48 protein-coding genes and 2 pseudogenes (2 of these 50 cut by a window edge) are annotated in these 57,671 nt (G+C 56.8%); 31 read left to right on the top strand and 19 right to left on the bottom strand.

Annotation, left to right across the window (positions count from 1 at the left end; genetic code table 11):
• The 9 genes from FS819_RS18585 to FS819_RS18625 all read left to right on the top strand — a co-directional run.
• A protein-coding gene (locus FS819_RS18585) for a diguanylate cyclase (RefSeq protein WP_234624701.1) crosses the window boundary here: on the top strand, positions 1 to 68 show its 3' end. It extends 1,342 nt beyond the left edge of the window; 68 of the gene's 1,410 nt are visible here — the last part of the coding sequence; its start codon lies beyond the left edge, outside the window; the stop codon is at positions 66 to 68.
• Between the two features lie 194 nt (positions 69 to 262).
• Complete coding sequence (locus tag FS819_RS18590) at positions 263 to 1,156, top strand: transglutaminase family protein (protein WP_156549848.1); 894 nt, start codon at positions 263 to 265, stop codon at positions 1,154 to 1,156.
• Positions 1,157 to 1,250: 94 nt separating this feature from the next.
• A complete protein-coding gene (locus FS819_RS18595; protein ID WP_156549850.1) occupies positions 1,251 to 2,054 on the top strand; it encodes a transglutaminase-like domain-containing protein in 804 nt (267 codons plus the stop codon).
• 307 nt (positions 2,055 to 2,361) lie between these two features.
• Positions 2,362 to 3,033: a permease gene (locus FS819_RS18600; protein WP_234624711.1), complete on the top strand. Its 672-nt coding sequence runs from the start codon at positions 2,362 to 2,364 to the stop codon at positions 3,031 to 3,033.
• Between the two features lie 281 nt (positions 3,034 to 3,314).
• Positions 3,315 to 3,953: an aldehyde dehydrogenase iron-sulfur subunit PaoA gene (paoA, locus tag FS819_RS18605; protein WP_156549854.1), complete on the top strand. Its 639-nt coding sequence runs from the start codon at positions 3,315 to 3,317 to the stop codon at positions 3,951 to 3,953.
• On the top strand, positions 3,950 to 4,900 hold the full coding sequence (locus FS819_RS18610) for an FAD binding domain-containing protein (RefSeq protein WP_156549855.1): 951 nt from the start codon (positions 3,950 to 3,952) through the stop codon (positions 4,898 to 4,900). The genes paoA and FS819_RS18610 overlap by 4 nt, the downstream gene beginning before the upstream one ends.
• A 3-nt stretch (positions 4,901 to 4,903) precedes the next feature.
• Positions 4,904 to 7,102: an aldehyde oxidoreductase molybdenum-binding subunit PaoC gene (gene paoC / locus FS819_RS18615; protein ID WP_156549857.1), complete on the top strand. Its 2,199-nt coding sequence runs from the start codon at positions 4,904 to 4,906 to the stop codon at positions 7,100 to 7,102.
• A 237-nt stretch (positions 7,103 to 7,339) separates the two neighbouring features.
• Positions 7,340 to 9,034 (top strand): hybrid sensor histidine kinase/response regulator, encoded by a 1,695-nt coding sequence (locus FS819_RS18620; protein ID WP_234624702.1) that lies wholly within the window; start codon positions 7,340 to 7,342, stop codon positions 9,032 to 9,034.
• Between the two features lie 100 nt (positions 9,035 to 9,134).
• A complete protein-coding gene (locus FS819_RS18625; RefSeq protein WP_156549860.1) occupies positions 9,135 to 10,037 on the top strand; it encodes a LysR family transcriptional regulator in 903 nt (300 codons plus the stop codon).
• Positions 10,038 to 10,044: 7 nt separating this feature from the next.
• On the opposite strand, the gene FS819_RS18630 is transcribed toward FS819_RS18625, so the two are convergent.
• From FS819_RS18630 to FS819_RS18640, 3 genes and pseudogenes are all read right to left on the bottom strand, one after another.
• Positions 10,045 to 10,776, bottom strand: coding sequence for a gamma-glutamylcyclotransferase (locus FS819_RS18630; RefSeq protein WP_197434137.1), 732 nt, complete (start codon positions 10,774 to 10,776; stop codon positions 10,045 to 10,047).
• Positions 10,777 to 10,909: 133 nt separating this feature from the next.
• Positions 10,910 to 11,746: an alpha/beta fold hydrolase gene (locus tag FS819_RS18635; protein ID WP_409050078.1), complete on the bottom strand. Its 837-nt coding sequence runs from the start codon at positions 11,744 to 11,746 to the stop codon at positions 10,910 to 10,912.
• Between the two features lie 408 nt (positions 11,747 to 12,154).
• Positions 12,155 to 12,751, bottom strand: a pseudogene (locus tag FS819_RS18640) (SDR family NAD(P)-dependent oxidoreductase); the annotation flags it as partial.
• Between FS819_RS18640 and FS819_RS18645 the strand changes: the two are divergent.
• Positions 12,743 to 12,952: pseudogene (locus tag FS819_RS18645) on the top strand (LysR family transcriptional regulator); the annotation flags it as partial. The pseudogenes FS819_RS18640 and FS819_RS18645 overlap by 9 nt on opposite strands.
• A gap of 256 nt (positions 12,953 to 13,208) precedes the next feature.
• Complete coding sequence (greA, locus tag FS819_RS18650; protein ID WP_156549868.1) at positions 13,209 to 13,694, top strand: transcription elongation factor GreA; 486 nt, start codon at positions 13,209 to 13,211, stop codon at positions 13,692 to 13,694.
• A gap of 146 nt (positions 13,695 to 13,840) precedes the next feature.
• Here greA and FS819_RS18655 read toward each other — a convergent pair whose 3' ends face one another.
• From FS819_RS18655 to FS819_RS18680, 6 genes are all read right to left on the bottom strand, one after another.
• Positions 13,841 to 15,202 (bottom strand): alpha-glucosidase/alpha-galactosidase, encoded by a 1,362-nt coding sequence (locus tag FS819_RS18655; protein WP_156549870.1) that lies wholly within the window; start codon positions 15,200 to 15,202, stop codon positions 13,841 to 13,843.
• 23 nt (positions 15,203 to 15,225) lie between these two features.
• On the bottom strand, positions 15,226 to 16,893 hold the full coding sequence (locus FS819_RS18660; protein WP_156549872.1) for an ABC transporter ATP-binding protein: 1,668 nt from the start codon (positions 16,891 to 16,893) through the stop codon (positions 15,226 to 15,228).
• Between the two features lie 12 nt (positions 16,894 to 16,905).
• Complete coding sequence (locus FS819_RS18665) at positions 16,906 to 18,024, bottom strand: ABC transporter permease (protein ID WP_156549874.1); 1,119 nt, start codon at positions 18,022 to 18,024, stop codon at positions 16,906 to 16,908.
• Positions 18,021 to 19,034, bottom strand: coding sequence for an ABC transporter permease (locus FS819_RS18670; RefSeq protein WP_156549876.1), 1,014 nt, complete (start codon positions 19,032 to 19,034; stop codon positions 18,021 to 18,023). Before FS819_RS18670 ends, FS819_RS18665 begins: the two co-directional genes overlap by 4 nt.
• Positions 19,035 to 19,107: 73 nt before the next feature.
• Entirely contained in the window at positions 19,108 to 21,195 is a 2,088-nt protein-coding gene (locus FS819_RS18675) for an ABC transporter substrate-binding protein (RefSeq protein WP_156549878.1), read from the bottom strand.
• Positions 21,196 to 21,311: 116 nt separating this feature from the next.
• Complete coding sequence (locus tag FS819_RS18680; RefSeq protein WP_156549880.1) at positions 21,312 to 22,784, bottom strand: alpha-glucosidase/alpha-galactosidase; 1,473 nt, start codon at positions 22,782 to 22,784, stop codon at positions 21,312 to 21,314.
• 190 nt (positions 22,785 to 22,974) lie between these two features.
• On the opposite strand from FS819_RS18680, the gene FS819_RS18685 reads away from it, so the two are divergent.
• On the top strand, positions 22,975 to 23,922 hold the full coding sequence (locus tag FS819_RS18685; RefSeq protein WP_156549882.1) for an AraC family transcriptional regulator: 948 nt from the start codon (positions 22,975 to 22,977) through the stop codon (positions 23,920 to 23,922).
• 82 nt (positions 23,923 to 24,004) lie between these two features.
• Here FS819_RS18685 and FS819_RS18690 read toward each other — a convergent pair whose 3' ends face one another.
• Entirely contained in the window at positions 24,005 to 24,400 is a 396-nt protein-coding gene (locus FS819_RS18690; protein WP_156549884.1) for a hypothetical protein, read from the bottom strand.
• Between the two features lie 101 nt (positions 24,401 to 24,501).
• On the bottom strand, positions 24,502 to 24,999 hold the full coding sequence (locus FS819_RS18695; protein ID WP_156549886.1) for a hypothetical protein: 498 nt from the start codon (positions 24,997 to 24,999) through the stop codon (positions 24,502 to 24,504).
• Between the two features lie 245 nt (positions 25,000 to 25,244).
• Between FS819_RS18695 and FS819_RS18700 the strand changes: the two genes are divergently transcribed.
• From FS819_RS18700 to FS819_RS18710, 3 genes are all read left to right on the top strand, one after another.
• Positions 25,245 to 25,913, top strand: a complete 669-nt coding sequence (locus tag FS819_RS18700; protein ID WP_156549888.1) for a response regulator transcription factor — start codon at positions 25,245 to 25,247, stop codon at positions 25,911 to 25,913.
• Positions 25,910 to 27,280 (top strand): sensor histidine kinase, encoded by a 1,371-nt coding sequence (locus FS819_RS18705; protein WP_156549889.1) that lies wholly within the window; start codon positions 25,910 to 25,912, stop codon positions 27,278 to 27,280. Before FS819_RS18700 ends, FS819_RS18705 begins: the two co-directional genes overlap by 4 nt.
• 119 nt (positions 27,281 to 27,399) lie before the next feature.
• A complete protein-coding gene (locus FS819_RS18710; protein WP_070163452.1) occupies positions 27,400 to 28,008 on the top strand; it encodes a J domain-containing protein in 609 nt (202 codons plus the stop codon).
• A 66-nt stretch (positions 28,009 to 28,074) separates the two neighbouring features.
• On the opposite strand, the gene FS819_RS18715 is transcribed toward FS819_RS18710, so the two are convergent.
• The 7 genes from FS819_RS18715 to FS819_RS18745 all read right to left on the bottom strand — a co-directional run bounded on the left by FS819_RS18715 (position 28,075) and on the right by FS819_RS18745 (position 36,089).
• Positions 28,075 to 29,088: a zinc-binding alcohol dehydrogenase family protein gene (locus tag FS819_RS18715; RefSeq protein ID WP_156549891.1), complete on the bottom strand. Its 1,014-nt coding sequence runs from the start codon at positions 29,086 to 29,088 to the stop codon at positions 28,075 to 28,077.
• Between the two features lie 53 nt (positions 29,089 to 29,141).
• Entirely contained in the window at positions 29,142 to 30,431 is a 1,290-nt protein-coding gene (locus FS819_RS18720) for an L-fuconate dehydratase (RefSeq protein ID WP_156549893.1), read from the bottom strand.
• 117 nt (positions 30,432 to 30,548) lie between these two features.
• Positions 30,549 to 31,361, bottom strand: a complete 813-nt coding sequence (locus FS819_RS18725; protein WP_156549895.1) for an amidohydrolase family protein — start codon at positions 31,359 to 31,361, stop codon at positions 30,549 to 30,551.
• A gap of 2 nt (positions 31,362 to 31,363) precedes the next feature.
• Positions 31,364 to 32,368: an aldo/keto reductase gene (locus FS819_RS18730; RefSeq protein ID WP_156549963.1), complete on the bottom strand. Its 1,005-nt coding sequence runs from the start codon at positions 32,366 to 32,368 to the stop codon at positions 31,364 to 31,366.
• 68 nt (positions 32,369 to 32,436) lie between these two features.
• Positions 32,437 to 33,378, bottom strand: a complete 942-nt coding sequence (locus FS819_RS18735) for an ABC transporter substrate-binding protein (RefSeq protein ID WP_012653552.1) — start codon at positions 33,376 to 33,378, stop codon at positions 32,437 to 32,439.
• A 97-nt stretch (positions 33,379 to 33,475) separates the two neighbouring features.
• A complete protein-coding gene (locus tag FS819_RS18740) occupies positions 33,476 to 34,522 on the bottom strand; it encodes an ABC transporter permease (RefSeq protein ID WP_156549897.1) in 1,047 nt (348 codons plus the stop codon).
• Positions 34,515 to 36,089: a sugar ABC transporter ATP-binding protein gene (locus FS819_RS18745; protein ID WP_156549899.1), complete on the bottom strand. Its 1,575-nt coding sequence runs from the start codon at positions 36,087 to 36,089 to the stop codon at positions 34,515 to 34,517. Before FS819_RS18745 ends, FS819_RS18740 begins: the two co-directional genes overlap by 8 nt.
• 166 nt (positions 36,090 to 36,255) lie before the next feature.
• Here FS819_RS18745 and FS819_RS18750 point away from each other — a divergent pair, with 166 nt between their 5' ends.
• The 14 genes from FS819_RS18750 (at position 36,256) to FS819_RS18815 (ending at position 53,320) form a co-directional block, all read left to right on the top strand.
• Positions 36,256 to 36,927, top strand: a complete 672-nt coding sequence (locus FS819_RS18750; RefSeq protein WP_156549901.1) for a FadR/GntR family transcriptional regulator — start codon at positions 36,256 to 36,258, stop codon at positions 36,925 to 36,927.
• 397 nt (positions 36,928 to 37,324) lie between these two features.
• Positions 37,325 to 37,552, top strand: coding sequence for a hypothetical protein (locus FS819_RS18755; protein WP_156549903.1), 228 nt, complete (start codon positions 37,325 to 37,327; stop codon positions 37,550 to 37,552).
• 37 nt (positions 37,553 to 37,589) lie between these two features.
• Complete coding sequence (locus tag FS819_RS18760) at positions 37,590 to 38,891, top strand: ABC transporter substrate-binding protein (RefSeq protein ID WP_156549905.1); 1,302 nt, start codon at positions 37,590 to 37,592, stop codon at positions 38,889 to 38,891.
• Positions 38,891 to 39,814, top strand: coding sequence for a carbohydrate ABC transporter permease (locus FS819_RS18765; protein WP_234624704.1), 924 nt, complete (start codon positions 38,891 to 38,893; stop codon positions 39,812 to 39,814). Before FS819_RS18760 ends, FS819_RS18765 begins: the two co-directional genes overlap by 1 nt.
• The gene (locus FS819_RS18770) at positions 39,811 to 40,635 is read left to right on the top strand and encodes a carbohydrate ABC transporter permease (RefSeq protein ID WP_156549907.1); all 825 of its coding nucleotides are present in this window, start codon (positions 39,811 to 39,813) and stop codon (positions 40,633 to 40,635) included. The genes FS819_RS18765 and FS819_RS18770 overlap by 4 nt, the downstream gene beginning before the upstream one ends.
• Before the next feature lie 60 nt (positions 40,636 to 40,695).
• On the top strand, positions 40,696 to 41,778 hold the full coding sequence (locus FS819_RS18775; protein ID WP_156549909.1) for an ABC transporter ATP-binding protein: 1,083 nt from the start codon (positions 40,696 to 40,698) through the stop codon (positions 41,776 to 41,778).
• Between the two features lie 38 nt (positions 41,779 to 41,816).
• Entirely contained in the window at positions 41,817 to 44,042 is a 2,226-nt protein-coding gene (locus tag FS819_RS18780) for a glycoside hydrolase family 95 protein (protein WP_156549911.1), read from the top strand.
• Between the two features lie 75 nt (positions 44,043 to 44,117).
• Positions 44,118 to 46,190: an alpha-L-fucosidase gene (locus tag FS819_RS18785; protein WP_156549913.1), complete on the top strand. Its 2,073-nt coding sequence runs from the start codon at positions 44,118 to 44,120 to the stop codon at positions 46,188 to 46,190.
• A 59-nt stretch (positions 46,191 to 46,249) separates the two neighbouring features.
• The gene (locus FS819_RS18790) at positions 46,250 to 47,281 is read left to right on the top strand and encodes a LacI family DNA-binding transcriptional regulator (protein ID WP_234624705.1); all 1,032 of its coding nucleotides are present in this window, start codon (positions 46,250 to 46,252) and stop codon (positions 47,279 to 47,281) included.
• A gap of 792 nt (positions 47,282 to 48,073) precedes the next feature.
• The gene (locus tag FS819_RS18795; RefSeq protein WP_156549917.1) at positions 48,074 to 48,964 is read left to right on the top strand and encodes an ABC transporter ATP-binding protein; all 891 of its coding nucleotides are present in this window, start codon (positions 48,074 to 48,076) and stop codon (positions 48,962 to 48,964) included.
• Positions 48,964 to 49,860, top strand: coding sequence for a branched-chain amino acid ABC transporter permease (locus FS819_RS18800; RefSeq protein ID WP_156549918.1), 897 nt, complete (start codon positions 48,964 to 48,966; stop codon positions 49,858 to 49,860). Before FS819_RS18795 ends, FS819_RS18800 begins: the two co-directional genes overlap by 1 nt.
• Before the next feature lie 57 nt (positions 49,861 to 49,917).
• Complete coding sequence (locus FS819_RS18805) at positions 49,918 to 50,919, top strand: branched-chain amino acid ABC transporter permease (RefSeq protein WP_409050077.1); 1,002 nt, start codon at positions 49,918 to 49,920, stop codon at positions 50,917 to 50,919.
• Positions 50,920 to 51,020: 101 nt separating this feature from the next.
• The gene (locus FS819_RS18810; RefSeq protein ID WP_070147920.1) at positions 51,021 to 52,355 is read left to right on the top strand and encodes an ABC transporter substrate-binding protein; all 1,335 of its coding nucleotides are present in this window, start codon (positions 51,021 to 51,023) and stop codon (positions 52,353 to 52,355) included.
• Between the two features lie 191 nt (positions 52,356 to 52,546).
• Positions 52,547 to 53,320 carry an ABC transporter ATP-binding protein gene (locus tag FS819_RS18815; protein WP_156549922.1) on the top strand — a complete coding sequence of 258 codons (774 nt, stop codon included), beginning with the start codon at positions 52,547 to 52,549 and terminating at the stop codon, positions 53,318 to 53,320.
• Positions 53,321 to 53,550: 230 nt separating this feature from the next.
• Here FS819_RS18815 and FS819_RS18820 read toward each other — a convergent pair whose 3' ends face one another.
• Complete coding sequence (locus FS819_RS18820; protein ID WP_156549924.1) at positions 53,551 to 55,881, bottom strand: methyl-accepting chemotaxis protein; 2,331 nt, start codon at positions 55,879 to 55,881, stop codon at positions 53,551 to 53,553.
• A gap of 331 nt (positions 55,882 to 56,212) precedes the next feature.
• Between FS819_RS18820 and FS819_RS18825 the strand changes: the two genes are divergently transcribed.
• Positions 56,213 to 56,929, top strand: coding sequence for an IS6 family transposase (locus FS819_RS18825; RefSeq protein WP_156549925.1), 717 nt, complete (start codon positions 56,213 to 56,215; stop codon positions 56,927 to 56,929).
• A gap of 292 nt (positions 56,930 to 57,221) precedes the next feature.
• Positions 57,222 to 57,671: the beginning of an aspartate aminotransferase family protein gene (locus tag FS819_RS18830; RefSeq protein ID WP_156549927.1), read on the top strand. It continues 837 nt past the right edge of the window; the window shows 450 of its 1,287 coding nt (coding positions 1-450); the start codon lies at positions 57,222 to 57,224; the stop codon falls past the right edge of the window.

Consider the following 57,671-nt stretch of genomic DNA (forward strand, 5'->3'; position numbering starts at 1 on the left):
CGGGGAGGGACTGTATCCAGACAGCGCCTGATCTCCTTCCGACCGCCAGACGCGCCGACAGCCGTTGACTTTGGATGGTCAGCCGCTCGCGTCCTGTTTGCATCAAACATCAAAGACGCGCAAACACTCCGAATTTCAGGAATATCCGTTGCGGCAAAGCCGTCAGTGGAGTCTAATGCCTGACAAGACGATGGGCGTATTACAGCAGTCGTGCTGCTTTCCACGATAGTCTGTGCCTCCGCTACTCCAGTTTGGCGATTGAATGACGATATTTTCTGTCCGGCATATTACCTCATATCGGTATAAGAGACCGGTCGAATTCGGCGAGCACAGATTGATGTTCAGGCCGCGGGATAGTTTTGACCAGACACTTCTGAGTTCTAACCTGGATGTCAGTCCAAAACCCGATTACATCAGGTGGATCCATGATGTGTTTGGCAATTGCGTTGCGCTGGTGGGGTTTACTGGCAAGGCGCGGGAACTCTGCTTCGGGACAAATATCCGGCTTGACCATACCCAGCAGGTTGAAATGGATCTGCAGATCGATGCAGAAGCTCTCCACTATCCTTTTGCATACGACCCGGAGGAAGTGGTCGACCTGGAACGGACAATCAAACGGCATTTTCCGGATCCAGACGATGAGGTTGGCAGATGGACACGGCAGTTCGTGCGGATCGGTCAGCCGACCGAAACCGGTCGCCTGCTGATGACCCTTTGTTATGCGATCCACGAGAGTTTCATCTATGCCCGGCGCCTCGAGCATGGAACGCAGACACCGCTCGAGACGCTCCGGCTTCGCCGTGGCACGTGCCGTGATTTTGCGCTGCTGATGATGGAGGCGGCCAGATCGCTCGGGCTCGCCGCCCGTTTCGTTACCGGCTATATCTATGTACCCGACCGCGACGGCTCAACGAAGCTTGGCGGCGGCTCCACCCATGCCTGGTGCCAGGTCTATCTTCCCGGTGCCGGATGGGTGGAATTCGATCCCACCAACGGGATTGTCGGAAACCGCGATCTTATCCGTGTCGGTGTGGCGCGTGACCCAAAACAAGCGGTGCCGCTTTCCGGAAGCTACGACGGCGACGCGTCGGATTTCGACACGATGTCCGTCCAGGTTAACGTTACAACCGATGATCTGAACGATACCGCAGCATAGATGGAACAGCTCGCTCGCTTGAGCGTTTTGCCGCCTGAACGAACATTCGTAGCCCGTATTTCGGAAGTTTTTTATCAGAGGATGCCTATTCATCATGAAGATACGCGCGGGATTTCGCATAGGTTACGAATGCCAGCAAGAGACTGCCATGCTGCTGGTGCTCAATATCCATCCATCCCGTCGCACCGATCTGCTGCAGGACCAGGTCCTGAGTTTCGACCGGCCGATCGAGGCCTGGGGTTATTTTGATAGCTTCGGCAATGCCTGTAGCCGCATCGTCGCGCCACCTGGACTGACAACGATTTCTACGGAATTCGAGATCTACGATGGCGGTCTTCCAGATCCTGTGCCAGAAAATGCGTGGCAGCATGACATCAAGGATCTTCCGGATGAGGTGCTCGTCTTTCTGCTCGGCAGCCGGTATTGCGATACGGATCGTCTTTCCGATTTCGCCTGGAAGACCTTTTCCTTTACCCCTTTGGGCTGGCCGCGGGTGAAGGCGATCCTGGATTTCGTCCACAACCATATCACCTTCAACTATCAGAAGGCTGATCTTCTCCGCACGGCTTTTGGAGGTTTTACCGATCAAACCGGCGTTTGCCGCGATTTTGCGCATCTTGCGATCACGCTATGCCGTTGCATGAATATTCCGGCGCGTTACTGCACCGGGTATCTGGGGGATATAGGCGTGCCTGATGATCCGAATCCAATGGATTTCAGTGCATGGTTTGAAGTCTATCTCGGCGGTCGCTGGCATACGGTTGATGCCCGACACAACAAGCCCCGGATAGGCCGCATCCTCATGGCCATCGGACGGGATGCCACAGACGTGGCGCTTTCAACCGCTTTCGGCCCTGCCATCTTGACGCAATTCGACGTGACAACCATCGAGATATAGAGTGTGGTGGAAGACGGCAGGCAAGCGGTTTGATCTCGTGCCTTACCTCGACGTCTTCAGCGCCCTGCCATGTCACACTTGCCGCAGGCCGATCATTGATGCCTACAGTTTTCGGCGAGGTTTTCTGCAATCGGTGGACTTTAGAACCGGATCGATTGACCACTGATGCCATCCATCAAATGCGGCCTCTCTGAGAAATCACACTCGTCTCGTGACGGGATTGCTCGGCGCTGTTAAGCAAAGAGTATCGGACATACAGCGCGGTGAAATGGGCAACGCGGCGAAACGGGAGGCTGCCTTGGATTTCATGAAATTGCTCAAGTCGCTTGAGGAATTGCTCTACGAGTTGGTGTCCTGGCTGCTGTTTTATCCTCTCACTGTGTGGCGCTCGGTGACGAGACCTCTGAGTATGATGCGATACGCCGATCTCGAACTTGCCGATAGACCGGAGGATCAATACGACGATACCCTGAGCCCTCCCTTGTTCCTGCTTATCACGCTGCTTCTGTCCCAAGGGCTGTCGACTGCTTTTCCGTCCACTTACGATACCACGGTTGCCGCCAAGGAACTGGGTTCGGTGTCGAACCTGCTCATCGCGCGTGGTGTGTTATTCGGGATCTATCCCCTTTGCATGGCAGTCACGCTTTTACGGCGCAAGTCGATAAGGATCACCAGAAGCTCGCTCCGCCCGCCCTTCTTCAGCCAGTGTTATGTCGCGGCGCCGTTCGCATTCATCATCGGCCTGGCGTTCGACTTGATGTTCATGCCCGACGGACAAGGTGTCCTGATCGGTCTCCTGACGCTGACTGCTGCCACACTCTGGTACGCGCAAGCCGAGGTTCGATGGTTTAAGCAGGATTTGGCTATTGGAGGATTGAAGGCGGTTGGCGTCTTCACCCTCGCTTTCCTGGCCGCGACAGTCGTGGCGTTCCTCCTGGCCATTACCATCGGCCTTGAAGCGAAAAACCTAACACCCTGATCGACAGTTAATCTCTGCCTTCTTTAGGAAACCATCGGGCCCTTCAGTGCTCCTGTGCGAAAGGTCAAATGACCCGACCACATTCGGGGCATGCGCCTTTGCGTTGCATTCATGTCGCCATCGCGGGAACTATCCTGCCGGACCTCCATTTAGGAAACGGAGCGATAAGTTCATTCAATGAACGGCACCTCACCGTGAAACTCCGCAACCCTACGTTAGAAAATGACGCAAGAGTTCTGTGGTCTTGACCTCATTCCATGTCACCGAAAAGGGGAGCGGACATGTCGAACAGCAACCAACTGGATCTTTCCCGCCGGGATCTTCTTATCTCATCGGCTGTAACGGCCGTGGTCACAGGAGCCGGCGAGAGGAGCGTGGCAGCACAGCCTGCAGGAGACAAGATGAAATTAACGACACCTGTGACGCTAAACGTCAATGGAGCGCGCCGTGAGATTGAGGTCGACAACCGCACGACCCTTCTCGACGCGCTACGCGAGCACATGGATCTCACGGGCACGAAGAAGGGTTGTGACCATGGTCAATGTGGAGCCTGCACCGTCATGGTCGATGGTCGGCGGATCAATGCCTGTCTGACGCTGGCCGTCATGCATGACGGCGACGAGATCACCACGATCGAAGGTCTCGGTCAGCCTGGCAATCTTCATCCTATGCAGGCCGCCTTTGTCAAGCATGATGGTTTTCAGTGCGGCTACTGTACGCCCGGGCAAATCTGTTCCTCCATAGCGGTGCTTGAGGAAATCAAGGCGAATATCCCAAGTCACGTGACGTCCGACCTCAACGGGCCTGCACAATTGACAGGCACCGAAATCCGCGAGCGGATGAGCGGAAACATCTGTCGATGCGGCGCCTATTCCAACATTGTCGACGCCATTTCCGAAGTTGGAGGGATCAAGGCATGAGAGCTTTCACCTTTGAGCGCGCGCCCTCGATCGAGGCCGCAGTGAAGACGGCTGCTGCCAACCCGGACGCCAGGTTTATCGCTGGCGGCACCAACCTGCTCGATCTGATGAAACTCGAAATCGAGACGCCAACCCATATCATCGATGTGAATGGACTTGGTCTCGATAAAATCGAATCCACTGATGATGGCGGTTTGCGTATCGGTGCCCTCGTGCGAAACACCGATCTTGCCGCGCACGGGACTGTTCGCCGTGACTATGGTCTGTTGTCACGCGCCCTGGTTGCCGGTGCCTCCGGCCAACTTCGCAATAAGGCGACCACGGCCGGTAACCTGTTGCAGCGCACCCGCTGTCCGTATTTCTATGATCCGAACCAGCCATGCAACAAGCGTCAGCCGGGCAGCGGCTGCTCGGCCATTGGCGGGTTCAGCCGTCAACATGCGGTTGTCGGGGTAAGTGATGCCTGCATCGCCACCCATCCCAGCGATATGGCAATCGCCATGCGGGCGCTCGATGCGACCATCGAAACAGTAAAACCAGATGGCAGCCGCCGGTCTATTCCGATTGCCGATTTCCATCGTCTTCCAGGAGAGACCCCGCATATCGAAAGCGTATTGGAGCGCGGCGAATTCGTGACCGCCGTCCTGCTTCCACCACCCATCGGCGGAAAGCATATCTATCGAAAGGTCCGGGACCGGGCGTCCTATGCGTTTGCGCTGATTTCAGTCGGCGCTGTCATTCAAGCGGATGGTACGGGACGTGTTGCCGTCGGCGGCGTCGCCCATAAGCCATGGCGGATTGAAGCCGCAGAAGCGGAACTGCCAAGAGGCGCTCGCGATACGGCGAAAGCCATTCTCGCCGATGCCCGTCCGACTGAACAGAACCGGTTCAAGGTCGATCTTGTAGAGCGTACGCTTGGCGCCGTCCTTTCCGAAGCAAGGGGGTGACCCATGAAGTTCGACACACCTGCAACAACCAATCCAATCGACCGCCTCAAGGTCGTCGGTAAGCCGATTCACCGCATCGATGGTCAATTGAAGACAACCGGCCGGGCGATGTATGCCTATGAGTGGCGTGATCCGAACACGCGTTATGCCTATGGCTACCCGGTTGGGGCAGCAATTGCCAAAGGCCGGATCAAAGCCATGGATGTGACAGCAGCCAGGAAAGCTGATGGCGTGATCTCTGTGGTGACAACTCTGGATGTCGGTAAGCGCGAGAAGGGCAAGTTCAATACTGCAAACCTGTTCGGTGGCGATGAAGTTCAGCATTATCATCAGGCAATTGCCGTCGTGGTCGCGGAGACTTTCGAGCAGGCGCGGGCTGCTGCTGCCCTGGTTAAAGTAGACTATGACGAGGAGAAGGGGACATTTGATCTCAGTGCTGCCCGAGAGACGGCGAAAAAACCGGATGAGTCCCAGAAGCCGGACACGGCTGTCGGTGATTTCGAAACAGCTTTCCGCACCGCTCCAGTCGCCCTTGAGCAATCCTATACGACGCCTGACCAATCCCATGCGATGATGGAACCGCATGCCTCAATTGCCGCTTGGGATGGTGACGAGGTGACCGTGTGGACATCCAGCCAGATGATCGATTGGTGGCGCTCTGATCTCGCCACAACCCTCGGCGTTGACAAGGAGAAGATCCATTTGATGTCGCCGTTTATCGGCGGCGGCTTCGGCGGCAAGCTGTTTCTCCGGGCCGATGCCGTTTTGGCCGCTTTCGCGGCAAGGGCGGCGAAACGCCCTGTGAAAGTCGCCTTGCCGCGTCCATTGGTGATCAATAACACCACCCACCGTCCGGCAACGATCCAGCGCATTCGCATCGGCGCTGAGCGGGATGGAAAGATCACCGCCATCGCGCATGAGAGCTGGTCAGGCGATCTTGCCGGAGGTGGTCCTGAGGTGGCGGTCAATCAAACGCGGCTTCTTTATGCCGGTGCAAACCGGATGACGGCCATGCGTCTTGCGACCCTCGATCTTCCAGAGGGCAACGCCATGCGCGCTCCGGGCGAGGCGCCCGGCCTGATGGCGCTGGAAATTGCCATGGATGAAATGGCCGAAAAGGTTGGCATGGACCCGATCGCGTTTCGCATCGCCAATGACACCCAGGTCGACCCGGAAAATCCCGAGCGCCCATTCTCGCATCGGGACCTGATCGGCTGTCTGAAGCGCGGTGCCGATCGCTTTGGTTGGGATAATCGACCGAAGGCCGGATCTCGCAGGCAGGGCAATTGGTTGATCGGCATGGGCGTCGCCGCCGCGTTCCGCGACAACATGGTCCTTCCATCAGGCGCCCGGGTCAAACTCGATAACCAGGGCATTGTTACAGTCGAGACCGACATGACCGATATCGGAACCGGCAGTTACACGATCATCGCCCAGACCGCCGCAGAAATGATGGGCGTTGGCATCGATAAAGTCGCCGTGCATCTCGGAGACTCTCGTTTCCCGATTTCAGCGGGCTCTGGTGGCCAGTTCGGAGCCAATTCGGCGACATCAGGCGTCTATGCGGCGTGTGTCAAACTTCGTGAGGCGATCACCCAAAAACTTGGTTTTAACTCCGATGACATCGTTTTTGAGGATGGGAGCGTCAAAGCTGGAAACCGCTCGGTTCTGCTTGCCGAGGCCGTTGGCCCGGACGGGCTGGTCGGCGAAGACACCATGGAGTGGGGCGATCTCACCAAGACCCATCAGCAATCCACCTTCGGTGCGCATTTCGTCGAGGTTGGCGTTGATGTCGCCACTGGCGAAACACGCATCCGGCGCATGTTGGCAGTGTGTGCGGCTGGTCGTATCCTCAATCCGATTACGGCGCGCAGTCAGGTGATCGGTGCAATGACCATGGGTGCCGGAGGCGCCCTGTCGGAAGAACTGGTGGTTGATGCAAAGCGAGGCTTTTTCGTCAATCACGACCTTGCCGGATATGAGGTTCCGGTTCATGCCGATATTCCGCATCAGGAGGTTATCTTTATGGACGAAACCGATCCGATGTCATCGCCGATGAAGGCAAAGGGTATAGGGGAACTTGGCCTCTGCGGTGTCTCTGCGGCAATCGCCAATGCTATCTATAACGCCACGGGCGTTCGGGTGCGGCACTATCCGATCACCCTCGATAAACTGATCGGTGGCTTGCCTGACATTGCCTGACGTTGAGTTCAGCTTGTCCGACATTGTTTCTGAGCATTTTGGTCGCCACGACAGCTTATTATGAGAAGAGCCATTGAAAAATGGCTCTTCTCATCCCCTTACTTTAGATCCTGACAGACTCACGCGCAGCATTTGGATCCACTCTTGTTCCGATCCGCAGTCCATATGTGCTAATAGCCAGATGATCGTTTCCGTGCGAACCGGGGTAAGGCCTTGTCGATGAACGGGTAACGGGACATGATCGACTTTCGCAACGTGATGAAGACTGCCTTTCGTATCAAGGCGCCGGTGCGTAGTGGTCGTGCGGATGAAGAGTTTGACACGGAGAAGGCGCAAGCGCTGGTTCGTATCATTATTGTCACCGGGACAATCAGTTACATTCTGCCAGCGATATTAATGGGAGCGACACCGGTCGAGGCATGGAACGTCGTGCCTCTTCTCAGCTATTATTTTCTGTTTTCTCTTGCGGCATACTGGTGGATAGCACGTTGGCCCGGCGAAAACAGAGTGCGCCGCGCCATTACCATTACCCATGACCTTGGTGCTCTGACCTTTACCATTGCCGTTGGAGGTCAAACGTTTCTGCCGCTGTTTGCAATCATGTTGTGGGTGACAGTCGGCAACGGTCTGCGCTTTGGACCAGCATATCTCAAAATTTCAACGGCAGCCACGCTCGCCGGGATTGCCATTATCACCTACTTCAATGCCTATTGGCGCGAAAATCCCTTCATGGTCCTGACATTGGTGGCCACGACCGTCCTCGTACCCGCCTATATCTATGCTTTGCTTGGACGATTGCGCAAAGCCTATGAAATTGCCCAGGAGGCCAGCTTGTCGAAATCGCGGTTCCTGGCGCAAGCGAGCCATGACCTTCGGCAACCGATCCATGCCATCAGTTTGTTCACTGCTTGTCTGCGCGATGCCAACCTGCAGCCGAAAGAACTGCAAATGGTTGAAAATATCGACCGATCGCTCCAGAGCGTATCGCGCCTGTTCAAGTCGCTGCTGGATATTTCGACCCTGGATAGCGGTAGGGTTACTCCGAAATATGAGAGGATCGCGATTGCCGAAGTGATCGATGACGTGTTGCGCCAGAACCGGGAAGCGGCGCAGCAGTGCGGCATTACATTGCGAACGGTCAGCTGCAGCGCGGTTGTGGAGATAGACAGGGCTCTTTTGACCACCATGGTGCAAAACATCGTCAACAACGCCATCAAATATGCGGCGGGACGAGATGTCGTCATTGGTTGCCGGCATCGCGGTGGCCGGCTTGCTGTCCAGATCTGCGATCAAGGCCCCGGCATTCCCTGCGAACATCAAGCCAGGGTGTTCGAGGAATTCTACCAGGTGCGTGAGCGAGGCGACAAGGACATTGATGGGGTCGGCCTTGGCCTTCCGATCGTGCGGCGTCTCGGTCGCCTGCTCGACATTGACGTGGATTTGAAGTCGGATCCAGGCAAGGGAACCAGCGTCACGCTCGGCAACTTGCATGTGACGCATAAACAAGAATGGTCCCAATCGACCCTGGCGGCCGGGCACTATCCGGCGGCGATCGACGGGCTGCGCATATTGCTGGTGGAAGACGATGAGGCCGTATTGATCGCCACGGCAAGCCTGCTGCGAAAATGGGGATGCCACGTCCAGGCCGAGGCGACAATACCCAGGCATGTGGGGGACTTTGACCTGTTGATCACCGACTTTGATCTCGGCGGTGGCGTCACCGGCACGGAATGCATCCAGATCGTCCAGGACCTGATCGGCAGGCAGGTGCCCGCAGTGGTTATGAGCGGCCATGACGAGGGGCGGGTCAGAGAGGACCTGGGATCGGCTGATATTCCAATCCTGTCAAAGCCCGTGCGACCGGCAGAGCTTCGTTCGGTCGTCATGGTCGCGGCGCTGGAGACACGCAGGATGAGAGAGACGAATTCGTAGCCGGTTCGGTCACACCGGAGTCTTCGTGGCGAGTGGATTGATTGATGTGCAGAATTACAATATTTATTCGGAATAAGATGTCTATTTTGAAATAATCGAGATGAATGACTATAAAACGCTGAAAGTGTTTCTGCTGGCTGCCGAGAAGCGGAATTTTGCGCAGGTCGCCCGCGAACTCGACATGACACCAGCCGCCGTGAGCCGGGCAATCGCCGCCTTGGAGCGGGATCTTGGTGTCCAGCTCTTCGTTCGAACGACCCGTCAGGTTGCCCTGACGACAGATGGCGCCATTTTTGCCGCTCAGATCCAGCCAGCGGTGGCCGCCTTGGATAGTGCGCGGCGCGATATCAAGAACGCAAACAAGTCTGATGAGGGACGGTTGCGGATCAGCGTTCCGACCTGGTTTGGCAAGGCCATACTGCCGCCGATCCTCTCCGGATTCAGGAGGCTCTATCCAAAAATGAGCTTCGAGATTTCCCTGTCGGATGGCCTGGTGAACATTGTTGACGACGATTATGACCTTGCGATCCGCATCTCCTCGCAGCCATCGGATAAGTTCACCATCTGGCGCAAGATCCATATCGTGCCGCGTATTCTTGTTGCCGCACCGGCAAGTAAATTCGTCGATATGCGGCATCCTGGCGAACTGACACCGGATGACTGCCTTGCCTATAGCGGCGAGAGCCGGCGGGAAAACTGGGTCCTGTCGGACGGTGGATCAAGCATGACGATTTCAGCCGGAGGGGCATTCAGCGCCAATAATGGAGAAGTTCTGGCTGATATGGTGGCAGATGGCGCCGGGGTGGCGATGCTGCCGGGATTTCATGTTTCGGAACATTTGAAAACAGGGCGCCTGGTTCACGTCTTTCGAGGGTGGTCGCCGCCCGATCTATGGCTGACACTTTATTATCCGCCCTATCAGGCTCTACCGCCTCGGATCGCGGCTTTCTCGAAATTTTTCGAGGAGCAGGTGGCCGCCCAAATGAACACTTCGATTGAGTGATAACCTGTCAAAGACCTGCTGGCGTCTCTCCTGCTCTCTCTGTGACAGGCCCTACTGTGCCCATGGCCCTGTGACGCGCGGTTATTTCCGCAGCGACCAGCGCCTGCAAACGCCAGAGATTGCGGTCACGGATCCCTTCGGCCTGAAGGTCGACAATGGTCTTGTGGAGATATTCGGCGCATGATCCGCCCTCGCCGCAGGCGCTGGCTATCAAGGTCGCTGACTGCTCGTCAGGCAAGGGCTTGGTTAGTCCAAGCCGGCTGGTGCTTGCCCAGAATGTCAGGGCGCGCTGAACTCCGTTTGCCGTCTTCACGTAAACCCAACGGACCATGCTCCTCACCTCCCGATACTTGATCTCCCGAGCGACGAGGGCGCGCAGATCCCGGCGGCATCGTTCAGCCGAAAGCTCGAAGACAATGCCATCGCACTGTCCACAGCGCTCCAGGGCTAGCATCAATCCGGGCTGTGTGCTGGTGGCGCGCCAGCGCTCGATTTTGAGGGAAAACGACCTGTGCCATCCGTAAGCGGTGGCGCGTTGGCGACTGGCTGGTTCGAATTCGGGATTCCAGATCAGCGAGCCATAAGCAAAAACCAGGAGAGGATCATTGCCCGCTTCGGTTTCAATCCTGTCGACGAGTTCATCAAGTTCAGCTTCCGTAAGGGGTGTCCAGCCAGGCTCCGGGCCGTCGTCGCGGACGCCTCTGATGGTCAGGGCAACAAGCTCGGGCGTTAACTGCATCATCGTATCAATCCGCATTCTGACGAAAGATGAGAGTTTGCCTTGGGGAAGTGCAACCCGACTTTCCCGAAAGACAAACGAAAATAAAAGAAGCGTGGCCGTGGCGGCTTTCCACCCCGGCCACGCCTATGGATCAGGACTTCACGAAAGCCAGCAGGTCGGCGTTGAGCACGTCAGCATTGACGGTCAGCATACCGTGCGAGAAGCCGGGATAGGTCTTGAGCGTACCATTCTTCAGCAGCTTGATAGCTTTCAGTGCTGCATCGGCGATGGGTACGATCTGGTCGTCCTCACCATGCAGAACGAGAGTTGGGACGGTTATCGTCTTCAGATCCTCGGTCTGCTCGGTTTCAGAGAAAGCCCTGATGCCGTCGTAATGCGCCTTGGCGCTGCCCATCATACCCTGACGCCACCAATTCTGGATCACGCCCTCCTGGACTTTGGCGCCGTCGCGGTTGAAGCCATAGAATGGACCGGCGGGAACTTCGCGGAAGAACTGCGCGCGGTTGGCAGCCAGTGCTGAGCGGAAACCGTCGAAAACTTCCATCGGCAGGCCTTCGGGATTGGCGTCAGTCTTCAGCATCAGCGGCGGGACGGCAGACACCAGAACCGCCTTGGCGACGCGACCGGCTGGCTGGCCATGCTTGGCCACATACCGGGCGACTTCTCCTCCGCCGGTGGAGTGACCGATATGGACGGCGTTCTTGAGGTCGAGGGCTTCAACGACCGCGAAGGCATCAGCTGCATAATGGTCCATGTCATGACCATCGGAAACCTGCGCCGAGCGGCCGTGGCCGCGCCGGTCATGGGCAATCACGCGGTAACCGTTGGCGAGGAAGAACAGCATCTGTGCGTCCCAGTCATCGGATGACAGCGGCCAGCCATGATGAAAAACAATCGGCTGGGCATCCTTCGAGCCCCAATCCTTGTAGAAGATTTCAACGCCGTCCTTGGTGGTGATAGTACCCATGGTCTTGTTTCCTTCGGTTGAGGTGTTGGTGGACGCAGCGAGCTTGGCTGCAAAGCTGAATGATGCGGTGAGCGCGGTCGCGGCGACGGCCGATCCGGAAAGCAGGACGCCACGACGTGTCAGGGAAAGAAGAGTGGTGTCGGTCATGTTCGTGTCCTGCGATCTTGTTTCTGTATCGTCAGACCCCTTTGTTCGTCTGATGAGGGCATATTGCCGCCAAACATCCTTGCCAACAATTGCATTATTAATTGAGATTTAATTGCGATTACTGAAATAATGGAGAGGGTCTCGGCGACAACCGCGTCGCGATGATTAACGCGAACGCGGCGACTTTTCCGGTTGTGCATACTCGCCTACCGTTGGGATTAATGCCCAATGAGATTGGCAAGCTGCGAATTTTCCATCGTATTACACGATCGTCGGGGTGATGCCGCCATCGACGCGCAGGGCAGCGCCATTCGTTGCAGCGGACAATGGGCTTGCCACATAGGCAACGAGATTGGCAATTTCCTCTGGCTCGATCATTCGCTGGATCAACGACCTCGGACGCTCCTTGGCGAAATATTCGCTTTCCATCGCGTCGGCTGACAGGTTTGGATCGCTCGCGACGCTGCGCATGAAATCCTCAATTCCGGCAGAGCGTGTGGTCCCCGGCATGACGGTATTGACAGTGACACGCGTGCCCTTGTTGGTTGCAGCAAGGCCGCGCGAGATGGTGAGCTGCGCCGTCTTTGTCATGCCGTAATGGATCATGTTGGGCGGAACCAGCACGCCACTTTCGCTGGAGATGAAGATTATTCTTCCCCAATTTCGCGCCAGCATGTCCGGCAGGTAATGCCGCGAGAGCCTGATACCGCTCAGCACATTGATCTCGAAAAACCGGCGCCAATCGTCATCGCTGAAATCCTTGGATTCGTAGATGCCGAGATTGTTGATGAGAATGTCGATCTTCGGGACTGCCGCAGTCAGCACGTTTGCCCCTGCTTCGGTCGCCGGATCGGCGAGATTCAGGTTTTCACGAGGGCGGTGGAAGCGGGTAGTTTTTCCGAGGCGGCATGCCTGCTGCAGATGACGCCGTCAACGGTCAGCAAACTCCTCAATCGGATCGAACAGCGATTGGGCGTCCGATTGCTGGAGCGGTCGACACGCCGATTGTCACTGACCGATGAGGGGCTGATCTATTACGAACGGAGTCTGGCCCTGCTTGCTCGGTGGACGCCGTCTGGCGCATCGCGTTCGTGTCTTTCTCGATTTCATGGCACCGCGCCTTCAAGGTTTCCTGCAACAGCGATAGTTTTCTGCTGTGGGCGCTACGAGCACACCGTGTCTCATGCTACACTATCCCGCACGATGATAGCCGTTCGCTCAAAGCGCCGGTGTCCGTGGCGTTCGCATTGGTTGTCAATGCCTTGAAGGGCGACATTAAACTGTAGGCGTCGAAAAGTCTGAATAGAGATCGAATATGAGTGTTGCATTTACCAAGGAAGACAGTGCGGAAACGGCAGCTGAAACGCTACTGCCCGAGCGCCCGATTTCGCCACATCCGAATCTCGTGACGGAATCGGGATTAAAAGCGCTGGAGCGGCAACGTGTGCAAGCACGTGACGCCTATGATGCCGCGCGCGCAATTGAAGACGTCAATGAACGTCGTCGGCAGATGGCCGGCCCTTTTCGGGATTTGAACTACCTTGAAGAGAGGCTTCACACGGCTCAGGTCATGCCCGATCCGATCACCGCTGATAGCGTCTCTTTTGGGACGACCGTGACGTTCACCCGTGATGATGGACGCGTCCAAACCTATCGTATCGTCGGCGAAGACGAAGCAGATCCGAAGGCAGGATCGATCTCCTATGTCTCCCCGGTGGCAAGGGCGCTTATCGGCAAGGCTGTCGGTGATGTCGTCAGTCTTGGTGATCAAGAGCTTGAGATCACGGCTGTTTTGCCGTGACCTTTCGCGGATGCAAAACGATGTGTTATTGTTTACCCCGTATCCGCACCGATGAGACAGAATTGAACGATCGCACCAGCGAAAAGTGGACACTGGTTTTCCCTCGAGTCTGTCAGGTTCAATCTGAACCTGACAGGTTGTCGTCATTACGCCACCCCTCCGATGCGGGCCCATTGCGGAATCCACTGATCGTGAGCCTTCAACAGGTCCGTCGTCAATGACCAGATCTGGTCGAGGTCGAGTTCGGCTGCTGTATGCGGGTCCATCATCGCGGCGTGATAGAGGTGTTCGGGGTTTTCGTTGATCAAGGCAGCCACCGTCAGTTCCTGCACGTTGATGTTGGTGCGCATCAGGGCTGTGAGCTGCGGTGGCAGGGCGCCGATGGTGGTGGGCTGAATGCCGTTGTCATCGACAAGGCAGGGCACTTCCACGGCGCAATTGTCCGGTAGCGAGGTGATGCAGCCATTGTTGCGCAGGTTGCCGTAAATCACCGAGGGCTCACCCGTCCAGACCGAATTGATGATCGACGAGGCATATTCCTTCGATGGCTTGACTTCGATCTTGTCTGCGGAGCGATAGGCGGCGGCCTGGTCTTTCCATCGCTCGACTTGCTCGATGCAGCGCTTGGGATATTCATCCAGCGGAATACCGAATTTCTCAATCAGGTCTTCGCGGCCTTCCTTGATGAAATACGGTGTGTATTCGGCAAAATGCTCCGAGCTTTCGGTGACGAAATAGCCAAGGCGCGTCAGCATTTCATAACGCACCTTGTTGGGGCAGCGCGGGTTCCAGGTTGGCTTGGGTGCGCGCCCCTCACGATAGCCGCGCAGCAGATCGGGATAGAGATCACGGTAGGAGCCATCCGGCTGGCGGTGCTCAAAATTGAGGTAAAACGCCATGTGATTGATGCCGGCAGAGCGGTAGCGGATGTCCTCATAGGGAATGGACAGATCCTCTGCCAGTTCCATCGCCGTGCCCTGCACCGAATGGCACAGGCCAACCTGTTTGATAGCCGGATATTTCTCAGATATCGCCCAGGTGTTGATGGCCATCGGGTTGACATATTGCAGCATGATCGCTTGCGGGCAGACCTGCATCATATCCTCGCAAATGCTCCACAGATGCGGCACGGTGCGCAAACCGCGCATGATGCCGCCAACGCCCAATGTGTCGGCAATGGTCTGGCGCAGGCCGTATTTCTTTGGCACCTCGAAATCGGTGACGGTGCAAGGCTCATAACCGCCGATTTGAAAGGCGACGACCACGAAGTTGGCCCCCTCCAGCGCTTTGCGCTGATCGGCAAAGGTCTCAACAGTGGCGGACGCGCCAAAGGTGGAAATCAGCTTTCTGGCAACAACTTCGCTTTCTTCCAGACGCTGCGGATTGATATCCATCAGCGCAATCCGCGCGCCTGATAGCGCCGGACGTTGCAGAACGTCGCCGATGATATTCTTCATGAACACGGTGGAACCGGCACCAATGAAGGTGATTTTGGGCTGTTTTGTCATGATGGGTCTCGCTGTCTTAGGGATTATGTGGCGACGTTGAAAGCAGCTCTGACGAGCCGCTGGGTATAGGCGGTTTTGGGATGGCTGAGGATGTCCTCAACAGGTCCTTGCTCAACGATCTGCCCGTGCTGCATCACCGCAACCCGGTGGCAAAGCGCGCGGACAACCTTGAGATCATGGGAAATGAAGAGATAGCTCAGGCCCTTTTCATCCTGAAGCTTGCGCAATAGGTCGATGATCTGGGCCTGAACGGAGAGATCGAGCGCCGATGTCGGCTCATCCAGCAGAATGAATTCCGGCTCCAGCGCCACCGCCCGCGCAATGGCAATCCGCTGGCGTTGACCACCGGAAAATTCGTGCGGGAAACGCGACAGGATATTGCCGGGCATGCCTGCGCTAATCAGCGCCTCGCGCACGCGGTCCAGTCTCTCGCTGCGGCTTGCGCCAATATTGTTGACGACGAGCCCTTCCTCAATGATCTGGCCCACCGACATGCGCGGGTTGAGCGAGGAAAACGGGTCTTGAAACACCACCTGCATACGCGAGCGCAAGGGCCGCATCTGTTCGCGGCTGTTGTTCTCTATGGCTTGGCCGTCAAACAGGATCTGGCCGCTATCAACACTCATCAGTTTGACGAGGGCTTGGCCAAAGGTGGTTTTGCCGGAACCACTCTCGCCCACCAGACCCAGTGTTTCACGCCGGTGCAGGGTGATGGAAAGGCTGTTGACGGCCACCAGTTCTTTCAACTGAGGTTTGAAAAAGCCACCATGTTTGAGCATGAAAGACACGCGCACATCGCGGCCTTCCAGAATGGTGGCAGAGCCGACCGGCATGGGATTGGCCATTCCCTTGGGTTCCGAGGCCAGTAGATGGCGAGTGTAGGAATGCTGCGGATGTTCAAACAGCGCCGTCGTGGTGTTGTGCTCCTTCACCTCACCGTTCTGCATCACATAGACATAGTCTGAAAACTGCCGAACGACCGTCAAATCATGGGTGATCAGGATCACCGCCATGCCCAGGCTTTTTTGCAGATCGCGGATCAGGTTGAGAATCTGCGCCTGCACGGTGACATCCAGCGCCGTTGTCGGCTCATCGGCAATCAGCACATCCGGATTATTCGCCAGCGCCATGGCAATCATGATGCGCTGGCGCTGACCGCCAGACAATTGATGCGGATATTGGTTGAGACGGGCCTCCGGCTCCGGGATTTGCACTTGGCGCAACAGCTCCATGGCGCGCTCCATGGCTTGCGTACTGCTCATTTGCTGGTGCACGCGGATGGCTTCCGCGATCTGTGTGCCGATGGTGTAGACCGGATTGAGCGAACTCATCGGCTCTTGAAAAATCATCGAGATGCGATTGCCACGCAGCGCCCGGCGCTGGCGATCCGAGAATTTCAGGATATTCTTTCCGTCATAGGCAATACTGGAGCGGGCCGATAAGGTGGCGCGCTTGGTGAGAAGCCCCATGATGCTGCGGGCCGTGACCGACTTGCCAGAGCCAGATTCGCCAACAACGGCAATGGTTTCACCCCGATAGAGCTGGAAGGAGACGTTCTTCACCGCCTCCACCGTGCCGCCTTCGACCTTGAAGGACACGGCCAGTTGGCGGGCGTCGATAATGGGCGCGCCCAAAAGGCTGGTGTGATCGTGCCTTTGATCTGGCGCCAATGCATTGATCGTCTGTGTCATAATGGGGCCTCCTCAATAAGGGTCAACGGCGTCGCGCAACCCATCGCCCAGCGCATTGAACGCAAACACGGTGATCAGCACGAAAGCCACGGGAGACAGGATCCACGGATAGGACCCGATGACGGAATAGGTCGAGGTATCCTGCAACATCAGGCCCCAGGAAATCAGCGGCGGCTTCACCGCAAAGCCCAGAAACCCAAGGAAGGATTCCAACAGCACCACGCTTGGAATGGCCAGCGTCACGGACACGATGACATGGCTCATCACATTGGGAAAAATATGCTGAAGGATGATGCGCCGATCCGTGGCCCCGATGGCCATGGCGGCCCGCACATAATCAATACGCGCCAGCGCCAATGTCTTGCCGCGCACCTCGCGCGACATCTGCGCCCAGCCCAGCGCCGACATGACGATGATGACAAAGCCCAGAAAGACATTGGTGGGAGCGGTGACCGGGATCAGCGAGGTCAGTGCCAGATAGAGCGGCAATTGCGGAAAGGCCAGAACCAGCTCGACAAAGCGCTGCATCCAGGTATCGAAGCGGCCACCATAATAGCCGGAGACCATGCCAACCGTTGTGCCGACCACGGTGACGATAAACACCACCGTCAATGCGATCATCAAGGACACGCGGGAGCCGTAAAAGATGCGCGACAGCACATCGCGGCCAAATTTATCGGTGCCGAGAAAATTCACCGGCGTGCCATCCGTTGCGCCGAAGAAATGCCGATCTGTGGGCAAAAGACCGAACAGATTGTAGCTGAAACCCTTGACAAAAAAGCCGAGATTGACGGGATTATCATAGTTCGGCCCAGAAATGGGCTGGAAGGTAATAGGGTCAAGCGCCGTGCTTTCCCCCAGCGGATAGGTGCGGGGCCATACGAGATTGCCCTCCTGGTCGGTGATGCTGATGGTCTGCGGTGGCGCAAAGGCGGTGCCGGTCAGTTTCGGATCGACGGGGGCAAAAAACTCCGCAAACACCACCATCAGCATCAGCAGGCAAACGAGCACAAGGCCCATCATTCCGGTCCATGACCGCCGCAGACGTCGCCAGACCAGTGCCAGATAGGTCTCATTGCCGTGAGTGTTGGCAGAAGAGGACATGGTTATGGTTTGAACATCGGCTTTCATGCGTGCGCTCCTCCGCCCAATCGAACTCTGGGATCAAGAAGCGCCAGCAGCATGTCGGCAATGATATTACCAACAATCAGTGTGGCGGAGAGAACCAGCATGAAGGTTGCGGTGACATAGACATCGCCGACCCACATCGAGCCAACAATGGCGGGGCCAACGGTTGGCAGGGCAAAAATAATTGCTGTTTCAATCTCGCCCGTCAACATATAGGGCAGCACCACGCCCTGATACATGATCAGCGGATGCAGCGCATTCGGCACTGCATGGCGCAAGATCACCTGCCGCTCGCTGAGGCCTTTGGCGCGGGCGGTTTCGACATATTGCGCGTTCAGCGTATCCAGGAGATTGCCGCGCATGACGCGCATATTATAGGCCAGCCCGCCAAAGGTGGCGATGGCAATCACTGGCCACACATGCTGCAACAGGTCTACGAATTTGCCAAAGGACCACGGCGCTCCGCCATATTTGGCAGAGTTGAAACTGTTGATTTCCGTGACGTTGAAATGGAACACCATGATGTAGACGATGATCAGCGCCATCAGAAAACGCGGCACGGTCATGCCGAGAAACGAGATGCCGGAGAGCAGGCTATCCACCCAGGTATATTGTCGGGTTGCGGCCAGTATGCCGAAGGTGATGCCAATGATGGAGGCAAGGATATGGCAGACAAGCGCCAGCGCCAATGTGCGAGGCAGCCGCTCTCCCACCACTTCCGACACGGGTTTGTTGTAGAACAGGCTGTGGCCAAAATCACCGCGGGTGACGATGCCGGTGATCCAGTTGATATATTGAACGGGGATCGGCTTATCCAGCCCATTGGCGATCTTATAGGCCTGCGCCTGCGCATCGGCGGCTTCAAACGATGCGCCACCCTGATTGATCATCTGGGAGCGGATGTAGTCGCTGTAATCCCCCGGAGGGGCCTTGATGATCGCAAAGGTCACAACGCTGAGAACAAACAGCACGGGAATGGCAGAGGCTATGCGCACAAGCAGAAATCGGAACATGGGAACGTGCTCTCTTGTGTTTCAGGGAGTTGCCTTCAGCCTGCGCAAAATTCACAGGCTGAAGCGCTGCTGATCAGTTGAGAGGTTTGTTTTCACCGGGCTTGCCGGGAAGCTGGTTTTTGAACAATTCGAAATCACCCTGCTTGTCTGCGGCCACAAACATGCGTTCGCGGATGATGGTGTCTTCCGCCCAGTTGAACATGAAGATCGGAGCGCCGACCGGAACGTTGGAGAACCGCTTGTTGATGATCAGCGCACCAGGATATTCCGTCAGTCCAATGGTATCGACGTTTTCGGTGGCGATCTTCTGATACTGTTTCATCAAATCCCGTCGCTCGACATTGTCCTGAGACGAAATGAACCTGTTGACGATGTCAACCAACTGCTTTTCATAGGGCATCAGATCAACCGTGCCGTCCTTCCCCGCGCGGTGATGCCCGCTAGTGCGTGGCCCGGTTGGCGCCAGTTGCGCGGTGTTTTGCACCACGGATGTCATGTCGGGATCATTGCGGCGGATCATCCAGTCGAACCGGCCGCCAAAATTGGCCTGATCTCGTTTGACACCATCCATTGAGTTCAGCACCACTTTCAGGCCAAGCTTTTCCATCTGGCCAATCACACCTTCGGCAAGGTTGCGATCGGTTCCATAGTCTGAAGTGGAGAGCAGAACGATCTGCACATCCTGACCACCCGCCACGTCCGCCGGGAAGTTGACGAAGCCGTCGCCATCGGTATCCTTCAGCCCGGCCTTGGCCAGCAACGCCTTGGCACCCGCGAGATCGAAGGGATAATAAACGGTCGATTGGCGATCATAAAAGCTCGTTCCAGACGACAATCCGCCCGGATAAATGGCGGTGAACGGTCCCTTGACCAGCGATTCCCCGATCTTCTTACGATCAAGGGCCATGGTAATGGCTTTGCGGAAATCGGCATTGCGGTTCAGCTCGCGCACGGCCTGACCACGGGCATCGGGATCACCCCAGCCATTGGCCGAATAGTTGAGCCGCAGATTATAACCAATCAGACGCGCGCCAAAGGCAAGGCGTGAGGGGGCCGATGGCTGCGCTGCCCGCTTCAGGCTTTCAACAAAATTCTCTGGCTGCTCAAGATTGGACAGGTCGCCGGAGCCGGCAATCGCCTGCACATCGCGGTCGGCCCATGTCGAGAGCTTGTAGTGAATCTCATTGATATAGGGCAGTTGATGCCCCTGCTCATCCACCTTCCAGTAATAGGGATTGCGGCGCAGCACGATCATATCATCAGAACGATAGGACACGGGCACCCAGGCACCCATCACCGGAATGTTCATATATTCAGGCGGAAAGCCATTTTTATACTGATCATAGGTGAAGTCCTTGGCATATTTCGGGTGTTTGGTTTTGAGGATATGGGCCGGGCCGGGGCAGAATGTTCCGTAAGCCATGGCGAACAGATATTGCCGCGGAAATGCCTCCTTGAAGGTCCATTCGACGGTATAATCATCAATGGCCTTCAGTGTCGTGCCTTCGCCAAAGGTTTCGGGCGTTGCGCCGTTCAAGGGCGTGACATTTCTGTCCAGAACATTGTCATTCCAGTAGAACATCACATCATCAGAGGTAAACGGTACCCCATCCGACCATTTTGCGCCTTCGATCAAATGCATGGTCAGCTTATGCCCGTCCGCCGACCAATCCCAGCTCTTGGCCAGATTGGGCAAAGGCTCCACATCATCGGCCTTCACCTGAAACAGCGGGGCTGTCCGCGTCAGGCATTCCGACATGGCAATATCAATGCCGCCCCAGCCTTGGGTCTGGCCCGCCGAATAGTTCCAGCCCTCGGGCCTGCCACCAATCACGTGGCGCAAGGTATCGCCATAGACGCCGATGCCATCGGGCATATTGCCGGTCTTGAACACCAGAGGCTCTTTCGGCAGCCGCTCCTTCACTGGCTGCAGTTTGCCGGTTTTGACGAATTTCTCCGTCACCCAATCCGGCTCGCTGTAACTCGCAAGAGCCTTGAACTCCTCAATGGAATCCCGCGGCACATAGGTGATCTTGCCTTGTCCCGGAAAGGGAGGAGCCTCGGGCACGACGGTGGGCTCAGACGCAAAGGCTGCAACAGCAAAAACCGACACGCCCAGCAACAGGGCAGCAGTCTTTGCGGTATGGGTGACGCTTTTCATGATGGTTGTTCCCTCCTCACTTCTTATAGCTGTGCCGCAAAATGCGCGGCGGCTCCCTCGCGGGTCATGGCATCCGATCCCTCCTCAGAAACCGGATGTCATGCTGCCCTGATCAATCAGCTTACGGCCTTCAGCTTTTTCGCTTGTTTTTCGGCCCGCAATTCATCAATGGAGCGCACATCGCGGCGGGCAACGCCCTTCCAGTCGCGCGTCTTGACGGTGCCACGGCTCAGGCGTTCTTTGGCCTGCGGAATGGCATGGGCATATTGTGGCAGCCATTCGGCCTGGGCCACCACCATTTCATCCACCATCTGCCAGACTTCTTCCGGCGTGCAGATTGCCCCCACCAGCGGATCATGCAGCACCGCGAGTTTCAGGAGATCGATATCCCCCGAAATAGCCGCATGCACTGACATCCGCTGCACATTGATGGAGGAAATGCAGGTGGCCGCACAGGCTTCCGGCAGGGTAATGCCCGCCACCATGTTGATACCGAACCGATCGACAAATCCGGGCGATTCAATAATGGCATCCGAGGGAAGATTGGTGATGATGCCATTGTTCTTCACGTTGAAATGGCCGCGATAGACCCGCCCGGTTTCCAGTGCTTCCAGAATATGGCTGGCATGTTCATTGGAGCGCTTGGCCGGATCAAGCGGCTTGCCCGCACTTTCCAGAAATTGCGGAAACTCGGTTTCAAACCAGTTGCGGGTCTCAGTGGAATAGCGCAGATAACCGCCGGTTTCGCCGTGAATCCAGTCGGACATATCAATCCAACGGGTAATCTCTTCAGGCCGCTTGCGGTACCAAGGCAGATATTCCGACAGATGGCCGTTGCTCTCGGTCGAATAGACCCCGAAGCGCTTGAGCACATCAATGCGTAGCTTCTCCTGTTGGGAGAACACTGGATGGGCCTCAAAGGCATCGATCAGCTGCTGCTTGCCAATCTTGCGGCCCTTGACGCGCACATCGACAAACCATGTCTGGTGATTAATGCCGGAGCAAATGTAATCTAGCTCGCCCGGACCGGCACCCAAAATCTCGGCGATCTGCTCTGCACCATGCTGCACACCGTGGCAAAGCCCGATCGTATCGACCTTGCCATATTCAATCGCCGCCCAGGTATTCATCGCCATGGGGTTGGCATAGTTGAGGAATTTTGCTCCCGGCTCGGCCAGTTCACGGATATCCTTGCAGAAATCCAGAATGACCGGAATATTGCGCTGGCCATAGAGAATGCCGCCTGCGCAAATCGTATCGCCCACACATTGATCGACACCATATTTCAGTGGAATGCGGATATCATCGGCATAGGCCCCAAGACCGCCGACGCGTACGCAGCTGATAATATAGCGCGCACCCGAAATGGCGTCGCGGCGATCCGTAGACGCCGTCACCTTGGCAGGAAGCCTGTTTGCCTCGACAATCCGGTCCAGAATTGTCTTGATCATATCAAGATTGTGCTGGCTGATATCCGTGAGCGCAAATTCCACATCGTGAAACTCCGGCACACTCAAAAGGTCGGTGAAAAGTTTCTTGGTAAAGCCGACGCTGCCAGCCCCGATGATGGCGATCTTGAAGCTGCTCATACAATGCTCCTCCACATGTGTTAGACCGTTTTGTCTCGAGAGGGTAAAAATGATTCGCACAGGCGGAATGAAGCGTCCGTCAAGCGCCGGTCGCATTGCTTGCGAATATTGCTACGATCAATGTATATTTTCCTCTTTAGCGGCATTATCTGTAAAATCGTTCAGACCGCCAGAGAGGTATTATGCTTTCATGGGTAATTCTGTGCTAAAGACGATGATTGACGCTGGGCCGATCATGCGCACCGTTTCGCTGCCTCGGGGCCGCCATAGCCTGCATACCATGCCGACAAGCACAGGCTATGAGGTGCGCAGCGATGCCACCTATGACTGGGATGGCAGGAAGCGTGGGCAAACACCGTTTACCGTTCTTCAGCACACGATCTCGGGTGCTGGAAACCTGCGCTATGAAAACAGCACCTATCGGGTCATGCCGGGCCAGACATTGCTGGTCCTGGTGCCGCATAATCATCGATATTGGCTGGAGCCAGGGGGGCGCTGGGAGTTCTTCTGGATCTCGATGAATGGCGAGGAAGCGCTGCGAATCCATAACGCGATCCTCACGGCCATGGGGCCTATTCTCACCCTGAACCAGCAGACCATCGAGCACCTTGCCGATTGCAGCCAACGTCTCATTGCCGGAGGCGCGGACACGCCGGGCCGGGCCTCGGCAATCGCCTATGAGGCCGCCATGGCGCTTTATGACGATGTTTTTGGCTCACATCCGAACTTGAGCGCGGAATATCGCACAATGCAGCATGTCATCGATCATATCTCGGCCAATCTGGATCAGTCTCTTTCCGTTGAGCAACTGGCGGCAGTGTCTGGTCTCAGCCGAGCCCATTTCTCACGGGTTTTTGCTGCGAGCGAAGGCATGCCGCCAGCGGAATTCGTGCTGCATAAACGTCTGAAAAGAGCGGTCAAACTGCTGACAAAGGGCTCACATCTCTCCGTAAAGGAGATATCGACGATGTGCGGCTTCGAAGAGCCGAACTATTTCTCCAAGGTCTTCAGGCGTCATTTCGGTGCCAGCCCGACCGAATTCAGAACGACCGGAATGTACTCAAGCATGGTGAAAAGCGTTGTTGAGGCCGAAACAAAACCGGCTCGATTTCATATGCCGGACGTGCAGGAACCATGAGGTGCAGGCGTTTTACACCATTGCCGTCGGGGCTTGTTGTCGCACGGCTACCGACCCGTGCGACAACAAGGATGATCAGCGCTTAGGGATGCGCAGGCCCATTCAACCGATCAATAACCTGAAGCAAGATATCGGCGCAGGCCTTCATCGGCTCATCGTCAGCGCATTTGATGTCGATCCTGGTCTCGCCATCCTCAACCCGGAAATGGGCTGCTTTGGAAGGCGCTGGCGGTGGTGGTGGGCGATGGCCACGCGGACCCATCGGGCCTTCTGGGCCACGCGGCGGAGGTCCGGCACGCTCTTCCGGCCCGGCTGGCATGCCTGGTGGCGGCGGTGGTGGGGTTCCGGCATCGGCGTCGGGAGCCACGGCGCCCGCAATGGGTGGTGCTGGCGGCGGCGGCGGTGCTGGCGGCTGCTGGGCAAATGCGGTTCCGGCCAGTGCAGCAAGAGCGACGGCGGAAAGAATGTATCGTTTCATAGGATTTATCCTTTGGTGCGTTGAAAAGCGCATCACTTAACGTGACAAACGACTTTTGGTTCAGGCGACTTTTGGTTCAGGTTGCTGATGATCCAGGCAGTTCAGGGAGCAGGTTTATTGGCGAAGTCACCAAATGGTCTATGCGGCGGCGGACCTGGCGGGCCAAGAGCAGCTGTCTTCCCGCTGCTATCGACAAGGTAGCTCGCATGCACGAAGCCATCGTCAAACCGACCCTGGATGGTCACGACGTCATCCTTCGTGACAAGGCCGCCACCGTCTCCAGCCGGTCCGGTTTCGACCAGCGCCTTGCCGCTGTCGTCTTGCAGGATGAACTTGTTGCCGTAAATCTCGCTGACTTTTCCCTTGATGGTGACCAGGCTTGATGTCGGCATCGTTGAGATAGCAACAGGAGACATTGGAGCCATTTCGGGGGCGGGACGCACCAGCTTCATTGCACCGGCTCCCCCAACCGCGCCGATGGCGAGCGCCACGGCGATTGCGGGAAGAGCCATCCAGTATCGTTTTCGTCGCTCGTGCGGAGGAGCAGGCCTGCCGGCCTTTTCCGGATGCTCGTCGCTAGGATGTTCGACCGTCATCATTCATTCTCCTTGGTGATTGACCAGAGCATTTCCGACTGCAAAACCGCTGCATGCTGTGTTGGAAATGGTCTAGGGTCTGTCATGTTCGTTTGTCTTTTCAGGAAAACCGGTTTCCATTTCCCCTGACAAACTCCAGGGATATCTACACTTCCTCTGCCGTTACCCCGCTGAACCTTCTGGTTCAGATTCAGTTCAGCCATTTTCGATAAGTCTGGCTCTTCTCCTACAAATGAAAGTTAGGTCTCATGCGCGTACTGCTCGTCGAAGACGATGAAGACCTGAGTGGCCGGATCGCCACTGCGCTCAGGTCGGAGAACTTCGTGGTCGACATCGCCCGCAATGGCGAGGACGCTCTCCATGCCGGACTGACCGAGTTGTTCGACATTGCCGTGCTTGATCTCGGGTTACCGAAGATCGATGGCGTCACGGTTCTGAAGGGCTGGCGCGAAAGCGAACGCAATCTCCCCGTCCTTGTCCTGACGGCGCGTGACGGCTGGCCGGACAAGGTATCGAGCTTCAAGGCCGGTGCCGACGACTTCCTTGCAAAGCCGTTCAAAATTGAAGAGCTGGTGCTGAGGCTGCGGGCCTTGGTGCGCCGGGCAACCGGCCATGCTTCTTCACGCATTTGCTGTGGCGCGCTGATGTTTGATGCTCAACTCGGAACGTTTGAGCTGAATGGGCTTCCAGTCAAACTGACTGCGCTGGAATGGCGGGTCCTGTCATGCCTCATGCTCAGGAAGGAGATGGTTGTTGATCGGCGCGAGCTGAATGAGCGGGTTTACGACGGAGACGCTGAGGTGGATTCCAACTCCATCGAAGTCATCATCGCAAGGCTGCGCAAAAAGCTTGGTTCGGACATTATCGAGACCGTCCGAGGTCGAGGCTATATGCTGACAGCGGCGGGGCAGCCATGATATTTCCGGCGCTTAATCGGCCCAGATCAATCGCCGGACGACTGCTGATTTTCTCCGGTGTCTTCGTCACTCTGGCCCTCGTGGTGGCGTCTGTCGTTCTCTGGTTGGCGCTCAAAACCGTTATCCGCGAGCAGATCGATCAGCGCCTCGACACGCAGATCAGCGCGCTGGCCAGTGCGGTGGTGCGGGATGAGGGCGGCAGGCTCACGCTTTCCACACCGCTGGATGCACCGCCTTTCGATCGCCCCGGATCAGGCTGGTATTGGCAGATCGAGAGCATGGGGCAGCAGCTCACCTCGCGTTCGCTTTTGGGTGGAACCATAGACACTCCGCCACCAAGCCAAGATTTCTTCCAGATGATCACCGCGACGCCTACCCCTGGAGAGGGTCATGATCACGGGCGAAAGCTCTATTTGCGTCAGACCACCCGTGATGTCGGTGGCGCCATCATGACGATTACATTGTCCGCGCCTCAGGCAGCGCTCGCTGATCCCGCTGTTCGCGCCTTGCTATGGTTGGCACCCAGTATGCTGCTGTTGGGTGCTGTGCTGATGATCGGTACGCTGTGGCAGATCCGCTTTGGCCTGCGCCCTCTTACATCGATGGCTGCCGACATCGACGCCATCAACCGTGGAGAAAGGTCTCGGCTTCCCGATATACCCATCATCGAACTCGCGCCACTGGCATCAAAGACCAATGCGTTGATTGAGGTCAACGAGGAGAGACTTGCCGCAACCCGCATTCAGTTTGCCAATCTGGCGCACGGATTGAAGACACCCGTCGCCAGCCTGTTGCTCGCGCTTGATAGCGGCAATGATCAGGACGGCGCGCTGCGCGACCTCGTCGCCAGAATAGACAACAGGATCAAGCACCATCTCAGTGCCGCCCGTCGGGTGATGGCATCGGCAAACATAGTTGCGCGCACCAATGTGGCTCAGTCAATTGCCGACGTCTATGGAGCGATCAGCCTTATCCATGCGGATCGTGGGATTAGCTTTCAAACGGAAGTGGCGGACGGATTGTGTGTCGCCTGCGACGACAAGGATGTCGAGGAAATGTTTGGCAACCTGATCGACAATGCCTTCAAATGGGCATCGGCGCATGTTTCAGTTCTTGCTGTGCGGGACGGCTCCATGGTGAGAATCAGCGTCGAAGACGATGGCCCCGGCATTCCCTTGGAGCGTCTCCATACAGTTCTCCTGCCGGGCGTTCGGGAAGATGAACGGGTTCCAGGCGATGGTTTTGGTCTGACTATTGTAACGGAAATGGCTGGTCTCTACGGGGGATCGTTTGAACTACAGCAGATTGCCCCGACTGGCTTGCGTGCGGTGCTTGCACTTCCAGCTGCCAAAGGTTCCGTCCAATAACCCGATGAAATGGCGCTTCTCTTGACTGGTCAACCAATCGTGACGGCTGACGCATTTTCTGCAAGGGACCCCTATCCAAATTCCTTGCCGACCGTAGCGGTAAAGCCATATAAGGCAGCATGACCTCTGATTCAAAGATTTTTGTTGGCCTACGGTCGACGCGTAAAAAGCCTGCTCCAGACCGTGGATCGACAGGTCCGAAATGCCAATGGGATGGCTGCGACAAGGCTGGAACGCATCGCGCTCCTGTCGGCCAAATTGCCGAGGGCCTCTATCTGCTGTTCTGTGCCGATCATGTGAAAACCTATACCAAAGGTTACAATTTCGCACCCAATCTGTCCGACCCTGTAACAGCGCGCTATCAGAAGGATGCGGCGAGCGGCAAGTTGCAGACGTGGGGAACCAGCGTCAATAAACCGTCGGAAATTCCGCTCCCTTCCACGGCCCGCTCCGGCTCGGCAAAGGCGACAAACGCACGTAAAAGTGCTGCACAACGCCAAGCGGAAAAATTGGATACTCAGCGTCGTAAGCTCAAGGTGCTGGAAGCGAAGGCTTTCGAGACGCTTGGCCTTTCGCCGGATGCAACGCCGGAAGAGATCAGAAGCCGTTATAAGCAGAAGCTCAAAATGCACCATCCGGATGCAAATAACGGCGATCGAAACTCCGAGGATAAGCTTCAGGCTTCGATCGACGCCCATAAAATCCTTAAGCTCAACGGATTTTGTTGAGTGTAGGACACGAAAGAACAGGCAGATTCAAGTGCGGCCTGTCTCCTGAATTGCCAACCCCTGAACCTAGCCAATCTCCAGGATGGCCTTGATCACACCGGCTTGCGGGTCGGACCAATCCTGGAAAAGCTTGACGCCATCATCAAGGTGGCCGGTATGGGTGTTCAGGGCTCGCGTCGGCACCTTGCCGGCCTCGATCTGGCGGACGACTTCGGCGAAATCGTCCGGTTGGGCATTGCGGCTGGCGATTAGCGTTGCCTCGCGCTTGTGGAATTCCGGATCAGAGAAGGTGATGTCCTGGCGAACGACGGAGAGCAGGACGTAGCGTGCGCCATGGGCGAGGAAATTGAAACCGCGCTGCATCGGAATGGCATTGCCGGTGGCATCGATCACCACGTCGAAACCATCGCCACCCGTTATCCTTTCAACTTCAGCCTCGGCCGACGCATCTGCAAACAGCGATTGATCCGCCATAAGGCGGTCCACGGCGAAGGCCAGGCGATCCTCGCGGGTATCCATCACCGTCACATGCGCGCCTCTTGCCTTGGCAAAGATGATGGCCGACATGCCGATCGGGCCGGAGCCGGTGACGAGAACACGATCCTGGCGTCCGATGTTTCCGCGTTTCACCCCATGGGCGCCGATGGCCAGAAACTCGATCATCGCCGCATCCGCAAGTGAAATGCCGCCCGTCGGGATGACATTCTCTTCCGGCACGCTCACATATTCGGCCATGCCGCCATCACAGTGAACCCCAAGAACCCGGATGTTCTGGCAGGCATTCGACAGACCCTTGCGGCAGGCGTGGCAGGCGCCGCAGGACAGGTAGGGGACAATATAGACGGGATCGCCGGTCTTCAACCGGCTGCCTGCGGGCGCCTCCGCAACCGTTCCCGACAATTCATGTCCCATAACCCGAGGATATTCCAGAAAGGGATGCTTGCCCGCATAGATGTGAAAATCCGTGCCGCAGATACCGACATGGCGGACCCGCACAAGAACCTCGTTCTCTGCCCGCGGGGGTGGCGCACGCTCGATAAGAGAGAGACGGCCGGGCTCGTCGCATATGAGAGCTTTCATCGGGATGTCCTTTATTCAGTGGATGACGGGTCGTGTGTTGGGAAACTGACGCGTCAGACTGCCTTTGGCGTGGGGAATGTATAGGCAGCAATCGATTCCGGCTTCATCTCGATGGAGAAGCCGGGGCGGGATGGCGGCATGTAGGCGGCGTTGCGGATGACGCAGGGATCGATGAAGTGTTCGTGCAGATGGTCTACATATTCGATCACGCGGCCCTCTCTGGTGCCGGAGACCGCGATGTAGTCGATCATCGAAAGATGCTGGACATATTCACAGAGCCCGACGCCGCCGGCATGCGGCCAGACCGGCTTTTCATATTTCGCCGCCAGCAACAGCACGGCCAGAACTTCGTTAAGCCCGCCCATGCGGCAGGAATCGATCTGCACGATGTCAATCGCCCCCTCGGTGATGAACTGCTTGAACATGATACGGTTCTGGCACATTTCGCCGGTTGCGACCTTGATCGGCGCAATCGCATCGCGGATCTTGCGATGGCCTGCCACATCGTCCGGGCTGGTTGGCTCCTCGATGAAGAAGGGTTTGGCAAAGGCGAGCTTTTTCATCCAGTCGATGGCCTGGCCGACTTCCCAGACCTGATTGGCATCGACCATTAGATAACGATCCGGCCCGATCACCTCGCGGGCAATCGTCAGGCGGCGAATGTCATCCTCAAGATCACGCCCAACCTTCATCTTGATATGATCGAAGCCCTGGTCGATGGCGTCCTGTGCCAGACGGCGCAGCTTGTCATCGTCATATCCCAGCCATCCGGCTGAGGTCGTGTAGCAGGGATAGCCTTGCCTTTCGAGAAGCGCGATGCGGTCGGCCTTGCCGTCTTCCGCCTTGCGCAGGATAGCGACAGCCTCTTCGCGGGTCAGTGCATCGGTGAGATAGCGATAATCGACGATGTCGGCGATCTCCTCCGGTGACATGGTCGATACGAACTGCCACACCGGCAGACCGGCCTGCTTTGCCATGGCATCCCAGAAGGCATTGACGACAGCGCCTGTTGCCAGATGCATGGCACCCTTGTCGGGTCCGATCCACCGCAACTGGCTATCGCCGGTCAGCTTTCGCCAGAACTGGCCAGGTGCTGCGCGCACGTCGTCCAGATCCACGCCCACCACCAGATGGCGCATGGCCTTAATTGCCATGCAGCAGATATCGTTGCCGCGGCCAATGGTAAAGGTGAGACCATGGCCTTCCAGGCCAGGCTCATCGGTTTCAAGAACCACATAGGCTGCCGAATAGTCCGGGTCCGGGTTCATGGCATCGGAGCCGTCGAGGCTTGCGGATGTCGGAAAGCGCAGGTCGAAAACATTGAGATCGGTAATGCGGGTCATATCAGCCTCTCGGGCAGGTCTGCAAAGCGGTGATGCGCTTTCGAGCCGGGCCTGCAAATTGAAACAAGCATTGGTGCCTTCTTCAGTTCATTTAAAAGACGGGTCATTATTCGTACCTCAAAGGCCATAGAAGCGGCGGGCGTTTTCACAAAACACCCGATCATGCGCGGCTTCCGGCACGATGGCGCGGGCCTGGGCAAACCAGCTTTGGTAATCGCTGGCGAGGTTCAGTACCGGCCAGTCGCTTCCCCACATCACCCGGTCCGGCCCGAAGAGATCGAGGATCGTCTCGGCATAGGGACGAATGGCTTCGGGCTGCTGCGAACCGGCTTCGGTCAGCAGGCCGGACAGTTTGCATGAGATGTTTTCCAGATCGGCAAGCCGCGTCATGGCCTTGCGCCAGTCGCTGTAGAGCCCTTGCGCGATGACGGGTTTTGCGCCGTGATCTATGACGATAGGCAGAGCGGGATGACGGCGCGCAAACCTTTCCAATGGCGCGAGGTGGCGGGGCAGAACCAGCGCATCGAAGGTGAGACCCGAAGCCAGCATCGCCCCGATGGCCGGGTCGAGTGCGGGATCGTCGATCCAGTCATCCTCGGCAATATCCTGCACCATGGGGCGCAGGCCCTTCAGCTTCGGATACGTCGCCAGTTCCGTGATGACGGTGGCTGCATCCGCCGACTTCAGGTCAACCCAGCCCACCACGCCGAGAATGAAATCATGGTGTTGCGCTAGATCCAGCAGGAATCGCGTATCATCGATGCTCGGCAGTGATTGAACCAGAACCGTCCCCCCAACGCCCGTCGCAGCGAGCTGCGGCTCTAAATCTACCGTCCCGAAGTCCCGGTAGATGGCGGCAAGCTCCGGTGGGGGCCATTGGCCTTGCCGGTTTTTCATGAGCCAGAAATGCTGATGTGCATCGATGATCATGGTCACGCTCCGATCGGGACGCCATCGGCGATGATGCCCTTGTCCTTCAGGGATCGCCACACGGAGGAGGGGACGTCTTCCTGCATCCAGGCGACGTTGGCGCGGATCTGCTCGGCGTTGCGGACGCCGGATACCACGGAGACGACGGCGGGATGCAGCAATGGAAAGTTCAAGGCCGCCGCCTGTAGAGATACGCCTTCAGCGGCACATGCCGCTTCGATCTCGGCGACGCGGGCAAGAATGTCGGCGGGTGCCTCGGCATAATTGAACTTGCGGTTTCCCGCCAGCAGGCCCGAATTGAAGACACCGGCCACCACGATCCCGACATTGGCTTTTTCCGCCCGGTCAAGCAGCGTCAGGCTGTCCTGTTCCAGCAGCGTATAGCGCCCGGCCAGCATGGCGACATCGATATCGAACGCATCCATGGCATCCCAGACCGCTTGCCATTCATTGACGCCGAGGCCGATGGCCTTGACGAGGCCAGCGTCGCGCAATTGGCCGAGCGCCTTGAACCCGCCGCCTTTGGTCAACTGTTCCCAATAATGCCCGTGTTCCTCCCCATGCGTCATCTGGCCGATGTCGTGGACATAGAGAATGTCAGGCTTCAGCACGCCCGTGCGCTGCTGGCTTGCCTCAAAGGATTTGAGAATGGCGTCATAGGTGTAGTCGTAGACCGGACGGAACGGCAGAGGCTGAATATAAGTATCTTCCTCTGGTCCGACGGTCTCATCGGGAACCATCACCCGGCCCACCTTGGTGGAGAGCACGTAGTCTGCGCGCTCATGCTCGGTCAGCATCGTTCCGAGACGGCGTTCGGAGCGGGTGTAGCCATAGAAGGGAGCGGTATCGAAGTAACGAATGCCTGCATCCCAGGCGGCATCGAAGGCACCAAGAGCTTCCTGGTAACTTGTCCAGCGATAGAGATTGCCCATCTGCGCGCAACCGAGACCCATCACCGTGAAGGAAACATCGCGATTGCGCAGCGTGCGCCTGTCGTTGACCTGCATTGTCCTGCCCATAAACTGGAAAATCCGGGGAAACGGCACGCGGGGAAAACCCGCGTGCCGCACGTGCATTAGTAGAGAACGTTCTTGGCTTCCGGCTTGTCGATGTTCTGCTTCGTGACGACCACGACACCGGTGTCGATGAACTTTTCGACCTTTTCCTTCGACAGAAGCTTCAAAAGCGTATCCACGCCCTTTTCACCCATTTGATAGGAACCCTGCACAACGGTGGCTTCCAGCGTGCCGTCCTTGACGAATTCCTGAAGGTCCTGGTTGCCGTCAAAGCCGATAGCGACGAGTTTGCCAGCCTTGCCAGCCTGCTTGATCGCCCGGCCCATGCCGATGGCGGTTGGTTCATTGGCGCCGAATATGCCCTTCAGGTCGGCATTGGCGGCAAGAACGTCGGTCGTCTGGTTCAGCGCGGTCGCCATCTGCGACTGTGAATAATAAGGGCCGACGATCTGGAGTTTCGAGTTTGCCTTGATGTAGTCGGTAAAGCCGCCAACGCGGCCGATTTCGGAACCGGCACCTGCCACATAGGACATTACGGCGATCTTGCCTTCGGTCCCGACTTTCTGGATCATCGCCTTGGCCGCTAGTTCGCCGGCTGCCTTGTTGTCCGTCGCCAGGAAGGCCTGGTAATATTTCTCGGCATCCTTCGAGAGCATCGAGTCAATGATGACGACGGGAATGCGGGCTTCCCAGGCCTTCTTTACCGCCGGGACCAGTGCATCCGGGTCGGATGGCGCAAGCAGGATGGCGTCGACCTTCCGGTTTACGGCGTTTTCGACCATGTTGACCTGGTCGGCGATGGCGGATTCCGCCGCCGGCCCCTGGAAGGTTATTGTATGGGCCTTCTGCTTGCCAATTGCGGCATCCGCACCCTTCTGGACATTCTGCCAGAAGGTGGAGTTGACGGTCTTGACAATCACGGCGATTTCACCCGCCGAAGCGGTGAGCGCGCCCGACAGTGTAAAGACGGAGGCCGCAAGGGCCAGGGCTAGTTTACGCATGTCTTTCCTCCTCAGTGTGACGGGCCCAGCCGGGGACCGATGCGGGGGAAGGCTCCTCCCTTCCCATATTCGTTCTGCCTCCGCCTGACGGCGGGTATTATTTCCGATTGCGGATCTGGTCGATCCAGACGGTGCCGAGAATGACGAGGCCTATAATGATCTGCTGGGTGAAGGCGGAGACGCCGTTCATGTTCAGGCCATTGCGCAGGATGCCGATGACAAAGGCGCCGATGAAGGTTCCGGAAATCGTACCGACACCGCCGATTAGCGAGGTTCCGCCAATCACTGCCGAAGCGATTGCATCCAGCTCATAGGCCACGCCTTCATTCGGCTGGGCGGTGACGAGACGAGACATCAGCACGCAGCCGGTCAGGCCAGCCAGCGTGCCGGAGACGATATAGGTGAAGGCGGTGACGCGGGCGACATTGACGCCTGAAAGCTGGGCGGCATCCGCATTCGAGCCGGTGGCATAGATATGCCGACCAAGCACGGTTCGGTTCAGCACGAAGGCTGCGGCCACGGCAATGATGACCATCAGCACCACGGGATAGGGAATGCCCGGAAAGCTGACCACCGGAAATCCTTGATCGTCGATGCTTTCGAAGCGCAGCAGTGAGCCATTGCCGAGAACGCCGAAGGATTCGCCAAGGCCTGAGACCGCCCGTGCGCCGGTGATTTGCAGTGCGACGCCCCGTGCAATCAGCATCATGCCAAGGGTAGCTATGAATGGTGGCAGCTTCAGCTTGGTAATGACCAGGCCATTGATGACCCCGCAGGCGGTGCCGGTGAGAACGCCGAGCAACATGCCGATCCACACCGGCGCGCCGAGTTCTTTGACGGCAAGGGCGGCGACCACCCCGGCCAGCGCCAGGACGGAGCCGACCGAGAGGTCAATACCCCCGGTGATGATGACATAGGTTGCTCCAATGCCGAGAAAGGCGATCGACGTGACCTGTAGTGCGATCGTCATGCCGTTATTGACGCTCAGGAAAGCATTGGAGGTGAGGGCAAAGACAGCGGCCAGAACGACCAGGCAGCCAAGCGCGGCAAACTTCTGGATGATATCCTTCTGCCGGTCGCTCAAACCTTTTTGCGGTGGCTTGTCGCTCGATTGCTGGGGCTTGCCAGTGGTGATCTCAACCATGGGTCATTCCTCGCGCGCTCTCCCGGACACGACCGGAGGCATACAGCATGATCTCTTCCTGCGACGTTTCCCGCGTCGTCAGGGTTGCGGTGATGTGGCCTTCGTGGAAAACCGCAACGCGATCCGATAGTCCCAGAATTTCCGGAAGCTCGGAACTGATCAGAATGATGCCGATGCCCTTGGCGGCAAGCTCATCCATCAGCCGGTAGATGGCGAGCTTGGCGCCCACATCGATGCCTCGTGTCGGTTCGTCGAAGAACATGATCTTCGGCTGCCGGAACAGCCACTTGCCGATAATGATCTTTTGCTGGTTGCCGCCCGACAGAAGGCGGACGGGTTGGTTCAGGCTGGGCGTCCTGATGTTGAGAAGATCGACATAGTGCTGGCTCGACTGGCGGTGCAGTTCCTTGTCGATGACGCCGAACGGATTGGAGACAGCCTCCATGTTGGCCATCATCAGGTTGGCATCGACCGGCATTTTGACTGCCAGACCTCCGGCCTTGCGATCCTCGGAAAGATAGGCAATCCCTGCGTCAATGGCCGAACGCGGGTCGGAAATCGAAAGTGGCCGCCCTTCGAGCAGGATTGTTCCGCTGTCGAACGGATCGGCTCCGAAGATCGCCCGGGCCACTTCCGTCCGACCGGCGCCCATCAGTCCCGCAAAGCCCAGAATTTCGCCACGGCGAAGTTCAAAGCCAATATCGGAGAAAGCGCCATGGCGGCTAAGACCCGAAACGGAAAAGATGGCGTCCTTGGTTGGCGAACGGGTCGGTGCCGGGAATTTCTCTTCAAGAGAGCGACCCACCATGCGGGCGACGATATAGTCCACGGTGATCGCATCGAAATCATCCGTAGAGATGTAGCGCCCATCGCGCAGCACCGTGACGCGATCAACGATCTCTGCCATTTCGTCGAGCCGGTGCGAGATATAGATAATGCCGGTTCCTTCACGCTTCAGATCGCGGATGACGCGAAAGAGAAGCTGTGCTTCCTGTTGGGTTAGCGAGGAGGTCGGTTCGTCCATGATGAGCACGGAGGCATCCAGCGACAGGGCCTTGGCAATCTCGACCATCTGCCGCTGCGCGACGGAGAGCGTGCGCACCTGCGCGTCGGGGTTGATGTCGACACCCAGTCGGTCGAGGCATCGCTTGGCGTCTTGGCGCAGCTTGCGTCTGTCGACCATAAAACGCCCACCCATAAAACTTAGCCGGGGTTCGCGGGCAAGATAGATGTTTTCGGCAACGGAGAGATGTGGAACCAGGTTGAGTTCCTGATGGATGATGGCAATTCCGGCGGCCTCCGACTGCAATGTGGAGGTGAAATGAACCGTCTCGCCCTTGTAGATCATGTTGCCGGCGTCTCTCTGGTAGACGCCGCTAATGATTTTCATCAGCGTGGATTTTCCGGCTCCATTCTCGCCGCAAACCGCATGAACTTCACCGGCCCTGACATCAAGGCTGACGTCCTGCAGGGCCTTCACCCCAGGGAATTCCTTGGTGACGCCCTCCAGTTTTAAAAGCAGCGGCGCGGGTTTGCACTCGCCAGTGGCAAGCGACACTCCTCCCATCGCGATGTCCTCCAATTCGTGAAAGCCTCCCAGACTTTCGGTAGACAGACATAGGGCATGCCGCGATAATTGGTCAAGCCAATTATTCTTTCATGCTTGCATGCGTGGCAATATCTCAGATAAATATAGTTTTATTGACGAAATTCTTTAAATTGGACTGACCAAAATGACATTGCCCAAACGTCTCTACCAACAGATTGCCGACCAGGTTCGGCATCTGATCCAAAGCGGCCCTTATTCGGCAGGGTCGAGGCTGCCACCGGAACGTGAGTTGGCGCAAACCCTCGGGGTCTCGCGACCATCCTTGCGCGAGGCGTTGATTGCGCTGGAAATTGACGGGACAATTGAGATTCGCATGGGGTCGGGCATTTATGTCCTGTCCGCCAGCAAGTCCGCGGCCTCTGGGCGATCATTGGGGGAGAGCCCGACGGAACTGATGCAGGCGCGTGCTGTCATCGAAAGTGCTGTTATCGTCAAGGCAGCTGCCGCAATGACCGATGCGGTTTTTGCGGCGCTTGTCGGGATTGTCGAAGAGATGCGTCAAGAGATTGCCGAGGGTCGCAAGCCGATCGATCAGGACCGCCAGTTTCATCTGACCATCGCCGAACAATCAGGAAATTCGGTTCTGGCGGAGATCGTCGCCAATCTTTTTGACGAACGCCATAGCCCTATCTCGGACCATATAAGGGGTCGTTTTGAGACGCCCGAAACCTGGTCACTGGCGCTGATCGAGCATGAGGCAATTCTGAATGCGCTGGAAGCACGAGACCCGCTCGCGGCACAGGCGGCAATGTATGCTCATCTGACGGCATCACGAAGGCGATGGTTGGAAAACTGAAGGCTGACAGAGCTATTCCGCAGCCCCAACTGTCCTGCCGGATATCTCCCCTCGAGGGGTGAGATAGAGTCAGCGCGGAATTCACATCTCATCTTAACATGTCGGAACTCACACTCGTATATGTCGATCTGGGCGGTTGACCCCATCCGATCTCCTTCCTTGAGGGGGAGATGGCTGGCAAGCCAGAGGGGTGTGAGCCACGATTGAAAACGCTTGTGTCGTGTCCCACGACTGTTGAGTCTATTTTGCTGTAAGGTGTTGATAAATTATCATAATTCAGCCAGGCAGCTGGACAACTTCGGCCTCGTTGAAAGATTGCTAAAGGCCTGTTGAATATTTGCTGTCAACGCCTGGGATACTCGTTCGCACTTGCCCCTTCTTGTTAGACCGGAGACATTTGGTCGGCATTTTACCGATGAAATTCGCCGGTGGTGCGCTGGTCAGCATGGTCACGCAAACGGCTGATGGCGGGTTCAAACCAGTCCGAGATTCCCATCATTTTCTCTCGATTTATGCCGTTGTCACCGGCGTTCTCCAAATTCCCCAATACGAAATTCCCGACACAGAGCAGCAATCCGGCAGTTTTGTTTGCGGAGTCAATTTAGTTGACATCGTTTCATTTTAGATGACAGTATGACGTCATAACGGGAGGAGGAGCCCCTATGATGACTACCAGTTTCACGGCTGTTGCCGGGGAGGCGTCACGCTGTGCGCGTCTCACTTTGGCAGCGTTTACTCTTGCATTGGCCTCAAGCGGTTCGGCGCTGGCCGCGCCAAAAGGTGATCTTGTCATCCTGCAATGGATGGCGGGGTCTGACCTTGAGGTGATCCAAAATCTGGAAAAAGCCTTCATGGCCAAATATCCGGATGTGAAAATCAAGGAAGTGCCGGTGACATGGTCCGGCGATCCGCGTGGAGGTCTTCGCACCTCGTTGATGGGCGGCGAAAAGGCCGACCTGATGATCAACACCTGGCCAGCGTTCCGCACAGAACTTGTCACCGCCGGTCTTTTGCGCCCGCTGGATGATGCCTATTCCGCCCTGAAATGGGGAGAGCGTCTCGACAACAGCTGGAAGGATCTTGGGTCCGTCTCCGGCCAACTCTACGGCGTTACCTTCACTTACGGCGACCGCAGCGGTCTTTGGTATGACACTGGGACCTTCAAAAAGGCAGGCGTTACCACGCCGCCCAAGGATTGGGCGCAGTTTCTGGACGCTATCGCCAAGTTGAAGAGCGCCGGTGTGGTGCCAATGGCCGTCCCTGCCAAGACCTGGGCGCATGCCGAAGTGTTTGAAACGCTGATTTTGCGCGAAGGCGGGGCGGATCTTTCCCGCAAACTGGTGGCTCACGAGATCCCCTGGACCGATGATCGCGTCAAGGCGGCTTTTCGCAAATGGCGCGAACTGTTGAGCGCCGGTTGCTGCGGCGATGCCTCTACGATGCTTGGCACAGAGTGGGACAATGCCTCGGACCGGGTTTTGAAAGAGCGCAAAGCAGGCTTTTTCCAGATGGGAATGTGGATCAACAACCGCGCCGAGACCGTCTACAAGCTTGCCCCGGATCAGTTTGGTCTATTCCAGTTTCCAGCCACGGGGCAGGGGCATGATAATGCCGCCAGTGTCGATGCCAAGGAGTTTGTCGCATTGGCCTCCGGCGGCAACAGCGAGGCTGCTGACGCCTTCATGGACTTCACCATAAGCCGTGAGGGTGCCAACATCATTGCCAAGGGCGGTTTAGCATCCTCCTCCAAGGCTGTTGATGTTGGGCTTTATAGCCCTGCCATTCAGGCGTCCAATACCTTTGTGACCGGGGCGGATACGGCCTTCGTGCTGGGGGATGGCCTGCCCGGCGATCTGGCGGATGAGTATCGCATCCAGCTCCAGAAATTCCTGGGCGATCCCAGCGATGCTAATATCGACAGGGTGACGGCTGCGATCGAGGCCAAGGCAAAGGGATCGTATTGATGCCGGCCATCACCGATCTGCCACGGACAGGAGGGAGCGCCAACCGGCGCTTCTTCCAGACGGATGGGGGAGCGGCTCTCATCCTGCTTGCACCGATGGTGCTGTTGTTTCTGTGCGCGGTCGTTTATCCGTTGATCGATACGATCCGTCTGTCGTTTTTCGATATTCGCGGTCTTGCTCCGGCCAAATGGGTGGGGCTTTCCAACTACGCAAACCTGTTGGCGGATGCCAGTTTTCGTGTCGCCGTGATCACCACCATTGTCTGGACGGTCGGCACAACAGCCCTGTCCGTGGGCATCGGCTGGGGTCTGGCGGTGCTGTGTTCGCTGGCCCCGCGCACCACTTTGCCGTTTCGCGTGATGATTTTCTGCGCCTATGGCATTGCCGAGGCCGTCAGCGGTTTCATTTGGCTCGGCATCTACCGGCCGGGAGACAGCGGTTTGCTGAATGCCGTCTTGAACACGCTTGGTCTGGAAAACCTGACCCGCGCGTGGCTGGGCGATACGTCCACAGCCCTTGCATGTCTGGTGATTGCCTATGCCTGGACCCAAGTGGGCTTGCCGCTGATGACCTGCTTTGCCTCGATCCAGACCATCCCCAAAAGCATCAAGGAAGCGGCCTATATTGACGGTGCCAAGCCGCTTTCCATCATGCGCCACATCATTTTGCCTCTGTCGCTGCCGGGGTTGAAAGTGGCGGTATTCATCAATCTTCTTGGCAGCTTGCGGGCCTTTGACATGATCTTCGTCATGACAGGCGGTGGTCCGGTGCGCTCCACCGAGACGGTTGGCTATTTCATGTTTCGGGAATCGATGATGCAGTTCAAGCTTGGCTATGGCGCGGCGGCCACCGTCGTGTTGCTGGCTGTTGTGCTGTTCGTCTCGATCCCATTGCTGCGCCAGCGCACCAAGGAGGCGACATGAACGCCCGCGCCCCTCTCTGGATTCCGATTCTTGTCGGCCTTCTGGCCATCCTCTGGATCGTGCCCGTGGTTGGGCTGGTTTTGACCTCCATCCGGCCTGCTGGCGATATTGCCGTTGGTGGCTGGTGGTCACTGCACACCCTGCGCTTCACGCTGGATGCCTGGCAAACGGTCTGGACAAAATATCCGCTGGCCCCCGCCTTTTTGTCATCCCTGAAACTGACCGGGCTTGCGACGCTGCTGACGGTTCTTCTGGCGCCCGCTGCGGCTTATGCCTTTCAGTTTCTGAAATTCCCTGGACGGCGCATTCTGCTGCTCATCATCGTCAATTCGTTCGTATTGCCGCAGCAGGTGGTGATCATTCCGCTGTTCACGCTGTGGCGTGATCTGCACATGATCGACAATGTCTGGGCCGTGCTTATTCCCTTTGTCGGGCTGTCTTTCGCCTGGTCGATCTTTCTGGTGCAGAGCTTTCTGGCGGAATTTCCACGCGAATTGATCGAGGCCTCGAAAATTGATGGCTGTACGCCGATCCGAACCTTTCTTCATGTCGTTCTGCCCAATTCCCTCACGCCGATGGCAACCGTTGGCATCCTGCAATTCCTGTGGTGCTGGAATTCCATGCTGCTGCCCATGCTGTATTTGCGCTCCGATGTGCCGCTGACGGTGCTTCTGGCCCGCATTGCAGGCTCATTCGAGCCCAACCTCGATCAACAATCGGTGGCGGCCATCGTCACCATGGCGGTGCCTCTGGTGGTCTTCATCGTGTTTCAGCGCTTCTTTGCGGCAGACGCCCGCAATCGCTCGGGAGGCAAGGAATGATCGCGTCATCCACAGTGTTCATACCCCGACCAAAACCCGGCCATCGGGAGGAGAAATCATATGGCAACCGTTGAACTTAAAGGGGTCGGCAAGCGCTACGGTGCCTTGAAGGTCATCGATGACATTGATCTTGACCTTGAAAATGGCTCCCTGACTGTCTTCGTGGGTCCATCCGGCTGTGGCAAGTCCACCTTGCTGCGGATGATTGCCGGGCTTGAGCCGATCACCACAGGCGACATTCTTATCGATGGTCAACGCATCAACGATGCCACGCCCACCGAGCGCGGTGTGGCCATGGTGTTTCAGAATTACGCCCTCTATCCGCATATGACGGTGCGCAACAATATCGGCTTTCCGCTGCGCATGGCGGGCATGAAAAGCGTCGACATCGGACGGCGGGTGGAACAGGCGGCAAACCGGCTGCACATCACACCCCTTTTGGAGCGCAAGCCTGCCGCCTTATCTGGTGGCCAGCGCCAGCGGGTTGCCATTGGGCGGGCCATCGTGCGCGATCCCAATGTATTTCTGTTCGACGAGCCGCTGTCTAACCTTGATGCCGAATTGCGGGTGAAAATGCGGCTGGAAATTGCCGAACTGCACCGGTCTCTGGCGTCAACCATGATCTATGTGACCCATGATCAGGTGGAGGCTATGACCTTGGCCGACCGGATCGTGGTGTTGCGGGCGGGCAATGTCGAGCAGATCGGCACGCCGATCAGCCTTTATGACGACCCAGACAACATGTTCGTGGCCGGTTTCATCGGCTCACCGCGCATGAATTTTCTGGCCGGTCATGTGGTGGCGCGCAGTCCATCGGGCGTCCGCGTCAAGCTCAGCGAGTTTGATAACGTGGAATTCGAACTTGCACTGGGTGCCGATCTTGCCTCCGGTGCAAAGATTTCCATTGGCGTGCGGCCTGAGCATTTTTCTTCTGACGGATCAGCTCGGTTCGACCTGCGGGTGGACATGGTGGAGAGCCTTGGCGGCGTCTCCTATGGCTACAGCAATATGCGCGGCGAAGATGCACTGACCGTTGACCTGAAGGGCGACCGGTCCGTGCGGGCCGGCGATACCATCCACACCGGGTTTCACCCGTCCAAGGCCTTGCTGTTTGATCCGGCCAGCGGTGCGCGCCTTCGGTGACACGTCATTCAGCTGATATTTCAAAAGGATTTCTATTCATGAGCGATAATGAACTCTGGTACGACCATGCCGCATCTGTCTGGACCGAGGCCCTTCCCGTTGGCAATGGTCGGCTGGGGGCCATGGTGTTCGGAGATGCCTGGAATGAACGCCTTCAGATCAATGAGAGCACATTCTGGAGCGGTGGCCCTTACCAACCGATCAATCCCGATGCCCACGCTGCCTTGCCCGAGGTGCGCAATCTGATCCTTGCGGGACGCTATCAGGAGGCAGACCGCAAGGCCTATGAAGGGGCCATGGCCAAGCCGGATCGGCAGACCTCCTATCAGCCGATTGGCGATGTCTGGCTTGATCTACACCATGATATGACCGTCACCAATTATCGCCGCTCGCTTGATCTCGAAACGGCTGTTGCTGTCACGCAATATGATTGCCACGGCGTGCATTTTCGCCGTGATGTCTTTGCCAGCGCCATTCATGACGTGATCGTTTGTCGCATTGCCGTGGATCAGCCGGGTGCCTTGTCGATGACGGTGATGCTCAGCAGTCCGCAAAACGGTGACCCGATTGATATCGCCGATGCCACCCTTGGCTATGACGGGCGCAATCGTCGGCAGAACGGCATTGACGGGGCTTTGCGCTTTGCCTTCCGGGTGCGGGTGCTGTCCGAAGGTGGCTTTGTCGATATTGGCGAAGAAACCATTCGGGTGCGTGAAGCATCCAGCGTCGTGTTGCTGATCGATGCAGGCACCAGCTTTCAAAACTACAAGACTATTGATGGTGATCCGCAGGCGCAGATCAAAGCACGTCTGGATGCGGCGGCTATGCTGCCCTATGAGGCGCTGCTGGAAGCCCATGTCACAGAGCATCGTCGCCTGTTTGACCGGATGCAGATCACCCTTGGTGACAAGTCCGTGCCAACGATCCCGACCGACGAGCGCATTGCTGCCTATGCCGAAGGCAATGATCCCTCGCTGGCCGCGCTCTATCTGCAATATGGCCGCTACCTTGCCATTTCCTGTTCCAGACCCGGCACGCAGGCGGCCAATCTCCAGGGCATTTGGAATGAAGACATTCTTCCAGCCTGGGGCAGCAAATACACCGTCAACATCAATCTGGAGATGAATTACTGGCTGGCCGATGTTGCCAATCTCTCCGAGACCTTCCTGCCGCTGGTGGAACTGGTGGAGGGTGTGGCCGAAACCGGCCGCGAGATGGCCAAGGCCCATTACGGCGCGCGCGGCTGGGTTCTGCACCACAACACCGATATCTGGCGTGCCACTGGCCCGATTGATGGACCCCATTGGGGTCTTTGGCCGATGGGCGGCGCCTGGCTCTGTGCCCAGCTTTATGATCACTATCGCTTCAATCCGGATCGCGCCGTGCTGGAACGGATCTATCCTTTGCTCAAAGGAGCGGTGGAATTTGCGCTGGATACGCTGGTTGCCCTGCCTGATAGCAATTACCTCGGCACTTGCCCATCACTGTCTCCGGAAAACTCGCATCCCTTCGGCTCGTCACTTTGCGCCGCACCGGCCATGGACAACCAGATTCTTCGCGATCTGCTTAAGGCCTTCGCGGATGCCAGCACCACCCTTGGCCGGGACGGCGAGCTTCGCACAGAGGCGGTCGCCGCCCGCGCCCGCCTGCCGGAAGACCGTATCGGCAAAGGCGGTCAGTTGCAGGAGTGGATGGACGACTGGGATCTGGACGCGCCAGAGCAGCAGCATCGCCATGTCTCGCATCTCTATGGGCTTTATCCGAGCCTGCAAATCGACCCATTGGACACGCCGGATCTGGCCAAGGCCGCACAGATTGTTCTGGAGCGACGCGGCGATGATGCAACGGGCTGGGGCATTGGCTGGCGGCTGAACCTTTGGGCCAGACTGGCCGATGGCAATCGGGCTGCACAGGTTCTGACCAAGCTTTTGACCCCTGAACGCACCTATCCGAACCTGATGGATGCCCATCCTCCTTTCCAGATCGACGGGAATTTTGGGGGAGCGGCCGGGATTGTCGAAATGCTGGTGCAATCGCGCCCCGGCGAGCTTCGCCTCCTGCCCGCCTTGCCGGAACAATGGTCAAACGGCAGTCTGAAGGGGGTGCGCATCCGTGGCGGTCACACGGTTGATCTCAGCTGGCAGGGGGGAACACTGTCTTCACTCCGCATCACGGCTGGCCACTCCGGGCCACTCACCATCCGCCAACCTGCTGATGTCTTTGAGCTTCAGCTCAAGCAAGGCGAGGTTTGGGAAAATCGATAGCAGATATTTCAACATGCATTTTCTGTTGTTCTAACAGAATTTTCGCGGCTTTCGCGCCGGAGAAAAGGAGCCATCATGTCGCAGAATTCATTGCGTCCATTGCGGTATCGTCAAATTCATCTCGATTTTCACACGTCCGAGCATATTGCGGGCATTGGCAGCCAGTTTGACGCCGAAGAGTTCGTTGCAACACTGAAACAGTCGCATGTGAATTCCATCACGCTGTTTGCCAAATGTCACCATGGCTGGTCCTATTATCCGACCAAGGTTGGCGCGCCGCATCCCAATCTGTCTCGCCCCGATCTTCTGGGAGAGATGATTGCCGCCTGCAATGCCGCTGACATTGAAACGCCGATCTATCTCTCGGTGCAGTGGGATGAGCGGACCGCCCGCCTGCATCCTGAATGGCGGGTGATGAAGGCCAATAACGATCTTGACCATGCCGATGACCATGATCGTTCGGCCCAGAACCAGTTAAGTGCCGCCTGGCACACCCTGTGCCTCAACCACGACGAGTTTCGCGCCCACTTGATCACTGAGGCGCGGGAGGTGTTGACGCTTTACCCAACCGCCGGGCTGTTCTTCGACATTATCCAGACACCGGATTGTGTCTGCAATGCCTGCCTTGCCCGTATGGCACGCCTCAATCTCGACCCGTTGAACAAGGCAGATCGGCTGGCCAATGACGAGGCCGTCAACGCGCAGTTCCGCGAGGAGATGAGTACCGTTCTGCGGCGCGAATTTCCGCAAGCTCGGATCTTTTACAACAGCGGCCATGTCAACAAATATGGCAAGGACCGTTACGCGTCCTACACCCATCTTGAGCTGGAAAGCCTGCCCACGGGCGGCTGGGGCTATAATCACTTTCCCTCCAGCGCCCGCTATGCGGCGCGGCTTGGCCTGGATTTTGTCAGTCACACCGGCAAATTCCACACCAGTTGGGGCGAGTTTGGTGGCTTTAAACATCCCGATGCGCTGGACTACGAATGTGCGATGATGGTGGCACTTGGCTCCAAATGCCTGGTTGGCGATCAGCTCCATCCCAATGGCCGGATCAATGCCGATACCTATCGCAGCATAGCCCCGGCATTTCGCCGGATTGCCGCTCTTGAACCCTTTTTGGAGGCGGCGGAACAGGTTTCTGACATCGCCATTCTCGCCACCGAATATTTCCATCGGGACGGTGTGGAGCGTGTGCGCGATAGCGATGACGGCGTGGTGCAGATGTTGTTGGAATTGCACAGATGTTTCGACGTCATCGACCCGGAGATGGATTTTTCACGCCATCGCCTGATTATCTTACCCGATGCGATCCCGGTAGATGCTGCCTTAAAGGCAAAATTCGACGCCTATCTCGCCGACGGTGGCGCGGTCCTCATTTCCGGCCAGTCTGGCCGTATACCGGACAGCGGCGGCTTTGCTTTTGAGACCGGGCTGGCATTGACCGGCGAAAACATCGCGTTCGAGCCATCCTATGCACAGATCACTGAAGAGTTGAGCGATGCACGCCTGCCAGCGAGTCCCTTCGTGGTCTATGCCGGGGCGGAGAAATTGCAAGCGGCTGGCGCCACTGTTCTGGCAAGCATAAGGCCACCCTATTTCAATCGCGCCTTCAACCATTTCTGCTCGCATCAGCATACGCCAGATGATCCTGAAGCTGAGGCTATTGGCGTGGCCTGCGCAATCCATGGCAAGGTGGGTACCATCGCCTATCCGGTCTTTGCAATTTACCGCGCCATGGGGCAGCCCCTCTACAAATATCTGGTTGATGCGCTGATCGAACGGCTGATGCCGGGGCGGGCGCTTGAAACCACTTTGCCATCCGCAGGCCGTGCGACGCTGACGGTGCAGGCCCATGAAAATCGCAGCATCGTTCACCTCCTCTGCGGTTTTCCGCAGATCCGGGGTCAATCGGTGCGGATCAATTGGCAGCCGACAGCAAGGCCGATGGAAATGATCGAGGATATTCCCTCCATCGGCCCGGTATCCTTCACGGTCCGGCTGCCTGGAACGCCATCATCCGTCTACGATGCGATTTCGGGCGAGACATTTGCTTGGAAAAAACAAGCAGATGGCGCAATCACGGTTGATCTGCCAGGTATTTCCATTCACCGTGCGATTGTTATCGACGGAATGGCACCCGGATGATGTGAGGCCATGGGTTGGTTGTCCTTGCTGAAGCTACCAATGGACCTGGGAGAGGACCTGTGGAAATAACCGGCAAGCGAAAACAGGCCACCATCCACGATGTGGCCGAGGCGGCAGGCGTCGCCATCGGCACAGTGTCCCGCTATCTCAATGGGCAAACGGTGCGCAATGGCAACCGCGCCGAAATTGAGCGGGCCATCGAGGCCCTGTCTTTTCAGCGTAGCGCTGCCGCACGGGCGATGAAAAGCGACAAGACCGATGTGATTGGCTTTTTGACACCGGAGCTGGACGAATTTCATGCCCAACTCCTCAATCATCTGGCCCGATTGTTTCGCCAGAGTGGCAGGACGCTGCTGACCTATTGCCATGATGGTGACATCAGGCTGCTGAGTGAATCCCTCTCCTATTTCGCCGGGCAGAACGTCGATGCGCTCATTCTTGCGGGACATGGAGACATTCCCAATGAAGTCGAGAGATTTGTGGAACGCGGTATTCCCGTCACCGTCTACAACAATGATATCATGGGGTTGCGCGTTGACCGCGTGTTCGTTGAAAATGCCAAGGCATCCTACCGTGCTGTCCGCCATCTGATCGATCTCGGTCATATACGTATCGCCACCGCCTTTGGCACATTGGATACGTCCTCGGGATTGCAGCGCCTCAATGGCTATCAGCAGGCCCTGGAAGAGGGCAGGATTGCTTTCAACCCTTCCTACCTGCATTCCGGCGACTGGACCGAAGAAGGCGGATATTCTGCCATTCAGAAATTCATGGCGCTGGCTGAGCCGCCAACAGCGGTCTTTTCCGCAAATTATAAGATGACCTACGGCATTCTGGAATGGGTTCGGGAGCACCGGGCAAGGGTGCCGGAAGATATCGCCATCGTCAGTTTCGACGATGTGGAATTGTTTCGCCTCTATGATGACGGCGTGACAGCCATCGCTCAACCTATTGAAAAAATAGCGCAATCGATCAGCGCTTATGTTTTGTCGCGGTTAACGCAAGACAATGTTCCGGACATACGCACGCGCACTCTCGACTGCAATTTGATATTGCGCGGATCAAGCCACTTTCGCCGATCATCCCGATGATGTGTCTGTCTTAAAAACAGGGATACAGGTGATTTGGGCTGTGCGATCAACGGGCACCTTGCCATTCGCGTTGATATGTATGGATTTGATCTCAACGCCTTCAGTGGATTTTGCGAAATCTCGTGACAAGGCGCATCGGTTTCCAGCTTAGATTATAGCGCGTTTGGTGGCGCGTTCAGCCCAACGGTCATTCTTCGCTAAGCGCAAAAATTAGAAAATAAAACCTTTAAAATCTATGGAAATTATAGATAAATAACCGCGCTGAACAAGTATGGAATTGAAAAGGGGGCGTCGGCAGTCAAAAATATAGGAAAATGAAAATATATTTTGTTTTCCACGCGCTTCGTATGCTGTGTTTCTAATTAACCCCAATAAGTGTCGGTTCTGATCTTAAATAAAGACCGGTTTCTTTCTGGGTGCGAAACAGGCTTTTGATTGATGTGCGGATGTATCTATTGCGGTTCTATTGAGTGGTGAAAATCGGATCAACGCGGTTGTTCGGTTTGCATCATGTCGGTTTGTGCCGCTCGCAGACAGCAGAAGGAGACGTCTGTCATTTCGCCAAGTGTACATCCTGCACGGGTGCGTTCTGAAGGGACTTTATCAAACCGGCCAAATGCCGCCCCCATAAGATCTGGAGACATCGGACGGCACGGAAACGTTTGCTGTGCGCCAGAGTTTGTCAGGGAAAAGTGGAACCCGGTTTTCCCGAAAAGACAGACTCTAAGACCAGACAAGCACAGTAAATCGCTCTTTGGGCGCAGCGATCTGGAGATGAGGAGGGCTTACAACATGACGATTGCTATGCAGGCGGCCCGATCTGGTGCCATTTTCTTGGCTGATCTGAGCGCGTCGGTGGATGATGTGGCTGCGGTCAACAGTGCAAAGGCTTCCTCAAATGCCTTGGCTCTCTCTGGGGTCACTCTGTCTTTTGGAGGCGTTATAGCGCTCAGCGACATTGATCTTAAGGTGAGCAAAGGTGAAATCCGCGCAATTATCGGCCCGAACGGTGCTGGTAAGAGCTCCATCATCAACGTGATCAGCGGTCTCTATCAGCCGGATCACGGCCGCGTTTCCATCGGCGAACTCCATTTCAGCCGCGTGCCGACCCAGAGGCTGGCGCAGCTTGGTATTGCCCGAACCTTTCAAAACCTCGCCCTGTTCAAGGGCTTGAGTGTTCTGGACAATGTCATGGCGGGCCGCGTTTACCGCAATAGATCCAGTTTTGTGGAGCAGATCATCGGCTATGGCAGGGCTGCCCGTGAGCATAAGGATGCCCGCGACAGATCGGTGGCAATTCTCGATTTTCTGCATCTCACCGACCTCAGGGATCGCCTTGCGGGTACCTTGCCTTACGGTCTGCAAAAGCGGGTGGAGCTTGCCCGTGCCCTGGTCGCAGAACCCGACATCTTGCTGCTGGACGAACCAATGGCAGGCATGACAGCCACCGAAAAGAACGAAATGGCGCATTATGTGCGCGCCGCACGGGATGAATTTGGCACCACTGTGGTGTTGATCGAACACGATATTGGCGTCGTTATGGGCCTTTCCGACCATGTTGCGGTGCTGGATTACGGGCGGAAAATTGCCGATGGCACACCAGCGGAAATTTCCGCCGACCAGAAAGTCATTGATGCCTATCTCGGTGTTGCACCAGAGAATGAAGACGGAGATGGCATTTGATGGCCGATTTTGACGGGTTGTTTTTTACCGAAGTGCTTGTCGGCGGATTGCTATCCGGCGTGATGTATTCGCTCGTGGCCATCGGTTTCGTGCTGATTTACAAGACATCGGGTGTTTTGAACTTTGCGCAGGGGGCCATGCTGCTGTTTGCAGCGCTGACCTTCGTCAGCCTCACAGAGCGCGGGTTTGGTTTTCCGCTCGCCTTCCTGGTTACCTTCGCCATCATGATCCTGCTCGGCATTGGCATTGAGCGGACGGTCCTTCGCCCGCTCACCAACAAGCCGCCGATTACCATGTTCATGGCCACGCTTGGCCTGTCCTACATGATTGAAGGAGCAGCCCAACTGCTCTGGGGTACGCAGGTGCACGGGCTTGATCTGGGTATTGAGGATGTTCCTTTCGATATCGCGGGTGTGTTTATCAGCAAGTTCGATATTTTCGCAGCTGTCGTTGCCCTTGGGCTTGTTGTCGCCCTGTCCGTGTTCTTTCGCTATACCCGCATTGGGCTTGGTTTCCGTGCGGTCGCCGATGATCCGTTTGCGGCTCTCGCCGTGGGCCTGAAACTTCCCTGGATCTGGGCAAGTGTGTGGGCCGCCGCCGGGCTTGTCGCACTGGTTGCCGGGCTCTTGTGGGGCGCGCGCTCCGGCGTGCAGTTTTCCTTATCCTTGATCGTGCTGAAAGCACTGCCTGTGCTGGTGCTGGGCGGTTTTGATTCCATCCTGGGGGCCATTATCGGCGGGCTGCTGATTGGCGCTTCGGAGAAATTGGCCGAAGTCTATATCGGGGCCTATTTTGGCGGGGGGATCGAAGGGTGGTTCGCCTATGTGATTGCACTGCTGTTTTTACTTGTGCGCCCCTCCGGTCTTTTCGGCCAAAAGCTCGTGGAAAGGGTTTGATCCATGTCTGCTGTTTCGCCCAACGTGACGCCTGCGAGGATCACGCCAGCAAAAGCGATGCCGATCTCTGTCGCCACCCTGCTGGTGCTTTTGGTGGCCTATGGCATTCTTCCAGTGATCGGCACGAGCTACCTGTTCGATGGTATCCTGCTGCCCTTTCTGGCCCTTAGCCTCGCAGGGGTCGGGCTCAATCTGCTGACCGGTTATGCAGGCCAGGTGTCGCTTGGCAGCGCGGCCTTCATGGCGGTTGGCGCGTTTGCCTGCTTCAATTTTGACCTGCGGGCCGGTTCCCTCCCGCTTATTGTCAGCATCCTGCTCGCGGGTCTATCCGCTGCGGCCATTGGCATTGTCTTCGGCTTGCCAAGCCTTAGGCTGCGCGGCTTCTATCTCGCGGTTTCCACCCTCGCTGCACAGTTCTTCGTTCAGTGGGCGTTGACGAAATTCAGCTGGTTTTCCAACGACAGCGCTTCGGGTGTCATTGATGCGCCGCCGCTAACGCTTGCCGGTTTTACCTTCGAAGGACCAGTCGGGCGCTACTATTTTGCACTGATCATTGTCACACTCGTCACCTTTCTCGCCTATCGGCTGGTGATCTCTCAAACGGGTCGCAATTTCATCGCGGTGCGAGATAACGAAACGGCGGCGCGCATTATCGGCGTTCCGGTGTTACGCACCAAGCTTCTGGCCTTTGCCGTGTCGTCTTTCATCATTGGTATCGCCGGTGTGCTCTGGGCCTTTGCCTATCTGCGTACCGTCGAACCGGCGGGTTTCAACTTGGATCGTTCGTTCCAGGTGCTGTTCATCATCATCATTGGCGGTCTGGCCTCGCTGCGCGGCGCCTTTTTCGGGGCTGCCCTGATCGTGGTGTTTCCGGTGGTGCTGTCGCGGTTTGGGGCCTTCGTCTTTGGTGACCTGTTCGATAGCGGCGTGCTCGATATGACGCAGCGTATCGTGCTCGGCGCACTCATCATTCTTTTCCTGATCCTTGAGCCTGATGGGCTTGCCGCCCTTATCGACAGGATCCGAAAACGCTTCGGCGTGCCGGTTTGGCCAGCCTGATCCGGCTCCCTCGCAGCACGCCGTTTATCCGCAATCCATCCATCATCCATGAACACGTCCGATGCGCATCGCACCGGGCAATACCAGGAGTGTATCCAAGCATGAGCATTCTTTCGAAATTCAAGGCCACGGCATTGGTGATCGGCATCTCGTTGAGTGTCGCGCTTCCCGCAGCGCATGCCGATGAGCAGTATTTTCCCTTGCAGAGTTACCGCGTCGGTCCCTATGCCGCAGGTGGAACCGGTTTCTTTGGCGGGTTTATCGACTATCTCAACCTGATCAACACCCGTGATGGCGGCGTCAATGGCGTCAAGCTCACCTGGTCGGAGGCCGAAACCCAATACGAGGTCGAGCGTGGCGTCGAAGCCTATGAGCGGCTGAAAAGCAATCCGAACGTCGCCGCCTGGAACCCGTTATCTGTGGGCATCGCCTATGCGATGATCGACCGCATTACCGCCGACAAGACACCGTTGATCACCATCAACCACGGTCGCACGGATTCCACCGATGGCCGCGTATTTCCCTATGTTTTCCCCTTGTTGCTCAATCCCTACAGCGAAACCTCCGGTATCGTGAACTATATTGGCTCCAAGCTGGGCGGGATCGAAAACCTGAAGGGCAAGAAGATCGTGGTTCTCTATCACGGCTCGCCTTATGGCAAGGAAACCATTCCGATCTATGAATTGCTGGCCAAGAAATACGGTTTTGATGTCCAGCAGATTGAGGTGCCGCATCCCGGTAACGAACAACAGGCCCAATGGCTCACCATTCGTCGCGCCAAACCTGATTATGTTGTGTTGCGCGGCTGGGGCGTGATGAACCCGGTGGCCCTGAAAACAGCTGCCAAGACCGGCTTTCCGGTGGACCATATCATTGGTAATGTCTGGTCCAATTCTGAAGAAGATGTGATCCCGGCAGGCGATGCCGCCAAAGGCTATACCGCCATCACCACCCAAGCGTCCGGTGCCGAGTATCCCGTCGTCAAGGAAATCGTCAAGACGCTTTATGAGAGTGGCAAGGGCAACTTGGAAGACAAAAAACGCATCGGCTCCGTCTATCACAACCTGGGTATCGTCAATGGCATCCTGAATGTCGAGGCGATCCGCATCGCGCAGGCAAAATTCGGCAAACGCACGCTGACCGGCGACGAAGTACGCTGGGGCTTCGAGCATTTGCAACTGGACCAGAAGCGCGTTGAGGAACTTGGGGCCAAAGACCTGTTTCACTCCATCAATGTCACCTGGGACAATCACGAGGGCAATGGTTATGTGACCTTCCAGCAATGGGACGGCAAGAAATGGAACGTCGTGTCTGATTGGATCGCACCGGATTGGGCGTTGCTGCGGCCGATCATTGAAAAATCCTCCGAGGCTTATGCCAAGGATAAAGGCATCAAGATCCGCACGGCTGCCGATGCGGATGGCGTTACCAATTAACACCACTAGGGACTGAAGATGTCAGTTCCTAGTCCTTTTGCAAATAGTTCAAGCATCTGATGGATTTGAGATATTTGCCTGGGAAAATCAGCCCATCGACAACGAGATGGGCTGATTTTGCGGTTCAGCGCTCAATGGAAGTGACGCCGCGACGGGGCAATTTTTTGCCAGACCAACGAGGAATTGATCCCATGAAAGACGCCAGATTGTTGCAGGTGGATGGGCTGCTAGCCACCTACAATCATGCCATCACCGCTTTGCATGGTGTCAGCTTTTCGCTTGCGCGGGGCGAGATTCTAGCCCTTTTGGGCGCCAATGGAGCGGGCAAGACGACGGTGCTGAAGGCGGTGTCAAACCTTCTTTCGGCAGAGCGCGGACAGATCAATGCCGGGTCTATCCACTTTGATGGCTTAGATGTCACCAAAACAAGCCCGGCGGCGCTGGTCCGCGCCGGCCTGGTACAGGTATTGGAGGGGCGCCATTGCTTCCATAGCCTGTCCGTCGAGGAAAATCTGACGTGCGGTGGTTTGGGACGCAGCAGTTCGCGCGCGGAAATCGCCAATGATCTCGAGCGTATCTATGGGCTCTTTCCCCGACTGAGGGAAAAGCGCCGGACACTATCGGGCCTCACTTCCGGTGGCGAGCAACAAATGACGGCAGTTGGCCGGGCACTGATGTCGCGTCCCCGTCTGCTTGTTCTTGACGAACCATCTATGGGTCTTGCCCCCATCGTGGTGCAGGACATATTTCGCACCCTGCGTCGATTGAACCGGGAAGAGGGGCTTTCCATTCTCGTCGCCGAACAAAATTCGGCGATTGCTCTCACCTATGCCCATCGCGCCACCATTCTCGAAAATGGAAAGGATGTGTTGACGGGCACTGCCCGCGAGATCCGCGAGCGAGACGATGTGAAATCCTTTTATCTCGGGCAGAACAATCGGGTTGTGAATGACCATGTAATATGACCGCGTCTGACGGGCATCGTAAACAGAAGGCTTCTGAAACAGAAGGTCGAAGCGAGGCTTTTGATCAGGCGGGGTTTAAGGCGTTTGCGCTGTATCGTCGATGCCCGCTGACGCGATTTCCGCGTGTTCGGCGGCGTGTCAGCGGGCATCTATACCATTTCTGTCAGGCGTGAAACTCGCTCACCAACTGGACAGCATCAGGACGGCGTCCATTGTAAACAGAGCCATCCTCAGAACTCTTCCCAACTCTCGCCCTTCAGCGCAGCATTGCCCTGAGTGGCATAGGTCTGGCGTGATGGTGCGGCGGGCCGAGTTGCAGGTCTGGCAGGGGCTCGTCCAGTGGGCGCGTGTCCGGCCTGCCGGTTATCTCCCGTGCGGAACTGGCCGAGCAATTCGGTCAGCTTGCCGCTTTCCTGGGCCAGGCCAGCGCCGGCCGCGTTCATTTCCTCGACCATGGCCGCATTCTTCTGCGTCGCCTGGTCCATGTGGTTGACAGCGGTATTGACTTCCCCAAGCCCCACGGACTGTTCCTGCGCTGCCGTGGCAATCGCATCCATATGCTGATTGATCGATTGGACGAGGCTGGCGATCGCCGTCAACCCTTCGCCGGTATCGTTGACCAGTTTGACGCCTTCGCTGACGGCGACTTCCGAATTGGAGACCAGCGATTTGATTTCCTTGGCGGCATTGGCCGAACGTTGCGCCAGTTCACGGACTTCCTGGGCGACGACGGCAAAGCCCTTACCTGCTTCACCGGCGCGGGCGGCTTCCACCCCGGCATTCAATGCCAGCAGATTGGTCTGGAAGGCAATCTCATCAATCACGCCGATGATCTGGCCGATCTGGCGGGAGGCGTGTTCAATGCGCTCCATTGCTGTGACAGCATTATTGACGACGACACCCGATTGCTCGGCACGGCTTTTGGTATCACGCACCAGATCGCGGGCCTCGCCGGTTCGCTTCGAGGTCGCTCTCACATTGGCGGTGATTTCCTCAAGGGCAGCGGCCGTCTCTTCGAGCGAAGCAGCCTGCTGCTCGGTTCGCTTGGCCAGGTCGTCCGATGCATGCGAGATTTCGCTGCTGCCACCCGACACGGCCAAGGCAGAGCCACCGACGGCCAGAAGTGTGGTGCGCAATTGGCTGACGGAGGCGTTGAAGTCCTGGCGCAGTTCCTCGAAGCGCGGCGCAAACTCCTCGGAAATCTCACAGAGCATATCACCGGAGGCAAGTTTCTGCAGACCGCTTGCCAGCGCACCGGTGGCGCGGGTCAGCCGCTCCTCGGCCTCCTCTTCGATACGGCGCTGCGTCTCGATGCGATCGCGCTCGGCGATCCTGCGGTTTTCCTCGGCGTTGGCCTCTAGCTCCTTGTTGCGGATGGCTGCAATCTGGAACACTTCCACGGAACGCGCCATTTCGCCCATTTCGTCCCGGCGTTTGGCGCCGGGAACGACGACCGACAGCTCGCCGTCGGCCAGTGCGCCCATGCAACGTGTCAGCGCGCCGATCGGGCGAATGACCTTGCGGACGATGACGGCAAACCCGATGATGCCGAGAGCCAATACCAACAGGAAGAGCGCCAGGAAGGATAGTGTCTGGGTCAGCGCGGTGGACTTGGCCGTTGCTGCATTGGCGTTCAACGTATCCATGGCAAGCGATGCGATATCGGCAACCTTCCCCAGGGCAGCCGTGGTCGGCGCTCTCCATTGATCGATTGTCAGCGGTGATTTTTCGCCGGCGCTCAGTTTGGCAATCACGTCGGCGCGCATTTTGGCGTAGTCACCGGTAAAATACGCTGCATCGGCAACCTTGAAACCATCCTTGATGGCCTGGGGCGTATCCCTATGATCGACAAGCACCCGAACTGCTTTCCAGGCATAGGCGACATTGGCGTCTCCCGCGGCCAGTTTGACCTGGTTCTCAGCCGAAATCTGCTGGCCAGAGGTCACGGCGTTGTTGAGGATCAATGCACTGCCGCCGCCAAGCGCACGGGTCGACCATGCATAGGCGCGCATCTGGATCATCGGCATCAACGCCGCGTCGAGCGTGCGCATGCGGCCTTCCGCGGCCTCGGACGCTTTTTCCAGATCGGCCAGAAACGTCCCGCCCAGATCCATTGACGCCTTGGTGATGCTTGCATCACGAGCCTCAAGCGGCTTTGCCAGTTCGGCATCGATAGTTTGGCGATAGGTTGCGACTTTTTCATAAGTGGCCAACACCGTTGCGATCGGCGCCGACAGTTCGGTAACTGTAATCCCTCCAGCGATCGCTTTTGCCTCATTCATACCGGCATCGACAACCGCCCGGTTTTTCTGCACCGATTGTACGGAGCCCGCGCCATCGGCAATGGAGATCGACAGAGCGGAGGCGCTGTCGCCGCGCTCGCTGCGAAATGCCAAAAGCGCCTTGAACAACGCCTTGTCAAAACCGGTCAGTTCCGAAACTTCGGCATTGACCTGATAGGTGCGGTACGAAGTCAGCATGGAATTTCCAACCAGCACATTCAGCATAAGGCTGAGCAGGGCGAAAACGCTAATGAGCACATTTCTGATGGAGAGCGTCATGGTAAGGTCCAATGGTTGCAAATTTCAACTCATTGAAAGCCAATTTGGATAAACTGCGGTTAACGCCATCATGCTTTTTATGACGTCTTTCCGTATAAAATTGCCAGTCTCGCCATTCGCTCGGGTGTGGAGGCCTCAACGCGGCCAGTGGCGTGAGTTTTGCATGTACATAAGGTGTCTAATCATTTGATCAGCGGTTCGATCGGCAGTTGTGATTTCACTCATTGTCATTGTGACCCGCACCATCTTCTTGCTACAAGTTTCTTGGCGATTTCATCGCTGGGCATCGTAACGTTAACCGGACATCGATCAAAATGTGGGATCTGGCTACATGACCAGATCCAGCCGTGATCCCCTTTATCGTCGCCACCGATTTCCCGGCGAGGTGATTGCCCATGCAGTTTGGCTGTATTTCCGGTTTCCGCTTAGCCTGCGGATGGTCGAGGATCTGCTGGCAGCGCGTGGCATCATCGTCTCTCATCAAACCGTGCGGCTCTGGGCGGAGAAATTCGGTAGACATTTTGCCAATGATATCCGGAAGCGATCTGCCGGCAGGCTCGGGGACAAATGGCATCTCGATGAGGTTGTCATCACCATCGGTGGAAGGAAACACTGGCTTTGGCGCGCCCTTGACCAGGACGGCTTTGTTCTCGACGTGCTGGTGCAAAGCCGCCGCAATGCCAAGGCGGTAAAACGTTTGATGCGCAAGCTCCTGAAAGCCCAAGGCCGCGCCCCGCGTGTGATGATCACCGATAAACTACGATCCTATGGTGCAGCAAAGCGGGAGGTCATGCCCGGCGTTGAGCATCGTTCTCACAAGGGATTGAACAATCGGGCGGAAAACTCTCATCAGCCCGTCCGACGACGGGAGAGGATCATGAAGCGCTTCAAGTCAACACGACATCTTCAGCGTTTCGTTTCCATCCATGACCCGATCACCAACCTTTTTCACATTCCCCGCCACGATATTCCATCCGTCCACTATCGCGAACTGCGAACAGCTGCCATGCAATCATGGCACCAAATCGCGCGCCTTCACGCCGCATGAACTAATTCCTCATGCCCAGATGTTGCGTTCAAGGCGGTAAGTTTACAGTGCCAGCAGAAGGATTGCGCCGGGAAATTTGGCGGAATCTGGCATCGCATTGTCTTCACGGATTTGTGAGGGAATTCCTTGGTTGTAAACTAAAACTCTTCCATCTATAATTTTCATTATATTTTATTTGACGAAAACAATATTTTAGAAATTGCAAAAATAACACTACCTCGAAAAGTATATGTTATTTTTAGATTTGCGTTGATGTTTTGTTTCCATATATTTTTACTGGAGTAATCGCCAGATGCTGAATGTTTTGCTGGAAAATAATGTCGGGGCTTATCAGGAAGCTTTATCCATATCCGTATCGCGGCATCAAGGCGGTGCGCCTGCCATGGTTGGGGCGCTGGATTGTCATTTATACGATGACCGTGGTCGTTCATTTCTCGATATGACGGGCGGCAGTGGAGCGGTCAATCTGGGACATCAGCACCCCGAGATCGTTTCAGCGCTGACATTGCAGGCGGGAAAACTGATCCATACCGGCTGGAATATCGACAATCCTTTTCGGCATGAGATGATCGACCGGCTTGAGCATTTTCTGCCCTTTCCAGAAGCTTCGGTCATGGGCGCGGTCACAGGTGCTGAAGCGGTGGAAGTTGCCGTGAAAATTGCCCGCAAGAAGACCGGGCGGGAGCCTATACTCTATTTTGCAAACTCCTTTCACGGCAAGACGCAGGGTGCGCTCTCCGTG

The organism is Allorhizobium sp. Av2 (assembly GCF_021462805.2).
GTDB classification, from domain to species: Bacteria; Pseudomonadota; Alphaproteobacteria; order Rhizobiales; family Rhizobiaceae; genus Allorhizobium; species Allorhizobium vitis_G.

Coding starts and splice junctions, on each gene's coding strand:
- FS819_RS18590 (WP_156549848.1), top strand. CDS start 263: ATGACGATATTTTCTGTCCGGCATATTACCTCATATCGGTATAAGAGA.
- FS819_RS18595 (WP_156549850.1), top strand. CDS start 1,251: ATGAAGATACGCGCGGGATTTCGCATAGGTTACGAATGCCAGCAAGAG.
- FS819_RS18600 (WP_234624711.1), top strand. CDS start 2,362: ATGAAATTGCTCAAGTCGCTTGAGGAATTGCTCTACGAGTTGGTGTCC.
- paoA (WP_156549854.1), top strand. CDS start 3,315: ATGTCGAACAGCAACCAACTGGATCTTTCCCGCCGGGATCTTCTTATC.
- FS819_RS18610 (WP_156549855.1), top strand. CDS start 3,950: ATGAGAGCTTTCACCTTTGAGCGCGCGCCCTCGATCGAGGCCGCAGTG.
- paoC (WP_156549857.1), top strand. CDS start 4,904: ATGAAGTTCGACACACCTGCAACAACCAATCCAATCGACCGCCTCAAG.
- FS819_RS18620 (WP_234624702.1), top strand. CDS start 7,340: ATGATCGACTTTCGCAACGTGATGAAGACTGCCTTTCGTATCAAGGCG.
- FS819_RS18625 (WP_156549860.1), top strand. CDS start 9,135: ATGAATGACTATAAAACGCTGAAAGTGTTTCTGCTGGCTGCCGAGAAG.
- FS819_RS18630 (WP_197434137.1), bottom strand. CDS start 10,776: ATGCAGTTAACGCCCGAGCTTGTTGCCCTGACCATCAGAGGCGTCCGC.
- FS819_RS18635 (WP_409050078.1), bottom strand. CDS start 11,746: ATGGGTACTATCACCACCAAGGACGGCGTTGAAATCTTCTACAAGGAT.
- greA (WP_156549868.1), top strand. CDS start 13,209: ATGAGTGTTGCATTTACCAAGGAAGACAGTGCGGAAACGGCAGCTGAA.
- FS819_RS18655 (WP_156549870.1), bottom strand. CDS start 15,202: ATGACAAAACAGCCCAAAATCACCTTCATTGGTGCCGGTTCCACCGTG.
- FS819_RS18660 (WP_156549872.1), bottom strand. CDS start 16,893: ATGACACAGACGATCAATGCATTGGCGCCAGATCAAAGGCACGATCAC.
- FS819_RS18665 (WP_156549874.1), bottom strand. CDS start 18,024: ATGAAAGCCGATGTTCAAACCATAACCATGTCCTCTTCTGCCAACACT.
- FS819_RS18670 (WP_156549876.1), bottom strand. CDS start 19,034: ATGTTCCGATTTCTGCTTGTGCGCATAGCCTCTGCCATTCCCGTGCTG.
- FS819_RS18675 (WP_156549878.1), bottom strand. CDS start 21,195: ATGAAAAGCGTCACCCATACCGCAAAGACTGCTGCCCTGTTGCTGGGC.
- FS819_RS18680 (WP_156549880.1), bottom strand. CDS start 22,784: ATGAGCAGCTTCAAGATCGCCATCATCGGGGCTGGCAGCGTCGGCTTT.
- FS819_RS18685 (WP_156549882.1), top strand. CDS start 22,975: ATGGGTAATTCTGTGCTAAAGACGATGATTGACGCTGGGCCGATCATG.
- FS819_RS18690 (WP_156549884.1), bottom strand. CDS start 24,400: ATGAAACGATACATTCTTTCCGCCGTCGCTCTTGCTGCACTGGCCGGA.
- FS819_RS18695 (WP_156549886.1), bottom strand. CDS start 24,999: ATGATGACGGTCGAACATCCTAGCGACGAGCATCCGGAAAAGGCCGGC.
- FS819_RS18700 (WP_156549888.1), top strand. CDS start 25,245: ATGCGCGTACTGCTCGTCGAAGACGATGAAGACCTGAGTGGCCGGATC.
- FS819_RS18705 (WP_156549889.1), top strand. CDS start 25,910: ATGATATTTCCGGCGCTTAATCGGCCCAGATCAATCGCCGGACGACTG.
- FS819_RS18710 (WP_070163452.1), top strand. CDS start 27,400: ATGACCTCTGATTCAAAGATTTTTGTTGGCCTACGGTCGACGCGTAAA.
- FS819_RS18715 (WP_156549891.1), bottom strand. CDS start 29,088: ATGAAAGCTCTCATATGCGACGAGCCCGGCCGTCTCTCTCTTATCGAG.
- FS819_RS18720 (WP_156549893.1), bottom strand. CDS start 30,431: ATGACCCGCATTACCGATCTCAATGTTTTCGACCTGCGCTTTCCGACA.
- FS819_RS18725 (WP_156549895.1), bottom strand. CDS start 31,361: ATGATCATCGATGCACATCAGCATTTCTGGCTCATGAAAAACCGGCAA.
- FS819_RS18730 (WP_156549963.1), bottom strand. CDS start 32,368: ATGCAGGTCAACGACAGGCGCACGCTGCGCAATCGCGATGTTTCCTTC.
- FS819_RS18735 (WP_012653552.1), bottom strand. CDS start 33,378: ATGCGTAAACTAGCCCTGGCCCTTGCGGCCTCCGTCTTTACACTGTCG.
- FS819_RS18740 (WP_156549897.1), bottom strand. CDS start 34,522: ATGGTTGAGATCACCACTGGCAAGCCCCAGCAATCGAGCGACAAGCCA.
- FS819_RS18745 (WP_156549899.1), bottom strand. CDS start 36,089: ATGGGAGGAGTGTCGCTTGCCACTGGCGAGTGCAAACCCGCGCCGCTG.
- FS819_RS18750 (WP_156549901.1), top strand. CDS start 36,256: ATGACATTGCCCAAACGTCTCTACCAACAGATTGCCGACCAGGTTCGG.
- FS819_RS18760 (WP_156549905.1), top strand. CDS start 37,590: ATGATGACTACCAGTTTCACGGCTGTTGCCGGGGAGGCGTCACGCTGT.
- FS819_RS18765 (WP_234624704.1), top strand. CDS start 38,891: ATGCCGGCCATCACCGATCTGCCACGGACAGGAGGGAGCGCCAACCGG.
- FS819_RS18770 (WP_156549907.1), top strand. CDS start 39,811: ATGAACGCCCGCGCCCCTCTCTGGATTCCGATTCTTGTCGGCCTTCTG.
- FS819_RS18775 (WP_156549909.1), top strand. CDS start 40,696: ATGGCAACCGTTGAACTTAAAGGGGTCGGCAAGCGCTACGGTGCCTTG.
- FS819_RS18780 (WP_156549911.1), top strand. CDS start 41,817: ATGAGCGATAATGAACTCTGGTACGACCATGCCGCATCTGTCTGGACC.
- FS819_RS18785 (WP_156549913.1), top strand. CDS start 44,118: ATGTCGCAGAATTCATTGCGTCCATTGCGGTATCGTCAAATTCATCTC.
- FS819_RS18795 (WP_156549917.1), top strand. CDS start 48,074: ATGACGATTGCTATGCAGGCGGCCCGATCTGGTGCCATTTTCTTGGCT.
- FS819_RS18800 (WP_156549918.1), top strand. CDS start 48,964: ATGGCCGATTTTGACGGGTTGTTTTTTACCGAAGTGCTTGTCGGCGGA.
- FS819_RS18805 (WP_409050077.1), top strand. CDS start 49,918: ATGCCGATCTCTGTCGCCACCCTGCTGGTGCTTTTGGTGGCCTATGGC.
- FS819_RS18810 (WP_070147920.1), top strand. CDS start 51,021: ATGAGCATTCTTTCGAAATTCAAGGCCACGGCATTGGTGATCGGCATC.
- FS819_RS18815 (WP_156549922.1), top strand. CDS start 52,547: ATGAAAGACGCCAGATTGTTGCAGGTGGATGGGCTGCTAGCCACCTAC.
- FS819_RS18820 (WP_156549924.1), bottom strand. CDS start 55,881: ATGACGCTCTCCATCAGAAATGTGCTCATTAGCGTTTTCGCCCTGCTC.
- FS819_RS18825 (WP_156549925.1), top strand. CDS start 56,213: ATGACCAGATCCAGCCGTGATCCCCTTTATCGTCGCCACCGATTTCCC.